Source organism: Staphylococcus borealis (assembly GCF_001224225.1).
In the GTDB taxonomy this organism is placed as follows: Bacteria; Bacillota; Bacilli; order Staphylococcales; family Staphylococcaceae; genus Staphylococcus; species Staphylococcus borealis.
Genome location: NZ_CUEE01000012.1, coordinates 1 through 57,671, shown reverse-complemented (window position 1 = coordinate 57,671; position 57,671 = coordinate 1). Strand labels below are relative to the sequence as shown.

Here is a 57,671-nt window from a genome sequence, read left to right as displayed (position 1 = left end):
GCCCGGTTCATCTGCATTAGCGAAGTGCGTATATACGCCTTCGAATATTAAATGCGGTTGGCTATGAATTAGACGGATAACTTCTTTGTATTCTTCTAATGATTTCATTCCAAGTCTACCCATCCCTGTGTCTAATTTTACATGTAGCCAGAGATTCTTTTCATTATCATCACTAATTAAATCAATTGCATGTTGAAGCCATTGTAGTGATGGTACAGTCAATGCAACCCTATGTTGAATTGCTTTGTTAATATCTTCAAGTGGTATAACGCCTAAAATAAGTATTTGTGCATTTACACCATGCATTCGTAATTCAATCGCTTCGTCAAGAGTGGCAACTGCAAAAAACTCAGTACCGTTTTTCATTAAATGTTGCGCTATCTTGACGCTTCCTAAACCATAGCTATTTGCTTTTACGACTGGTATCACCGTTTTATTGTTATGCAACGATTCGAAAGCATTATAATTATTTAAAATTGCTGATAAATCTACATTTAAGTAGGTTGATCTATAGAATTTATCTGACATAAGTAGTCCTCCTCTTTACTATTAAATACCATGTAGTAGTTGATTTATCTCGTGCAACTGGCGAGGTAGAAATTATTTACATTATAATACTGTTAATCTCTCTTTTCTAATAAAACCTGACTCATCGCATAATGCTCAGTGTGTGTAATAGATACATGTACGATAAAGTCTTCGTAATCAATACATGGTTTCCCATTGCTATCGTTATAGCAATTAATATCTTTAAAGGCCACTGTTTTTCCTAAACCAGTTCCTAATGCCTTACTGAACGCTTCTTTCGTTGCGAAGCGACCTGAAAGAAACTCTAGTTTTCTCTTTTCACTTGTAAATGAATGGAACTTTTGTTCTTCTTCTTGAGTTAAAATTCTTTTGACTAACTTGTCTGTTTGTTTCTCGAAAGCATTCTTAATTCTTTCAATTTCTATTAAATCAATACCTATTCCATATATCATGCTAAGCCCTCACTCACTAGGTAGATTTGAACGATCTATTGTTGTAGTCATTTCATTAATATCATTTTGCTGTATAGTTTTCTTATTTTGTATCATTTGTTTAAGATTTATTGCGTCTGTTTTTGTAATCAAGTCTATTTGAGAAATACCCCCGGCAGTCGATAAATGTAATGTTGCTAATTGATATTTTCTCATTAGAAACCCTTCCTCAATATCGATATTCTGAATTCGATAAAAAGGAATGATTTTAGTGTTGATAAAAATAATACCTCGTCTTATATAAATTTCATTGTTCGAATAATAATAACGAAAATTTTTATATTTTAAAAATGGTGTTAGAAATATAAAAACAACACAACATAAAATTATAAGTCCTATCGCAACACTTACAATCAATGGGCGATGCAATGCTTCAATGTATAAATCACATAATACACTTGCTACAACCACAATAATTGTAAAAATAATACTAGCAATCATTGAAGCAATCCTCATCACTTTAAGGCCATTTTTATTCATGTAATTATAATTAGTCATCATACTCACCTCTTAAATACGCATCAACATAGCGTTGCGAAGTTTCTTCTTTTATAAACTTTAATTCCATAAATTCAAATATTGAACCCTTAGCAACAAAGAAGTAAATATTAGCTAAACGACTTCTTTCAAGCAGAGGATGTTGGCTCGTCTCTATACCTATAATTTTATTTGTTTTGAAATAATATGTTTGAAAACCAAACGTACTCACTCGTTTCAAAGTAATTTCATCATTTTCTATCACTAGACCAGCATTTTTAACGTAGATATATGCATGTGCCATCATCACAATAATGATAATTAAAGCGATGAAAAAGCTCCATGCACTCCAAAAATAAGTTCCAATACTAGCGATAATTAAAACAATTATACTCGGTATGAAAAAGTGACGATGAAATCCATTCCACGGCATAATGTTTTGAACCTTATTAAACTTCATTTCAGGCACAAGCTCGCCAATAATTTCATATGCTTCTTTTTGTTTTATAAATGGTAATATCATAATTTTACCATTATTACTTGCATCATCATTAGACTCGATATCCATATCACTCGTGATAATAAAGTGTATAGAGGTGTATCCAAAGATTTTTCTTAAGAAAGATTGTTTCTCTAATACGGCTTGTAGCCGATCTGTTGGCACTGTTAGATTTTTCACATTAAAAAGACCATAACTAATCTTAAGATGATTACCCTGTTGGACAACTTTGTAGTTATAGTAACGAATAATCGTGATTATAGTTCCTAACACATAACTAATGATTAAAATAGATGCAACAATAAACAGCACAATTATAAGTACAGAATTCACCCAATGCCATAGATTAGACGTCCATTTATCCCAAGGTATCACATTTTGAAATGCACCTACTATTGGCGAAACTGTAGCAAAAGCCACTCCAATTGCACCACTCGTCATAGCCATTAGTAATAATGAACTAAAGGACATTTTAAACACATGCTCTGAATTACGCTTTGTTGAACTCGTCGATGCATTTAATTGCTCAGTATTTAGTTCATTATCACCTGTAGCATCATTAATAGTGTATTCCAGTGCATCATTATTTAATTCTTTTTGTCTAGAACGAATAGTTTGTTCAATTAAATCACTTTGTTTCTTAGTTATTGTTGACAATTCAATGCCATCACTTGGCGTTTTGATTTGTAAACGAACACCACCAACGATTTGATTAATCAAACCTTGTGTTGTATCTAATGACTGAATTCTGCTTAAATTTAGTTCTTTTCTTTTTTTATTTAACCAGCCAGAAGTAACAACAAATTGGTCATCTTCAATCCAATATCTTGTAACTTTAATTTCTAAAAATCGATGTATAAACGTTAAGATAAAGATGAATAAAAAGATGAATGGACCAATATAATGTCGAATTTCTGTAAAATCAAAATTCCAAATATTAAAACCAACAAATACGATAAATGTAAAAATATTTTGTTTAATCACATCTATTATCCCTGTTATGTATGAAATAGGATGCAATTTTTGGGGATTAAACATCTGAATCAGCACCTCGCAATGCTATAAAAATATCTTCTGATAATTCATTCATTTCTTCTTCTGAGACAATGGGTAATTTCAGTTCATGCCCCGCAGTTACAAAAATTAAAACATTTAATTTTAATAATTTTAAAATAGGGTTACTTTTAATTTCTAAAAATTGTAGACGTTCAATTTTAGTTATTTGGTGTTTTTTAAAAATAAAAGTTTTTTTAACTTCGACATTTCTATTATCAACCCTATAATAACGATATTTATACTTAATAATCGGTTGTAACAGTAAACGAATAATCGAAATGAAGACTAAGAAGATAAGTATGTAGACAATAAAGTGGTACCAATTAAAATATTGCCACATTGAAAATAGTGCAGCAATGATAATTAGTTCTATTAAAAATAAGATACCACTATTAATCCAGTGGTATTTCAGTGCATTTTTAGGACTTTTATGAAATGATCGTTCTACCTTCATAATATACTCCTTTGCAATTTTACTTTATTATATCATATTCGATATGATGCTTACGCTCCTATAGCGAAGATGCAATAAGGTTCATTTATTTTTAGGCTTGTATCGAATTAAAAAACCACCTCAAAAGCATGAGATGGTTTAATCATAAAATTAATATTGATTCATTTTATTTTTGTAAATCTGCAAAAGTTCGGCCTTTCATTGTAGATCGACCTTTATCTTGTCTTTCGCGACGATCTGGCTTTTTGCCTTTTTTCTTATTAAAGTTACCTTTAGAACGTTTGTTTTTATTATCAAATTTATTATTACGTTTTCCACCACGACGTGATCCATTACCTTTACCTTGGCGATTTTTACGTGCTAATGGTTTTTCAAATGTTAATTGTACTTCAACTTCATCATTCGCTTCAACTAGTTCTTGTAGTAATGATGCAACTAATTCTGTACTATCGTATTCTTCTAATAACTCACTTGAGATACGTTTCAAACGCGCTTCACTTTCACGTGACATCCAATTTTTAACTTTATCTTTGATGTCATCTTCACGCGCTTTTAATACTTCTTTACGGTGTGGCGGTCTTAACGCATTCATTCGTCTTCCATTTGCATCTTCTATTTGACGGATATAATCCATTTCAATAGGGTTAACAAATGTAACTGCGATACCTTCTTTACCAGCACGACCAGTACGACCAATTCTATGTGTATAGCTTTCCGTATCTTGAGGAATGTCAAAGTTATATACATGACTTACACCTGAAATATCTAATCCACGTGCAGCAACATCTGTGGCTACTAAGATATCAATTTGGTCATTTTTAAATTTCTTTAATACTTCTAAACGTTTAGCTTGTGTAATATCGCCGTGTAAACCTTCTGCTTTATAACCTTTTGATAATAACGCACTTGTTAATTCATCAACACGACGTTTCGTTCTACCAAATACTATAGCTAACTCTGGTTGATGTACATCTAAGAAATTAGTGAATGTATCGAATTTTTCAAGTTCTTTAACAATTGTATAATATTCATCAATTTGAGGATCTGACATTTCGTTATTCATTGTTTTAACGATTTGAGGAGATTTCATAAATTGTTGTACTAATGTTTGAATTGCTTTAGGCATCGTTGCTGAGAATAACATGGTTTGTCTTTGCTCAGATGGAATTTTATCCATAATGAATCTCATATCATCGATGAATCCCATGTTCATCATTTCATCCGCTTCATCCAAAATTAATGTATGAATACCATTTGTTTTTAATGTACGTCTATTTAAGTGATCAATAACACGTCCTGGTGTACCTACAACAATTTGTGGTCCTCTTTTTAAGGCTTTAATTTGACGGTCGATTGGCATACCACCAAATACGGTTACAACTTGTACATTTTGACCACGACTAAATTCTCTTAATTGTTCAGCTACTTGCATAGCTAGTTCTCTTGTAGGTGCTAATATTAAGGCTTGTACACCTGATTGACCCACAACTTTTTCTATTAAAGGAATCCCGAACGCTCCAGTTTTACCTGTCCCAGTTTGCGCTTGTCCAAGGATGTCTCTTCCTTCTAATGTATAAGGGATACTATCTTTTTGGATAGGTGTAGGTTCCTTAAAACCCATTGCTTCAAGGGTTTCTACAGTTTTATCCGAAATCCCTAGTTCTTTAAAATTTTGCAATATAATTCTCCTTTTAACTTTCTTATTTATCAATATACGTTTGTGTATATAAGGTCCTCTTATTACGTCAACTTCTATATAGTACCACCTAAAATTATATATCGCAATAAAGCAATTCTAGTGATAGGTTCGTTTTCCCAAGATTTAAGACATAATAGCGTTTACATTTTTTACACTTTTTTTAGCTTTTAAAGTAAAAAAACAAGTCACTAAAGGATTTATATTCCTTTTAAGTGACTTGCCTAATCTTAATAGCAACTTTGAAAATAATTAAATCAATTTATTTACTACTTCTTCGAGCTTATTACCGCGTGAGCCCTTTACTAGAACTTTGTCATTAGCAACTAAGTTATCCATTAAATATTGCGTTAGTGCTTGTTTATCCGTGAAATATTGAACATGATCAACAAATTGACCACCTTTATCACTTATATATTTCGCATCGTTACCATATGTTAATAACGTTTGGATATTTTTGTCTTCTAAATAAGCGCCGACATCTTCATGCATTTGACGGCTATTTTCTCCTAATTCAAGTGAATCAGCAAGTACAATTATTTTACGGCCATCCATTTGGCTTAATGTATCTATAGCTGCTTTCATACTAGTAGGACTTGCGTTATAAGCATCATTAATTATAGTTATGTCGTTATCAGTAATATGGCGTTCCATGCGCATACCTGTAAGTTGAACATGATGAATATTATGTTGAATTGTCTCATATTCCAATCCTAATTCATGCCCAATAGCAATGGCGATAGCTGCATTTTTCATATTATGAATGCCTAGAATAGGCAATTTATAATGTTCATTACCATTAATATTAAAAGCAATACCATCATTTTCACTCTGCTCTACTTCACAAACTAAAGCATTATTTGGTTTCAAACCGATACTTAGGCATTTAGCATGCTTAACATCTTTAACATGTGGTTCGAGTAATGGTTCGTCACCGTCATAAATGAACGTTCCACCTTCTTTAAGTCCAATTGTTATTTCCGATTTAGCTTGAGCAATACCTTCACGTGAGCCCAAATCTTGCATATGTGACTCACCAATATTCGTAATAACGGCAATGTCAGGCTCAGCAATCGTCGATAATAATTCGATTTCATGGAATCCAGACATACCCATTTCTAAAATTGATATCTCAGTATCTGGATCAAGTTCTAAAATCGTTAATGGTAAGCCTATCTCATTGTTGTAGTTACCTTGTGTTTTTTTAACTTTAAACTCAGTGTGTAAGACACTTTCAATCATATCTTTCGTCGTAGTTTTACCATTGGAGCCTGTCACACCTATAACTTTAGGATTCACATATTTTAAATAGGCTTTGGCTAATTGTTGTAATGCAACTAACGTATCGTCTACCCAAATAATTGGTCCGTTCACATGATCATCGATGTCATGACCCTTTTCATAGAAAGATGCACCGGCACCATCAATTAACGCTTGTGAAACAAATTGATGGCCATCTACATTTTCACCTTTAAAAGGGATAAATAGCATATCGTGTGTGATTGCACGTGAATCAATCGTTACACCTTTGATTGTATGTTGTAAATATTCTGTTTCTATCTCACAAGGTATCCATTCCTGAATTTGCTTTAATGAAACTTCTATCATTTATGAATTCCCCTCTTAGTCGATTGTGTATTTATTTTTCTTTTTATCCTCGTGACGTTCTTTAGCTAAATCAATTAGTTTAGTAATTAAATCAGAATAGGATAGTCCCATATTCTCCCATAAGCTTGGATACATACTAAATGCTGTAAATCCAGGCATCGCATTCGTTTCATTAATGAAAATTTGATTATCTTCAGTAACGAAGAAATCCGCACGTACTAGACCAGAACAATCTGTAGCTTTAAATGCTTCTAATGCCATATTTCTTAAAGTCATTTGTACTTCTTCATCAAGTTCTGCTGGGATTTGTAAACTAATCTTACCGTCTTTATATTTTGATTTGTAATCATAAAACGCAACATCTTTAATGACCTCGCCTGGCCATGTTGTTTCAGGATAATCATTACCTAATACAGCCACTTCAACTTCACGTGCATTAATACCTTGTTCAATAACAAGCTTACGGTCAAATTGGAAAGCTTCCTCGATACCCGCTTTTAATTCATCTTCATTGTTACATTTACTGATACCGACGCTTGAACCTAGGTTCGCTGGTTTTACGAATACAGGATATGTAAGTTTATCTTTAACAAGTTTGATAATATTACCTTCATATTTTTCATATTCACTTCTTAAGAAACTAATGTAAGGTAATTGTGGTAACCCTCTATGTTCAAATAATTGTTTCATAACAAGTTTATCCATTGAACTTGATGCTGCTAATACACCATTACCGACGTATGGTAAATCCAGAACTTCAAACAACCCTTGAATCGTACCGTCCTCACCATTAGGACCATGGAGTAATGGGAATACCGCATCATAAGGTTGACCGTCACTACTTTCTTTCAATAAAGTTGTGATCTCACCTGCTTCTACATCGGCCATATTAAGTGATTCAATTGATTTAATCTCTTCAGTAATATTATCTTTTTTCTTCCATAATCCATCATTCGTTATATAAATGATATCGACTAAATATTTTTCTTTATCAATTGCGTTAAGAACATTTTGCGCAGTTAATTTCGAAACATCATGTTCAGCACTTTTACCACCATATACGATACAAATGTTTTCTTTTACCATAAGTAGTTCCTCCATTAAGAAAGATCATAACTCGCGCATTTGTATAAAGTTATATCTCAATTAGATATTTCAACTTCCCACAAATACTTTTGTCTCTTTCAACTCATTTTTAATTTTTCTTTTTAGTTAACTATCAATATTTTATGAAATTTATTTAGGTTAAACTATGCTTTCTAAAAATCAATATTATCACAGTCTAAAGCAATTTTGCATTTATCAACTTAAATATAAATGTGATTATGTGATGAATATCTTTTATTATCGCATAAGAATTAAACTCAATTAAGCGATGTATATTTTTCTTTTACACATTCACTCTGTTATTTTCTAGCAAATTAACTTAAAGTCATGTAAAATTTGTATATAATATTATTCGTTAGATTATAAGAGTTTAAGGAGTTTTCTCATGAAATATTCATCCCGTCAACAGCCATCTAAGCATTGGCTACGTAAAATAGACTGGATACTCGTAGCATTATTAACAATATTAGCTATAATTAGTGTTACTACGATTAGCTCAGCTATGGGTGGCGGCCAATATAGTGCAAACTTTAGTATTCGCCAAATTATCTACTATATATTGGGTGCTATTATTGCGCTCATCATTATGCTTATTTCACCTAAAAAGATTAAAAATAATACATATATTCTATACTTTATCTTTTGCATATTGCTTGTTGGTTTATTGATTTTACCAGAAACATCAATCACACCAATTATTAACGGTGCTAAAAGTTGGTATTCCTTTGGACCAGTAAGTATACAGCCTTCGGAATTTATGAAAGTTATCTTAATTCTTGCATTAGCAAAGAGTGTTTCTAATCATAATCGCTTTACTTTCAATAAATCTTTTCAAACTGATTTAGTTTTATTCTTTAAAATCATTGGCATCTCAATTATTCCAATGGCATTAATCCTATTGCAAAATGACCTAGGTACAACCCTTGTAATATGTGCAATTATTATTGGGATTATGTTAATAAGTGGCATTACATGGAGAATATTAGCCCCATTATTTATAGCCGCATTTGTTATAGGTGGAACGATTATTTTAGCAGTTATCTACAAACCGTCATTAATTGAAGGGCTTCTCGGCGTTAAAATGTATCAAATGGGCCGTATTAATTCGTGGTTAGATCCCTATTCTTATAGTGCAGGCGACGGTTATCATTTAACAGAATCGTTAAAAGCAATTGGTTCTGGCCAACTCTTGGGTAAAGGGTTTAATCATGGTGAAGTTTATATCCCTGAGAACCATACCGACTTTATATTTTCAGTAGTCGGAGAAGAAATGGGATTTATAGGTGCTGTCGTTTTATTACTTATCTTTTTAGCATTGATTTTCCATTTAATTCGCCTTGCTACCAAAGTTGAATCACCATTTAGTAAAATATTTATCATTGGTTACGTTTCTTTACTCGTCTTCCATATATTCCAAAATATAGGAATGACAATCCAATTACTACCAATTACTGGTATTCCATTACCATTTATTAGTTATGGTGGTAGTTCACTTTGGAGTCTAATGGTTGGTATAGGTGTCGTATTATCTATTCATTTCCACCAAAGACAAACTACTCCTAATAAAAAAGAAGTAGTACAGAAATAATATTTTGTTGCACCTAGCTTTGACTGTAAAATCACTTTCGTAATTTTAATGTGGGATCCAATCCCGCAATTAGATTAACTACAATATAAAAAATGTAGCCTGTGACATTGATTGATGTCACAGGCTACATTTTTATTAATTGCTAGCAAACTATTTAAGTTCTTGACGCACAGGCGTAGTTGCTGGCAATGTATTCATTATGTCCAAACGAGATTTAGTTTTTTTAATATTCACACCTAGTGATGATAGTAGTTTAACAACATTTTGTAATTTATCCGATTGACTCATGGCTTTCACCTCGTTTTATGACTTCAAGGTTATACTACCCCAATTAACAATGTTTTACTACATGAATTCAACATAAAATTGACATTTTATAAAATTAATTTCATTGATTAGCCTAAAACCTTAAATCCATCATCATAAATTTCTTTTTCAATACTATTTAAATTCGTTGGTGTTTCATAAGATATTGTGACCAATTGTTTATCTAGCTCAACACTTACTTTACTTACACCAATCATATTTTCTAGTCTATGATGAAGTGCATTGGCTTGCTCTTCCGTTTTCAAACCACTCAATTTAATCTCACTATAATTCATTTCATTTACTCCTAATCTTTCATTAATTTCTGAAACGTTACTAATAGTTCTTCCATTGCTTCTTCTTGAGCCCCATTATTCACTTTGTCCATAATACAGCTTTTCATGTGATGATCTAACAATTTAGTGGCAACACTATTCAAAGCAGATCTTGTAGCTCTAATTTGGGTTAACACGTCATCACAGTAGACATCTTCTTCAATCATACGATTGATTGCTCTAACTTGCCCTTCAATACGATTAAGTCTCGATTTTAAATTTAATTTAATTTGATCAGAATGATGTGCATTATCATGATTTTCCAAGGTCGTCACCCTTTCTATACGTACTATCATATCGTATAATTTACCTTACTATTCGTCAAACACTGTAACTTATTTCATGAAAAAGGGTCATGCTATTTGGTAAATGCCATGATACAATTAACTTTAAGAAAGTAAAAACTTGTCTTATTATTGCAAGAATTAAACTATTGAACAGGAGGCGTACTATGGTAGAAATATATTCAATGTCTTTCACGCATTCCTCATTGATTATTAATATCATATTAATTGCTGCCTTTATATTAAACTTAATTTTTGCATTTGTTATTATCTTTATGGAACGTCGCAGTGCTGGCTCTATATGGGCTTGGCTCCTCGTTTTAGTATTTTTACCAATCATTGGATTTATATTGTATTTACTATTAGGACGCCAAATTCAGCGCAATCGCATTTTCAAATTGAAAAAAGAAGACCGCAAAGGCCTTGCTATGATTGTGGATGAACAAATTGAAGCGTTAGAAAGTGACGATTTCTCAAAAGGTAATCATCAAATTGTTAAGTTTAAAGAAATGGTACGCATGTTACTTTTTAACAATGCTGCGTTCTTAACGACAGATAATCGCATCAAAATATATACAGATGGTCATGCTAAATTTGATGCATTACTTAATGATATTAAAAATGCACAAGACTATATACATATTCAGTACTACATTTTTAAAAGTGATGGACTAGGCCGTCAAATTCTCTCAGCACTTGAGGATAAACTTGATGAAGGCTTAGAAGTTAAAATGTTATACGATGATATGGGTTCAAGAACTTTAAGAAAAAAAGATTTAAAACATTTTCGTCAAAAAGGTGGACATGTGGAATCGTTCTTTCCCTCTAAACTTCCCCTCATCAATCTCCGTATGAATAACCGAAACCATAGAAAAATCGTTATTATTGATGGCAAAATTGGTTATGTAGGAGGGTTCAATGTTGGTGATGAATATTTGGGTAAAGATAAAAAGTTTGGCTATTGGCGAGACACCCACTTAAGATTAGAGGGCGATTCTGTTAACGCACTGCAACTTAGATTTATATTGGATTGGAATTCACAATCCAATCGTGATTCAATCGAATATAAAGATAGCTATTTTCCAGATGTAGACTCAGGTGGAACAATTGGCGTACAAATTGCGTCAAGTGGTCCTGATGAAGATTGGGAACAAATCAAATATGGTTACTTAAAAATGATATCTTCCGCAAAACATTCTATATATATTCAATCACCTTATTTTATACCTGATCAAGCATTTATCGATGCAATTAAAATAGCAGCCTTAGGTGGTGTGGAAGTCAATATCATGATACCTAATAAACCGGATCATCCTTTCGTTTATTGGGCTACATTGAAAAATGCAGCTTCCCTACTATCAGCTGGCGTTAAAATTTATCATTATGATAATGGATTCTTACATTCTAAAACTTTAATTATTGATGATGAAATCGCATCAGTAGGCACAGCCAATATGGATAATCGTAGTTTCACACTAAATTTCGAAGTGAATGCATTTGTTTATGATGAGACGATTGCAACTCAATTGAAAGAAGCATTTATTCAGGATATGAAAGTCTCTTATCAACTTACTGAGGAATTATATAATAAACGAAGTTTATGGATTAAATTCAAAGAAGGCATATCTCAATTACTTTCACCTATTTTATAAATGTCTTTAAAAGTTGTCAGCGGGAGTGGGACAGAATTCTTTTTGAATTCGTCGTCCACTCCTAGCCTCGTACAAGTTAATTTAATAAGGAGCGTAACATGAAAGTACAACAGCAAATAAAGTTAGCGTATAATTATATGAAAGAGTTTCATATAAGCGATTATTCTGGTCACGATATTGCGCATGTGGAACGTGTAACGTCGTTAGCGCAAATCATTGCTAAAAACGAACAACAGGGTGACTACTTAATTATCACGTTATCTGCCTTACTACATGATGTCATCGATGATAAATTAACAGATAAAGCAATTGCATTAAATCAACTTAAAACATTTTTAGAACATATTGAAGTGACACCTACGCAGCAACAATCAATCATTTATATTATTGAACATATGAGTTATAGAAATGGGCGCAATAATGAGGTAGCTCTTTCAATAGAAGGACAAATTGTAAGGGATGCTGACCGATTGGATGCTATTGGTGCAATTGGTATTGCAAGAACTTTTCAATTTGCAGGCCATTTTAATGAACCTATGTGGACAGAATCACCACATAGTGGACTACCAAATACAGATAGCATTTCAAATTTGGACCCTTCTGCTATACGTCATTTTTATGATAAGTTGTTAAAATTAAAAGCATTAATGCTTACCAAAACTGGTAGACAACTGGCTGAAGAAAGACATGCCTTTATGGAACAGTTTTTAACACAATTTTATAAAGAATGGCATATTGATTAAATGCTATAACAAAAAGGTCGATACCTCTTTCCAGGGTATCGACCTTTTCTATGATATAGCATTGATTAAGCTATTTACTTTTTCTTTTTATTATTCTTAGAAACAACTTGAGTGTTTTTACCTTTTTTATTTGAGTTACCATTATTTTCCTCAAATTTTTCAATCATTGGCGCAACTTCTCTTTGAGCAACTTTTTCATAGTACATATTGGCGAAGTAAGTTTGGACAATTAAGAATGCCGCACTGACAGACCAATATAGACCTAAAGCTGACGCCGAACTTAATGAAATCCAGATGATCATAATTGGTGATACAATCATCATCATGTAAGTCATTTGACGTTGTTCTTGAGGCATTTGTTTACTTGATACCCAAGCTTGGATAAAGTAAAGCACACCGGCAATAATAGTAATCCAAATATCAGAATGAACTAAATTGAACCATAAGAAGTGTGGATGTTCTGCAATTCCGCCACCAATACGGTAACGTAATACGAAGTATAATCCCATAACAACTGGCATTTGAATTAATACTGGTAAACAGCCTAATGCACTCTTCATTGGATTAATATCGTATTTCTTATAAACTTCCATCATTTCTTGGTTTGCTGCCATTTTCTCTTCTTGAGTTCGTGCACGTTTAACTTTTTCTTGCACACCATCAACTTCTGGCTTAGCAACTTTCATTTTTTCACGCATCATATGACTATTTTTATAGTTTGATAACATGAATGGTAACAAGATAACACGAATTACTAAAACTAATACGATAATTGCAATACCGTAATCATCATTAAATACTGAATGGCCTAACCAATGTAAAACTCTAGCCATTGGTTCTACGAATGTATTATAGAAAAATCCATCTCTATTACTAGATTTTGAATAATCACACCCGGCTAAAAAGACCATTACCCCTAATAACAAAGGTAGTAACGCTTTCTTCTTCATTTTTACACCTCTATTGATATATTCACATAGGGATTATTTTATCATAGTAACCGTGTACTAGAAAACAAAAAAAGAAAAATTTTCTTATTTATTTGAAATAACTTTGCATTTTAGTAACAGTCTTGTCAATATTATGACTACGTGCAATCGCCGAAATAACTGAAACACCATCTGCACCATTTTGAGCAATTGGTTCAATATTGTCTTCTGTAATACCTCCAATTGCTACCATAGGTAACGAAGAATTGATCTTTTTTAATGTGGCAATCATAGCGGGACCTACTGGTGCACTCGCATCATTTTTAGAAATTGTTGCAAACATCGGTCCAACACCAATATAATCAACATGATCTAAATCCGATTGATTATATTCTTCCTCGTTGCCAATACTAAGTCCTATGATTTTATTTTCGAATCGCTTAGCAAATGACTTCACATTTTCATCATCTTGCCCTACATGAATACCGTCTGCATTTATTTTTTCAGCTAAATCAACATCGTCATTTACAATAAACGGTACATGATATTCATGACATAAATTCAATAACTCAATTGCTAAATTTTCTTTATCAGCACCGTCTAATGACGTTGGTCCTTTTTCACGAAATTGAAAAAGCGTAATACCGGCATTTAAGGCATGCTTCACTATTTCTCTAATATCTTTTCCCTCTGGAATATCTTGCGTACCGCAAATAAAATAAACATTTAATCGTGATGGATTAAACATTTTATTCCACCTCTTGTCTTTTGACTTGTTGTTGGTAGGTATTAAAATCAATGACATACATTTGATCTAATAATTTAGATAAAAATGAACCCGGTCCATTTACTTGTTGATCTTGTTCAGCGCGTTCAGCAGCAATATTATAGATGCTAACCGCTTCTTCTAATACTTGTAGAGATGGCGTTTCTTCTCTAAATAAGAAACTTGCTACAATGCCCCCAAGTAAGCATCCAGCACCAGTAATCTTAGCTAATAATGGTGACCCATTAGATAACTTCACCACTTTATTATTTTGGACAATAACATCATCTTTACCAGTTAACACGATGGCTGTATTCAATTTCTCATGGGCACGCTTAGCTATTTCAACAACGTCTAAGTCAGTTTCACCATCCGTACCTTTCATCGTTGTTGTTGCATCTACTAACGTTAAAATTTCAGAAGCATTACCTTTAATAACTGATACTTTCACTTCTGATAAGAATTTTTGGCAAAATGCTTTGCGATACGAAGAAGCACCAACTGCTACTGGATCAAATACAATGGGTGTTCCTTGTTGATTCGCAATTTTACCTATTTCCAAAATGTCTTGTTCATTTGCCCTAGTCATCGTACCAATATTAATAAGTAACGCCCCTGCAACTTTATAAAATTCTTCCGCTTCTTCAGGTGCTTCACTCATTGCTGGACTAGCACCAATGCTAAGTAATCCATTTGCCGTAAAGTTTTTCACGACATCATTTGTATAACAGACAACTAAAGGATTCTCTTGTCTTAAACGTTCCAAATTATTCATCATCTAATCCAACCTTCTTCATATATGCAAAATGGTTTACCGGTCCTCTACCTTGACCAATTTCTGGCGTATATTGAATACTCAATGAAATAAATTTCTTCGCTTTTTTAACCGCTTCATAGATAGATTTACCTTTAGCCAGTTCTGCAGTAATCACCGCTGAGAATGTACATCCAGTTCCGTGCGTATGTTTAGTGTCAAAGCGTTGATCTTCAAAGGTATACACATCATCCTTAGTAAATAAGAAGTCTTTAGCATTGTTTAAATCAGCAGAGTGTCCACCTTTTATGACAACGCCTTTACTGCCTATTTCATTAATAAAGATATTGCCTGCTTTACGAATATTTTCTTCCGTGTCTATTTTAATGCCTGTTATTTCCTCTGCTTCAGGAATATTAGGCGTGACGACATCTGCTAAAGGTAGTAATGTATTCTGTAAATGTTTCTTGGTTTCATCATCCATTAACGAATCGCCACTCTTAGCTAACATGACTGGATCGATAACGTATGGAATATCTGAATGTTGTCTCAAATAATGTTGAATTAACGCCATTGTTTCATGAGTCGCAATCATACCTGTTTTAATAGCGTGTGGTAATTCGTCATTGAAGACGCTATCTAATTGTTCTTGAACCCAACTTGTCTCAAGATTATGGATATGTTGTACCCCTTTAGTATTTTGTGCAACGATACTTGTAATAGCTGCCATGCCGTAGACACCACAGGCATGAAATGATTTTAAATCGGCCATTACACCAGCGCCACCGGATGGATCAGTTCCCGCGATTGTTAAAGCGATTTTGGGTTTATGCATTTTTGTCGCCTCCGAAGTTCCATTGTTCGTTAGTATAAGCCATATTAAAGAAATTACGTTCATGTATCGTACTTTGTAAGAAACTTTCTTTAATATCATGCTTTTCTTGTTCTGTACACTTTGCTGTTAATTCATCTAATAAATTATCAAATACTTCTATTAATGGACGCATTTCTGTACTATAGAAATCAAACCATTTTGCAGTTACAGAATCTCTATTTAGATTTTGATCCTCTAATGCCATTTTAGCTACAACTTCATATACATAAGGGCATGGTGCCATTGCAGCTATTGTATACGCAGCATTCTCATGTGCATAGGCATGATAATACATATGTTTAATGTAATGATCACCGCTTGGAGGCCATACTTTTTCTTTAACAATTTCTTCATAAGGTTCATTAATGTAATCTGCTAAAATTTCATGTGCCTCAACTTCACCATCTAGCATAAATTCAATTTGTTCAACTAAAAATTTAACATCTTTCATTGTTGGTGCTTTTGGGATAAGAAGTGCATACAAATTTGTAAATTCTTTTAAATATGATGCATCCGCTCTTAAATATTGACGTACTGCTTGAGCGTCTAACTTCCCTTTTAAAAGGTCTTGAATAAATCCATCATTATAGATATCTTCAATAATAGGTTGTGAAGCCTCTTTAATCTCAGTTGAAAATGTCATATTATTATCCTCCTTAAAATTAAAAAATGCTACATTTCAACGTAGAAATGTAGCTATCATTCAATAAAGAGAACATAACATATACATTACTACTTTCCTACGTTGGCATTAACCAAATCAGGTTATAAGGGTCTGAATTTATTCATCTCAGCCATTAGCAATGGCTCCCCTAGTAGCATTATCTTATTAATTCAACGATATCAAATTGATTAGGATTTATCAAATAAAACAGATAGGGAGAGAACAAAAATAATATAAACTCATTGTTCTCCCTAGCTTACTTTACTTGTAGCAATTATTAGTGAAAGTCTCTTTGCTGGGGTCCCGACTCCCAACTTGCTTTGCTTGTAGCATTTCTTAGTGAAATTCTCTTTGTTGGGACCCCCGCCCGCAAGGATGACTAGAACTGAAAAAAGCTTGATTTAAGCGCATTTTCAAATCGGTCATCTACTATCAAAACAATAAAATAGGCTGAGACACTTTATTATGTCTCAGCCTACTCATTTAATATTATTATATTGCTAAATTAAGCAGTTACCCATTGTGATGGACCTGCAGTGTTATATAATTTAACAGCAGCTGCATCTTGAACATGTTCTGGTGCTTGTGCTGGTGATACACCTTTATATTGAGCAGGTGCTACTGAATCCCAAGTTGATTGTAAGAATTGATATTTACCTGCTGCACCTGAACTTGGATTAATAGCAGTAATGTCGCCACCTGATTCACGTTGTGCAATTTGTTGTAAATGACTGTTTACATTTACAGAAGAACCACTTGAAGCAGTGTTACTTGAAGCACTTGAGTTAGAAGTTGTAGCTTCAGTTTGTGGTTGTTGTGTTTGTTCAGTTTGTGGTGCTTGTTGTACTTGTGTTGGTTGAGCTTGACTAGATTGTTGTGAAGAAGCTACTTGTTCAGCTGAAGTTTGGTTAGTAGTAGCTGATGCTTGTTCACTAACATCTTGTTGTGGTGAAACTAAGCCTGTTTGTGCATAGTTCCAACTCCAGTTAGTGCCATCTGATTCGAAATGATAAGTGAAACCTTCATAATCAAATGTTACGTTATATGCACCTTCTTGGATAGGGCTATTATTTAATGATTGATCATTTGATTGTGCTAATTGTGCTAATTCAGCTTTATTTACTTGAGCTTCGCTCGCATCTGCGTGTCCAGCGTTGCCAGCAACTACTCCTAAACCTACTGCTAATGATGAAGCAATAATTGTCTTTTTCATAATTATATATATCCTCCTAGATTTGTTTGTGTCTTAATAATAAATTTTACAAGTAACACTTTAACATCCATAAAACCTTAGTAGGTTACAGTGAAATAAAAAAAGCCAGTACTTTTTTACATCCAAATTACAAACGTACTGTAACTCTATTTTTTAGTTATGGACTTTCATGACGGTTTTGAGTAGCGATATGTATACGTATCTCTTGTAATACTAATGAAATCTTTCAGATAATTACACTAAAAAATTTAAGAACCTCTCTTATAAAATTGATAATATAAGAGAGGCCATGAGTATAATTAAAGAAGTTATTTATAGTAAATAGGGATGGAGTTAATAGAACATTAGTTTATATCAATCACTTCTAGGTGATCGTATGAATAAGTGTCTTCATTGAATGAGGTGTCAGGGAGAATATCATTATTTTTGGATTTGGGAGACATAAATTTAATTGTTTCAACATATAATTCAGTCACAAAGTGCGTTTGGCCCTCTTTATCGTATTTACGTGATCTCATTTGACCAGTAATACCTACTAAAGCGCCTTGATCAGTATACAATTCAATATTGGTAGCTGTTTTACCAAAAGCTTTACAAAATATATAATCACAAGCTATTTCATTGTTGTCATCTTTATAATTACGTTCTGTTGCAACACAGAACGTGGCTATCTTCACCTCCTCTTTCTCAAATATTTGTGCCTTTTTGGTCAACCGACCTACTATCACAATCTTGTTTAGCATGTGTCACCTCCTTCTACAACTATAGTATTCATTTATAACTATGGCGTCAAAATTCTATTTTTAAGATTTTTATTCCTATTAATACTCAAAGTTTGATATATTTAAAGAAAATAATTGTAAAACTCATATTAGATTATTGATAATTTCATTTTTTGCATAATTTTAATTATTTTGGGGATGTGATGAAGTGAAGACATTTAAAGCTGTACGTTTTCAAATTGTTAATGAAAATGGAGGTATAACTGAGTTTGAGCTAGAAGATGGTGTAATCATCAATAAAGAAAATAGTGGTACTGGTTGGCTTCTAGAAGTTGTCATTTCAAATGCACACTATGAAACGATGAAAAAATATTATGATGATCAAACACTACTAGATATTAGAGTCGTGATAACACGCCCTTCGAATGATCCTGCACTTTTTGATGCTACAATCAGAAGTATTTCTGAATTCGAAACAACAATGTCAATTGTATTAGATTGTCATATTTACACCTTACGACAAGTTTATGCAGAGAGTTTATTAGAACAATTAGTTGATGAAGGACTGTCAGGTGAAGAATTAAAAGTAACATTTAATCGTATGATGCAATCTAAACCTAAACTAAAAGAAGAAAAATTTGAAAGAGAATAAAACAGGAGTGGAACACATTTCAATGTTCCACTCCTATTTATATTGATTATAAAAGGATGTTTTGGTTTAAGCATCTTGGATAGCGAAAGTTAATTCACAACTACAAGCGAGTTGGCCATCTACCGTAGCCTTTGCTGTACCTTTTCCGATTGGACCTTTGATTTTAGTAATTTCTACCTCTAACATTAGCGTATCACCAGGCGTTACTTGTTTTTTAAATCTACATTTATCAATTCCAGCGAATAATGCAATTTTCCCTTTATTCTCTTCGCTGTTAAGCATAGCAACAGCACCTGTTTGTGCTAATGCTTCAGTAATTAATACACCAGGCATAACAGCATAATCTGGGAAGTGCCCTTGGAAAAATGGTTCATTACCAGATACTTGTTTTAGTCCAACACATCTCTTACCCTCTTCATATTCAACTACACGATCAATAAGTAAAAATGGTTGTCTATGTGGGATAATTTGCTTAATTTGATTATAATCGAAAATTGTTTCCATAATGTATGTCCTCCAGAAGTATTATAAAGTGAGTATACGATTAATCATTTACTCGTTCAATATTAGCACCTAATGACTTTAATTTCTCATGGAAATTAACATAACCGCGGTCTAAATGTTTTAATTCTGTAACCTGAGTTGTACCATCAGCTACTAAGCCAGCTAAAATTAATGCTGCCGCTGCTCTTAAATCTGTTGCTTTAACTTGAGCACCTTGCAATTGACTCTTACCTTGAATTTTAGCACTTCTACCTTCTACAGTAATATTTGCATTCATACGCTTAAATTCTGCAACATGCATGAATCTATTTTCAAAGACAGTTTCCGTAATGACTTTATGTCCTTCAGCAGTTAATAATAACGCCATCATTTGTGATTGCATATCTGTTGGGAACCCAGGGTGAGGAAGTGTTTTGACATCAACTGGTTTAAGTTCACCCTCTGCCGTAACACGAACGCCATCTTCTTGGAAATCTAAATTAACGCCCATTTCTTCAAGTTTATAAATTAGACTCGACATATGTTCTTTTACTGCGTCTCTAACAAATACATCACCACGCGTAATAGCAGCTGCTATGATTAAAGTACCAGCTTCAATTCTGTCAGGAATGATTGAATGTTCTACACCTTTCAACTTATCAACACCATGAATCGTAATGGTATCAGTACCTGCTCCGGTTACTTTACCACCCATTTCATTAATATAATTTGCTAAATCAACAATTTCAGGCTCTTTGGCAACATTTTCAATCACTGTTTTACCTTTAGCAAGTGACGCTGCCATAATGATGTTTTGTGTTGCACCGACACTTGGGAAATCTAAATGAATGTCTGTACCTTTCAAGCCGTCTTTTGTGCTAGCGTAAATATTCCCATTCTCTAGATGTATTTCTGCACCTAATGCCTCAAACCCTTTAATATGTTGCTCTATTGGACGAGCACCAATTGCACAGCCACCTGGTAATGCAACGATAGCATGACCTAAACGTGCTAACAAAGGACCCATAACTAAGATGCTTGCTCGCATTTTACTAACATATTCATAAGGGGCTTCTTCTTTTAAAGTCGTTGATGCATCTACTGTAACTGCACCTTCTTCTTTATTATATTCAACTTCCGCATTTAAAGTTGATAATACATTGTTTATCGTTACTACATCGCTTAAATCTGGTACATTAACAAGTTTACTTTTTCCTTCTGAAGCTAATAGTGATGCAGTTAATACTGGTAATACTGCATTCTTAGCTCCTTCAACTTTAACTTCTCCAGTTAGGCGATTGCCACCTTCAATTACTATTTTATCCATATTAATCCTCCACTTTAAACTCCTATTACTATCTTCATTTCCCGATTTTCAATCAATTATTTATTTATTATATCTATTTTTAAAAAGAATTTACAATAATCTCATTATTGAAATAAAAATTTCACTTGAGTTGAAAATTGTAATAAATCAATTAAAAAATTGCTTACGGCTGTACCCAATAAGATGGCTAAAAACATTAGACATACTTGTACTTGAGTAGCGTAACCTTTTTTAAAAAATTGATCTAATTTGAGAGAGTTTAAGGCCCAATAAGCTATACATATACACAAAACATGTAAAACCAAGTGTATGATCGCAAACTGTCCAATATAATCCATGACTTTCTCTCCTTTTAGATTTCTGTACTATATTGTACATTAAAAATGCACAGAATGATACTAAACTTGACTATCATAGAACACAAAAAAAGGTTTGAAAACTAAATTTAGTTTTCAAACCTTTTTAATTATTTTAATTCTGCTACGCGTAAGCGGTTTTCAGCTCTAGCCAACGCTCGTTTAGCTCTGTTTATATCACTGTTATCCTGATCGTCCAAATGAGATTGTGCTCTTTGACGTGCTAATTTAGCTCGTTCAACATCTATCTCACTGGCAGTTTCAGCTGTTTGAACAATGACAGATACTTTATGTTGTCTAATTTCAACAAAGCCACCACTAACAGCTATATATTCAGTACCATTTCTAAAGTTCACTTTAACATGGCCTGTTTTTAATGCGGCAACTGTCGGAATATGCCCACTCATGACACCCATTTCACCAGCTGTTGTTTGAAAAACAACTAGTTCAACGTCATCTTTTTCGTAGACTGAACCATTAGGAGTGACAATATCAAGATTAACTGTACTCATTATCTATACCTCCTAATTGTTTAGACTTCAACACCCATATCTTTTGCTTTGGCAATTACATCTTCCATACTACCAACTAAACGGAAAGCATCTTCAGGAATATGGTCGTATTTACCATCTAAAATCGCTTTGAAATCAGCTACTGTCGTTTTAACAGGTACATATGAACCTTTTTGACCAGTAAATTGTTCTGCAACGTGGAAGTTTTGTGATAAGAAGAATTGAATTCTACGTGCACGTTCTACTGTAAGTTTATCTTCTTCTGATAACTCATCCATACCTAAAATTGCGATAATATCTTGCAATTCTCTATATTTTTGAAGTGTTGATTGAACATCACGTGCCACTTCATAGTGCTCTTGACCAACAATTGCTGGTTCTAACGCTCTTGACGTAGACGCTAATGGATCCACAGCTGGATAGATACCCATTTCTGTTAATTTACGTTCAAGGTTAGTTGTCGCATCTAAGTGAGCGAATGCAGTTGCTGGCGCTGGATCAGTATAGTCATCGGCTGGTACGAATACGGCTTGGATTGATGTTACAGAACCTTTATTCGTTGATGTAATACGTTCTTGTAATTGACCCATTTCTGTAGCTAATGTAGGTTGATAACCTACGGCAGAAGGCATACGTCCTAATAAAGCTGATACTTCAGAACCTGCTTGAGTAAATCTGAAAATGTTATCGATGAATAAAAGAACGTCTTGTCCTTGTTCATCACGGAAGTACTCAGCCATTGTTAATGCAGATAAAGCTACACGCATACGCGCACCAGGTGGCTCGTTCATTTGACCGAATACCATCGCTGTTTTCTTGATAACACCACTATCTCTCATTTCATAGTAAAGGTCATTACCTTCACGTGTACGTTCACCTACACCAGCGAATACAGAGATACCACCGTGTTCTTGTGCGATGTTATTAATTAATTCTTGAATTAATACGGTTTTACCAACTCCGGCACCACCGAATAGTCCGATTTTACCACCTTTAATATAAGGTGCTAGTAAGTCTACAACTTTAATTCCAGTTTCAAGAATTTCCACTTCAGTAGATAATTCATCAAAATTAGGTGATTGTCTATGAATCGGATCACGTCTCACTGAACTATCTAATTTATCTTCTAAATCAATTGTATCACCTAAGACGTTAAATACACGACCTAGCGTTACTTCACCAACTGGCACTGAAATATCTTGTCCAGTGTTTTGAACTTCCATGCCTCGTTGAACACCATCTGTTGAATCCATAGCGATTGTACGAACAACGTCATCACCTAGTTGTAATGCAACTTCAAGTGTTAATTCAAAAGTACCATCTTCTTTAGGAACTTCAATGATTAAGGCGTTATTAATTTCAGGTACTTCATTATGTTCAAAACGAACGTCAATAACAGGACCCATAACCTGAGTTACACGGCCATTACCCATGTTGTTTCCTCCTTTAAAATATTATTCAAGTGCTGCGGAACCACCAACAATTTCAGTAATTTGTTGTGTGATTTCAGCTTGTCTCGCTCTATTATATTGTAATGATAAGTCATCAATAAGTTCAGTCGCATTATCAGAAGCATTTTTCATTGCAGTCATTCTCGCTGCATGTTCACTAGCCTTAGCATCTAAAATCGTTCCATAAATTAAACTTTCAACATATTGAGGAAGAATAACACTTAGGATAGATTCTTTATCCGGTTCAAATTCATAAGAAGACATTTGACCTTGACCTTGGCTAGAATCTTCTCGAGATAATGGTAAAACTTGTTTAGTCGTTGGTTTATTTTCAAGAACACTAACATAATGACTATAATAAATTTTTAATTCATCAATATGTTCTTCACTAAATAAGTCAATCGCATGTTTCGCAATTGCTTGTATTGATTTGAATGAAGGTTGATCGGGAACATCAACAAGTGAATTCTCAATTTCATAACCTCTATTTTTAAGGAAATCAACACCAGATTGACCTAATACAATAATGCTATATTCATCACTACTAGAATGTTTTTCACTAATATCATTAATCAGTCGTTTTAAGACATTTGAACTGTATGCACCTGCTAAGCCTTTGTCACTAGTAATTACTAAGTAACCACTACGTTGAACTTGTCTAGGTCTTAACATAGGATGACTAGAGTGTTTACTCGCTCCTGCAATTGCAGTAATCGCATCCTGCATTTTTTCCATATAGGGTTCAAATTGCTTTGTGTTTTTTTCAGCTCGACGTAATTTTGAACTCGATACCATGTTCATTGCTTTGGTAATTTGTTTCATTTTTTTCGTCGATTTAATACGACCATCTATCTCTTTTAATGAAGCCATTATCTCACCACCCTTTCAATTTAAAGTTTAATTATTCAGATTTGCTAAAGCTTTTCTTGAATTCATTAATTGTAGCTTCAAATTTATCGTCAGATGGTAAGGCACCAGTTTCTCTAATTTCATTTAATAAGTCAGAACCATTTGATTTCGCCCAACTATTTAATTCGTCTTCGAAACGTGTAATATCCTCAACAGGAATATCATCTAAATAACCTTTTGTTAAGGCATATATAATTAAAACTTGGTTTTCAACAGGTAATGGTTTGTTTTGGTCTTGTTTCAACACTTCAACCGTACGTTTACCTCTTTCAAGTTTTCTGGCTGTGAATTCATCTAAATCAGAACCGAATTGCGCAAATGATTCTAACTCTCTATAAGAAGCTAAGTCTAAACGTAGCGTTCCTGCTACCTTCTTCATTGCTTTGATTTGAGCTGATCCACCTACACGTGAAACTGATTGTCCCGCATTAATCGCAGGTCTTACACCTGAGAAGAATAAGTCAGATTGTAAGAAGATTTGTCCATCTGTAATTGAAATTACGTTAGTTGGTACATATGCAGAAATATCCCCTGCTTGTGTTTCGATAATTGGTAACGCCGTAATTGAGCCGCCACCTAAATCATCATTTAATTTGGCTGCTCTTTCTAATAATCTACTATGTAGATAGAAAACATCACCAGGGTATGCTTCACGACCTGGAGGTCTACGTAAAAGTAATGATAACTCACGGTATGCTGCCGCTTGTTTAGTAAGATCATCATAAACGATTAATACATGCTTACCATTAAACATGAATTCCTCACCCATAGTTACACCAGAATAAGGTGCAATATAAAGTAATGGTGAAGGTTCAGATGCTGAAGCTGAAACAACAATAGTGTAATCTAATGCGCCAGCTTGACGTAATTTTTCTACATTTGCACGTACAGTTGAATCTTTTTGACCAATTGCTACGTAAATACAAATTGTATCTAAACCTTTTTGGTTTAAGATTGTATCAATACCGATTGTTGTTTTACCTGTTTGTCTATCTCCGATAATTAACTCACGTTGACCACGTCCGATTGGAACTAATGCGTCAATCGCTTTAATACCAGTTTGAAGTGGTTCGTCAACAGATTTACGAGCCATTACACCTGTTGCTTTTTGTTCAACAGGACGTGTTTTTGTTGTATTGATAGGACCTTGTCCATCAATAGGTTGACCTAATGGGTTAACAACGCGACCAATAAGTTCTTCCCCTACTGGAACTTCCATAATACGTCCAGTACGTCTAACTTCGTCGCCTTCAGTAATTTCAGTATATGGTCCTAAAATAACTACACCCACATTTGATTCTTCAAGGTTTTGAGCTAAACCAAGAACACCATTTGAGAACTCTACTAGCTCACCAGCCATACAGTCATTTAATCCGTGAATTAATGCGATACCGTCACCAATTTGGAGTACCGTACCTACATCAGTTACAGACATTTCAGACTCATAATTTTCAATTTGTGAGCGAAGTAATGCACTGATTTCTTCAGCTTTTATGGCCATCTATGTCACTCCTCTTTATTTTAGTTTACTCTTCTAAATTTGCGTTCGATTTGTTCTAAATCTTTTTTAACACTGCCATCTAGCACAGTAGTACCAACTTTAACTCTAAATCCTCCAATTAATTCAGGATTTATTTTCGTAGTAATATGTACTTGTGATAAATTCGTTTGTTTTAAAATTAAGTCTTTAATGCGACTAAGTTCTTCGTCGCTTAATTGATAAACTGATTCAACAATGGCTGAATCTTCATTATGATACTCATTGTATAAACTTTTAAATTCTTTAAAAATTGAATTAATCAGTACTAAATGACGATTATTAGCTAATATCATTAGCATATTTTTTAAGTAATAGTTAGCATCTCCAAAAACGATACCAACAAATTTGCGTCTTTCAGAAGCCGGTTGGTTAGGATTTGAGTCAATTGCTCTTAAATCTTCATCATAGTTTTTTGTGGCTTCACTAACTATACTAAGTTCTTGGTACATTAAGTCTAATCTTTCTTTATCGATAGCGACGTCAAATAATGCTTTAGCGTATTTATTTGCTACATTTGCCATTATTTATCGCCTGCCTCTTTTAAATACTTATCAACAAGTTCTTTTTGATCTTGTTCTGAAATTTCTTTTTGAAGTACTTTAGATGCAATCAATACTGATAACTCAGACACTTGATTGTTAATATCTGCTAATGCACGTTCTTTCTCGCTATTGATTTCACTTTGAGCAGTTTCAATCATACCGTTTGCACGAATATTTGCTTCATGAATGATTTCTTCATGTTGTTTACGTGCTTGAACTCTAGCATCTTCTAAAATACGTTGAACTTCATCTTGAGTTTGTTTTAGTGTCTTTTTATTTTCTTCTTCAAGTTTTTGTGCATTTAATTTTGCTTCTTCAGCTTCATCAATGTCTCTATTGATGTCACGTTCACGTTTGTCCATTACTTCTTTTAATGGACCCCAAGCAAATTTCTTAAGTAGTGCTAATAAAATAGCAAATGTGATTACTGTAACAATAACAGTACCCCATTCAACACCACCACCTGCTGCACCTAAAACGAATGAATTAGTTAATGCATTCACTGGCATTTGACACTCCTTTCATAATTAATCACCACTTGCCATTAAATAAAACGAACGGCGAAGATCCAAGTGACTTCGCCATGAAATTTTCTTATTGGAAAAGAGTCATGAATGCGATTACAACACCGATGATAGGTAATGCCTCAACTAAACCAATACCGATGAACATGATACTCATTAATTGTCCACGTGCTTCTGGTTGACGAGCTACACCTTCTACTGTTCTTGAAACGATAAGACCGTTACCGATACCTGCGCCTAGTGCTGATAAACCAATTGCAATTGCTGCTGCGATTAAACCCATATTAATAATTCCTCCTAAAATGTTTGTTTAAGTTAATGTGTGTCCGCTACTTTGTGGGACATGTAAACCATTGAAAGCATGATAAATATATATGCTTGGATTGAGCCGACAAAGATAGAGAATCCTTGCCATACGATTAAACCTGGAATACCTATAATCCAACCCCAAGCACTGCTTACAACTAAGCCGGCTAATAAAGAAAGTAATAATTCACCGGCAAATATATTACCGTATAAACGTAGACCAAGTGTTAATGTTGAAGAGAATTCTTCAAAAACATTGATAATTGCTAATGGCCAGAATGGTTTAAAGTAATTACCTATGTAAGCTTTAGTTCCACGCATTTTCACACCATAATAGTGTGTAAGTAATATCATCATAGTTGATAATGTCAATGTGACAGTTGCGTCAGCTGTTGGAGATTTCCACCATAGATAATGATCTTTAGTCACTATAGCAAATGGTAGTCCTAACATGTTTGCAACAAAGATAAATAAAATCAATGTTACTGCTAAGAAGTGAAACTGACCACCTTTTTTCCAAGCCATATTACTCTCTATGATGCTTCTGACAAAGTCAAAGATCCATTCGATAAAATTCTGTTTACCTGATGGTCTTTTCTTTAGATTACGCGTACAAATAATAGCTATTAGAAAAACAATGATTGCTGTAATAACTAACATCATGATGCTTGCTAAATTGAAAACGAGATCAAAACCAAATACATTCCAACTTACGAGCGGGTTTTTGTGATCCATGTACTCACCTCTTTCTTTATTAAAATTTTAATTCTTAAGCAGTAGAGGGCGTAAAATGATTAAAACATAAGAAAACATAAGACCAATCATTACCCCAATAATATTGACATTATCTTTAAATAAAAACCATATTACGCACGCAATGATAGCGACTAAGTACCTCCAAGTATTGCCCGTAGAAATATGTATGTTATCTGGTTGCTTTGCCCGAGATAAATATAATTCGAAAATATAGGTATTTATTAAAGATCCAAATGTTCCTATTATTAATCCTAGAATAAAAGGATTTGGAATAACGATATACAACACAGCCAATATAATTAAAAAATAAATATAATATTGAATGAATTGTTTAAATATGATGCTGAAACGCCTCATTTTTCTCCTCCAAATTAACTTATGACAACCATGTAAACCGTTCCACTCATACAAATTTAATAATAATATAGGGTAAATAGTGTGTCAATTCTATTCAAATTGTTGTAAAAATTAACTCTTTTATTGTCACAAAATGTTCACAATTTAAAATTTTTTTATGATTTGAAAGGCTCTGGTGAATTTGATGTCAAACCAAAATAATATTTTATACTCTCACAAATTCTTATAGATGCTTTACCATCACCATAAGGATTTTGAGTTTGTGACATTTGATGATAAATTATTTCGTTATCCAATAATTCTGCCGTTGTATTATGCACATTTTCAAAATCCGTTCCAATTATTTTCAAAGTGCCCGCTGCTACACCTTCTGGTCTCTCGGTTACATCTCTAAGTACCAAGACAGGTTTATTCAATGAAGGTGCCTCTTCTTGAATACCACCTGAATCCGTCAAGATTAAATAGGCGTTACTTACGAAGTTGTGGAAGTCTACAACGTCTAATGGTTCAATTAATTCAATACGCTCATGATCACCTAAATACTTATAAGCTAGTGACCTTACTTTAGGATTCAGATGTAGTGGTGATACAATGACCACATCTTCATATTCATCAACAATAGTGCGCATTGCTTTATAAATCTCAATCATTGGCTGTCCAATATTTTCTCTTCGGTGAACAGTTAATAGGATAATGCGTTTATTTTGATGTTTTGTGATTATATCTGATGTATATTCCTTTTGGACCGTTAATTTAAGTGTATCAATAGCAGTATTTCCAGTAATAATTACTGTGTCTGGATTTTTCTGTTCTTAAAGCAAATTATTCGCTGCACCTTTAGTAGGCGCAAAATGCAGGTCGGCTAGATTACTTACCATTTGCCTATTCATCTCTTCTGGGAAAGGTGCATATTTACGTCGTGTTCTTAAACCAGCTTCTACGTGACCAACAGGTACCTGATTATAAAAAGCAGCTAGTGCACCTGAAAATGTAGTAGTGGTATCGCCATGGACGAGCACCATATCCGGTTTTTCTTTTTTAATAATTTCTTCAAGTTGCGTCATTGCTCTTGATGTAATGTCTGATAGCGTTTGACCTTCCTTCATGATATTCAAATCATAATGTGGCTCGATGTTGAAAGTTTGTAAGACCGAATCTAACATTTCGCGATGCTGAGCAGTTACAACAATCATTGGTTCTAACTCAGCATCACACTCGAGTGCCTTCACTAAAGGTGCCATCTTAATTGCTTCTGGTCTAGTACCAAAGACTGTCATAATCTTTCTCATACATAAACTCCTATACCTATTTTGTACCGAACAATCTGTCCCCAGCATCACCTAAACCTGGTGTAATATATGCTTTATCATTTAATTTTTCGTCTAATGCTGCAATATAGATATCGACATCATCGTGCGCTTCTTGCATTTTTTCAACACCCTCTGGTGCAGCAATAAGGCACATGAATCTAATATTTTTAGCACCGCGTTTCTTCAACGAATTAATTGCTTCGATTGCTGATGCTCCAGTAGCTAACATTGGGTCTACCACAATAATTTGTCTCTCATCAATGTCTTGTGGAAGTTTAGCAAAGTATTCTACTGCTTCCAATGTTTTAGGATCACGGTATAAACCAATGTGACCAACACGTGCCGCTGGGACTAAGCTTAATACACCATCTGTCATCCCTAAACCGGCTCTAAGAATTGGAACGATTGCTAATTTTTTACCAGCTAATCTTTTTGCAGTCATAGTTGTTACTGGCGTTTTAATTTCAACATCTTGAAGTTCTAAATCTCTAGTAACCTCATACGCCATTAACATGCCGACTTCATCAACAAGTTCTCTAAATTCTTTAGTTCCCGTATTCATATCACGGATATAACTTAATTTGTGTTGAATTAGTGGGTGATCAAATACATGTACTTTACTCATTTATATTGCCTCCAAAATTTTATAAATTATTCATATAGCGGATATTTAGCTGTTAAACGACTTACCCTTTCTCTTGCTTCTTTCAATTTTGTATCATCATTAGGGTGTTTAAGTGCTAAGCTAATAATACGACCAACTTCTTTGAATGCTTCTTCATCAAAGCCTCTTGTTGTAGCAGCTGGTGTGCCTAAACGTATACCACTTGTTACAAAAGCTTTTTCTTGGTCAAATGGAATTGTATTTTTATTACATGTTATTCCAATTGAATCTAATGTCGCTTCCGCTTCTTTACCTGTAACATTAACTGAGTTTTTAACATCTACAGATACTAAATGGTTATCAGTGCCACCTGACACAATTCTAAAGCCCTCTTCTTTCAACGTTTCAGAAAGCACTTTAGCATTTTTGATGACTTGCTCTTGATACGTTTTAAAGTCTTGTTCAAGTGCTTCACCGAATGCGACTGCTTTAGCAGCAATGACATGTTCTAAAGGTCCACCTTGTATTCCAGGGAATATTGTTTTATCTATATCCTTCTTATACGCTTCTTTACAAAGAATTAATCCACCACGTGGGCCACGTAAAGTTTTATGCGTTGTTGTTGTTACAAAATCAGCATATTCTACAGGATTTGGATGTAAACCTGCTGCAACTAAACCAGCGATATGAGCCATATCAACCATTAATTTAGCGCCAACTTCATCAGCGATTTCTTTGAACTTTTTAAAATCAAGTTGTCTTGAATACGCTGAAGTTCCTGCAACGATTAATTTAGGCTTGTGTTCATGTGCTAATTGACGCACAACGTCATAGTCAATTTTTTCAGTTTCTTTATCTACACCATAATCTACAAAGTTGTAGAATTTACCACTGAAATTAACTGGTGAACCATGCGTTAAATGACCACCATGACTCAAATTCATACCTAAAACAGTATCACCCATCTCTAAAGCGACAAGATATACTGCCATATTGGCTTGAGACCCTGAGTGGGGTTGCACATTTACATGCTCCGCACCAAATAATGCTTTCGCTCTTTCAATTGCAATCGTTTCAGTTACGTCAACATAATCACAACCACCATAGTAACGACGACCTGGATAGCCTTCAGCATATTTGTTAGTCATCACAGAACCCTGGGCTTCCATCACCGCTTCAGATACAAAGTTTTCAGATGCGATTAATTCAATGTTGTTATTTTGCCTATTATATTCATTTTGAATTGCTTCATAGACAGCTTTATCTTGATTTTGGATATATGACATATAAAATCCCCCTTTACACTTTCTAGCTTATTCGTATTTAGCTCGTTCACCACCGATTTTCTTAGGTCTTGATGTAGCTATCGTAACAATAGCTTCACCAACTTGTTTGACACTTGTTCTAACCGGTACACAAACGTGTTTAATATGCATTCCAATTAATGTTTGACCAATATCAATTCCCTTAGGGACTGAAATATGTTCAACTACGATTGGATCATTCATTTGCTTATAAGCATAAGTTGCAAGACTTCCACCTGCGTGAACATCAGGAACAACTGATACTTCTTCCATCGTTAGCGGATTGAAATCTTCGCGTTCAATTGTAACTGCTCTGTTAATATGCTCACAGCCTTGAAATGCAAAAGAAACACCAGTCTCTTGTTTCACTTGTGCTAATGCACTAAAGATTTCCTCTGCAACTTCCATCGATCCTACAGAACCTATCTTTTGTCCTATAACTTCAGAAGTCGAACATCCTATCAAGCAAAGTTCATCTTTCTTGAAAAAAGATTGCGCCTTAAGTTCATCAAGCAACGTTTTAAGTTCTTGCATTGAAATCTCCACCTCAATTACATAATTAAAAAGAAGCATAGCAAACTAGCTATACTTCTTTATTATAACTTATTTAACGCTTAACATATACTAATTGTATAATATTTCGCTTTATGAATCTGACTGTAATTTACTTATTAAGTGTTGAAGCTCTTTAAATGTTTGTCGGTATGTTTCAATACTACCGCCAAACGGATCGCCAATATCGCCTGATTCCCCAACATATTCACCAAGTTGATAAATGCGACCATTATCACCATAACTATAAATAAGTTGTTGTTTATGCATTTCAGTCATTGTTAAGATTAAATCGCTTTCTAAATCCGCCTTACTAAATTGCTTGGCCCGCGTAGGTTCTGGCAATTCATGCTCAGCGATGACTTTAAGTGATTCAGGTGAAATAGATTGTCCATCTACTGCAAATAACCCTCTTGAATTAATAACGTCTTTTTCGAGTATTTTCTTTGCAATACTTTCTGCCATCGGACTACGACACGTATTTCCTGTACACACAAACGTTATTCTCATAATGTTTCACCTCTAACTAAGTGATTTCCTGTAGCTTTACGCATTCTGTTCATAATTGCCTCTGTTGCATCTGTTTTATCAAATGCATAAATATATGCCTCATGTATTTCTGAATTTTCATCGATATCATGGAGTATTTTAAACAAATTATGATTGGCTTGTTTCGTATCATGCTGATCTTTACAGAGCGAAATAAATATGGCATCACTAGGGACAAAGTGTTTTAAATTATCCGGTAAAATAAAAGCGGTATGCGTCCAATCTTTAACAGTTGTAATAGGTTTACTTAGATTTGTCAACATCGTTACAGGTGTTTCAGGAGCATAGTGCTTATATTTCATACCAGGTGCTATCGGTTTGCTTGTCGTATCATATTGATAATGTTCAACACTTCCAGGCAAGACTTCATTAATCATTGATTGTGTAATTGCTCCTGGTCTGGCTATTCTAAATGGGAACTGTGTGCAATCGAGTACAGTACTTTCTAGGCCTTCTTCACTTTGATCTCCATTAACGATTCCATCTATCTTCCCATTTAAATCGGTATAAACATGTTGAAACGTCGTAGGTGAAGGTCTACCACTGACATTAGCACTTGGCGCAGCAATCGGCATATCCGTATATTGGAGTATTGCACGGCCAATGGGATGACTTGGCATACGTACAGCGATGGATTGCAAACCACCTGTCACTTTGTCACAGAGATACCCAGGCTTTAAAGGTAAAATAAATGAAATCGGACCTGGCCAAAATTCATCCATCAAGCATTTTGCCTCACTTTGTAAATGAGACACAAAGTCATCAATTTGAGAAATGTCGTGAATATGTACAATTAATGGATTGTCGGAAGGACGACCCTTGGCTTGATATATATTTGAAACGGCTTGTTGGTTTCGGGCATCAGCACCCAACCCATATACTGTTTCTGTCGGAATTGCAATTAAACCACCATCTTGAAATATCTGCTTTATTTTGTCTAATTCCGGATAATCTAATGGCGCATTTTGATATTGACGCATATCCCATAAATTTGTTTTCATCAAGCTCACTCCTCCATCATTTTTATTCATATATAGGAAAAGAAGCTGAGACAAATCAAACTGTCTCAGCCTACAATATCATTTTTGGCAGTGGCTGACTGATTTGAAAACGCGCTTAAATTAAGCCTTTTCAGACCTAGTCATCCTTACCGGCGGGGCCCAGCAAAAAGAATTTCATCAAGAAATTCCATAATCAAACCAAGCTGGGGCGGGACTACGAATTCATTTTAATATCTATCCCGTTTCCTTTGAGTTTCACCATTTAAATGATACGATTCTATCATTTCCATTTATATCTTTGATAACTTTAACATCCAATTTAGGATATTTTTCTAAAATGATACTTCTTAATTTCTCACCTTGATTATAGCCAATTTCAAAGGTCACATAAGCATCATCATTGAGCACTTGAGGTAAGTCATTAAGGATTGATTCATAAATAGCATAGCCCTTATTTTCTGCGAATAACGCTTTATGGGGCTCGTATTTTACAACTGTAGGTGCCATTGTATCCATCTCATCAACATCAATATATGGTGGATTGGAAATAATACCATCCAATTTAATATTATGTTGGATAAACGGTTTCAAGGCATTGCCTTTCAAGAAATGGATATCCACCTCATGATTGTGCGCATTATCAGCAGCGATATCTAAGGTTTCTTGAACGATATCTGTTGCATAAACAGTAAAATCATTATTTAGCTTTTTTAATGTAACAGCTAATACACCACTACCCGTTCCAACATCAGCAATCGTTGCGCTTGAGTTACAATGCTCAAGAAAATGCAACATTACTTCCTCGGTTTCAGGTCGTGGAATTAAACAATGTTCATTGACTTGAAATTGGTAGCCATAAAAAGATTGAAATCCAACAATATATTGGATTGGTTCTCCTAAAAGCATTCGTTCAGTCGCCAGCGAAAACTTAATTTCTTCTGCTTTTGACATATCATCATACATATGAATTAAATAATCCGTTCTTGACCACCCAAATAAATCAAGCATTAACCATTCCGCTCTTGATTGTTCGTACCCTTTTTCTACAGCTTGTTTGATAGCACTATCTAATTTTTCTTTAAAGTTCACCATTGTTAAGTTCTTTCAATTTCTCAGTTTGTTCAGATAAAGTTAAAGCATCAATAATTTCATCTAACTTACCTTCCATAATTTGGTCTAACTTTTGTAATGTTAAACCTATTCTATGGTCTGTCACACGACTTTGTGGATAGTTATATGTTCTAACACGTTCAGATCTATCACCAGTTCCTACTGCTGATTTACGTTGTGCTGCATATTTTTGTTGTTCTTCTTGTAATTTCATATCATATAGACGTGCTTTTAATACTTTCAGAGCTTTTTCACGGTTTTGAATTTGTGATTTTTCAGAAGATGTCGCAATCACACCCGTTGGTAAATGTGTAATACGTACAGCTGAGTCAGTAGTATTGACGTGCTGACCACCTGCACCACTTGAACGATATGTGTCTATTTTCAAGTCTTCATTGCGAATTTCAATTTCAACATCTTCTACTTCAGGCAGTACAGCAACTGTTGCTGTTGACGTATGAATTCGACCACCTGATTCTGTTTCTGGTACACGTTGAACACGATGTGCACCATTTTCAAATTTTAATTTACTGTATGCACCGTTCCCAGAAACTGAGAAACTAATTTCTTTGTAACCACCATGGTCACTTTCAGCTGCTTCAACTATTTCCGTTTTAAAGTTTTGAGATTCTGCATATTTACTATACATTCTTAGTAAATCTCCCGCAAAGATGGCTGCTTCATCTCCACCTGCAGCTGCTCTAATTTCAACGATAACGTCTTTTTCATCGTTAGGGTCTTTTGGTATTAGTAAGAATTTAAGCTGTTCTTCTAATTCAGGAATCACACTTTTCAAGCTAGCGCTTTCCTCTTTTAACATTTCGATTTCTTCTTTATCATCTGTTTCGTTTAACATGTCATCAATTTCAGCTATTTCTTCTTTTTTACTTTTATAGTCTCTATATACATCAACTGTTTTTTGTAAATCAGCTTGTTCTTTTGAATATTTGCGTAACTTGTCTGGATCATTTACGATTTCAGGGTCACTTAACATCTCATTGAGTTGTTCATATCTTTCTTCAACGATATCTAATTGATCAAACACTACATTTCCTCCTCGTCACTTGTACTTGGTGCTACTATATGATGTGCTCGACATCTCGGTTCATAACTTTCATTTGCGCCTACTAAAATGATAGGATCATCAACTTTAGCTGGTTGTCCATTGATTAAGCGTTGTGTTCTACTCGATGATGAGCCGCATACTGCGCAAACAGCTTGCAGTTTAGTAACTTGTTCACTTACCGCCATAATTTGAGGCATTGGTTCAAATGGTTCTCCTCTAAAATCCATATCTAAGCCTGCTACCACAACTCGATGACCATTTTCTGCAAGCTTCTCAACTATATTTACAATTTCTTTATCAAAAAATTGAATTTCATCAATGCCAATGACATCAACTTGAGATAAATCATGCAACAATATATCTCTAGATGTCGAAATATTAATTGCTTCTAATTCATTTCCGTCATGAGAAACAACTTTTTCTTTGTGATAACGATCATCAATCGCTGGTTTAAACACTACTACTTTTTGTTTAGCGTATATGCCTCTTCTTAATCTACGAATAAGTTCTTCTGACTTACCGCTAAACATACTTCCAGTAATGCATTCAATCCAACCGGAATGGTAAGTTTCATACATTATAAGTTCCACCTTTTACAAAAACATAATCGCTTAATTATATCATATTTCTATGTATTATAACTATCTCTTTAAAGACTACTTAAATTTAAAAAAACTGCCTACGCGATTCTATAATAAAATAGACTAGGCAGACAGTTTAAACTTATAATTAGTTGTTGTTTGATTTGAGACCAAACTTTTTGTTGAAACGTTCCACACGACCATCCGCAGCAGCGAATTTTTGACGTCCTGTGTAGAATGGATGTGAATCTGAAGATACATCTAAACGAATAACTGGGTATTCATTGCCATCTTCCCATTCCATTGTTTCTGAAGATGTTTTAGTTGAACCACTTAAAAATTTAAAGTTTGTTGTTGTATCTAAAAAGATAACTTTGTGATAATCAGGATGGATTCCTTGTCTCATTATTTTCAGCTCCTTTGCCCTGAACCATCTGGAACAGAGTTATTTGTGAGTTTTTTACCCAATACTTGGTAATTATAATAGTTATTAGATTAAAACGCAACCCTCAAACAGATATTCATTAAATAATTGGTTTACCTGTTTTTGTACTTTCTTCTGCAGCCTTTTGTAATTGCTCGAAAAATTCTTTATTACTTTTAGAGCGTTTAAGTTTTCTAATGAACCTTTCAGTGAAATCTGTAGAATCCGTAAACATGTTTCTTAATTGCCATAATGAATCTAGTTCAGATTTACTAATTAATAATTCTTCTTTACGTGTAGAACTTCTTCCAATATCAATTGCTGGGAAAATTCGACGTTCAGACAATTTACGATCAAGATGGAGTTCCATATTTCCTGTTCCTTTGAACTCTTCATAAATCATATCATCCATACGTGAACCCGTTTCTACTAATGCAGTAGCTAATATTGTTAAGCTCCCACCTGCTTCAATATTACGTGCAGCACCAAAAAATGCTTTAGGCTTGTGTAATGAAGCGGGATCAAGTCCACCTGATAGTGTTCGTCCACTTGGCGGTATAACAAGGTTATATGCTCTTGCCAATCGAGTAATTGAGTCCATAAGAATAATCACATCTTGACCAATCTCAACTAAACGTTTAGCACGTTCTAATAATAATTCAGCTACTTTTACATGGTGTTGAGGTGGCTCATCAAAAGTTGAATGTACTACTTCAGCAGATTCTACAGAACGTTCAATGTCAGTGACTTCTTCTGGTCGTTCCCCTACTAATAAAACAAATAATTTCGCATCAGGTTTATTTTTGCAAATCGCATTAGCAATTTCTTTTAATAATGATGTTTTACCAGCTTTTGGTGGTGCAACGATAAGTCCACGTTGACCTAAACCAATTGGTGTAACTAAATCCATAATACGTGTTGAATAATTTTGGGGTTCTGTTTCTAAAACGATTCTTTCCTCAGGATAAAGAGGTGTTAAAGCTTGAAAGTGAGGGCGTTTTTTTACAACTTCAGCATTTTCGTCATTAACAAAGTCTACTTGTAATAAACCGTAATATTTTTCATTATCTTTGGGTTTACGCACTTTACCAGTTACTTTGTCACCACGTTTGATTTCAAAACGGCGAATTTGACTTGCAGATATATAAATGTCCTTTTCACCTTTTGAATAATTAACTGTTCTTAAAAATCCATAGCCATCAGGTTGGATATCATCCAAGACACCCTCCATGTAGTAGTTCCCATCTTTTTCCATTTGGGCTTCCATAATAGCTAATACTAATTCACTCTTATTTAACTTACTATAATTTGTAAGTTTTAACGATTTGGCTTTCTGTGTTAATTCTTTCGTTGTGTAGTTTTTATACAATTCATGAAACGACTCATATTGCGGAGATGTACGTACTTTTTCAGGCATAAATTGCACCCATTTCTTATATATTTATAAAGACTTAAATTTGACTTGAAAAGAAATATTTCCATATAGATTCACTTCGATAAATCACAAAATCTATTTTGGATATTTCATATATTACTTTTTAAAGTCTTGAATACTAGAATTAATATAGCAAATTTTCAATTTAAATACAAAACGATTTTATTAAATTTCCAAAAATAAAACAGCTCATGGAACTAAAAATATCCCATGAACTGTTATAAATGACAAATTAATTAATTTTTAAAATTAACTGAAATAGCCGGCAATTGATTTCACTTCTAAGAATTCTTCAATTCCGTAATCGCCCCACTCACGGCCGATACCAGATTGTTTGTAACCGCCAAACGGTAAATCAGGTTGATTGCCAGCCTCATTGATTTCAATTCGTCCAGCTTCAATTGAGCGTGCTACTTTTTGAAGTGTTTCTTTATCTTTACCAATTACGTAACCTGCTAATCCATATTTTGTATCATTTGCAATTTTAATTGCTTCATCTAAGTCATTATAAGTGATAACAGAGGCAACTGGACCAAAGATTTCTTCTTGCGCAATGGTCATATCGTTATCAACATTAATGAAAATGGTTGGTCTTGCAAAGTAACCTTTATTTAATCCTTCTGGTTTACCGGGACCACCATAGAATAATTCGGCGCCTTCTTCAATCCCTTTATCAATATAAGATTGAACTGTATCAAATTGTTTTTTACTAATAATTGGACCGACTTGAGTGCCTTCTTCACGTGGATCGCCAACTTTAACGTTACTAAATTCTTCTTTTAGTGCGGTTAAGAAATCTTCTTTTTTACTTTCTGGTATCAAAATACGTGTACCAGCAGTACAAACTTGACCTGTATTATTAACTACTTTGCCTGTAGTCGCTTTTGCAGCTTCCTTAACATCAACATCATCTAAAACGATATATGGTGATTTACCACCTAATTCAAGTGATACTTTCTTGAAATCTTTAGAAGCCTTTTCCATAATTTTAGAGCCTGTACGACCTGAACCAGTAAATGACATCATTCTGACTTTAGGATGTTCACTTAGAGGATTACCGACACCTTCACCGTCACCGTTTACTAGATTGAATACACCTTTAGGCACGCCTACTTTATCAAAAATTTCAGCTAAAATAACGGCTGCAAATGGTGTTTCTTCAGAAGGTTTTAGAACTACAGGACTTCCTGCTGCAAATGCAGCGGCTAATTTCAATGACGTTTGATTAGTTGGGAAGTTCCATGGTGTCACTAATCCTGAAACACCTATCGCTTCTTTAGTTACTAATGCATCGCCACGTCTTTCATCAAATTCAAATGAATCTAACGCTCTGCTAGCTTCTTGGAAATGATCTAATCCCATTTGATAATGCACATTTTCAGATAATGTGAGTGGTGCACCAAGTTCATCTGTAATGGCTTCTATAATGTCTTGTTTTCTATTTTTATATTCTTCTACAATTTTATCTAATAGTTCTTTTCTTTCTTTTACTGAGCTATGACGAAATTCTAAATATACGTTATTTGCAGCTTCTACTGCTTTGTCTACGTCGTTAGCATTACCTTTAGCTACCTTACCAATGACTTCTTCTGTTGCTGGATTAATGACTTCAATTGTTTCATTACTATCGCTATCAACCCATTCGCCATTGATATATTGTTGCGTATAATTTCTCATCAATGCTTCACTCCTTAAGAATCGTTATATCATTTGTGTACCTTTTTTTAACGAGAATTAAACATACCATGTCAGTACAGCATAATAAAAGCGTTTTGCACCTATATATAAAATGACTAACCTCAACTGTTAGATTCATTCCGTGTATAGTACAAAACGCTTAACTCTATTATTTAGATTTAACTTCTTCTTCAAGTGTAACGTGTTCACGAGCCCACGCTTCAATAGGTTTCAAAGCTTCGGCTAAAGCTTTACCTTTATCAGTCAATTCATAAATGATTGAAACTGGACTAGTTGAAACTACTTTCTTTTCTACTAATCCCCATTCACCTAAGTCAGTTAATTTAATACTTAATGCACGTGGTGTAATGGTCTTCAAATCCCTTTTCATATCGGAAAAGTGCGCAGTATAATCAGTGCATCGTGATAGATAATTAATGATTAAACCGTTCCAACTTCTACCAACAATTTTAAAGGTTTCTTCAAGATATGGACAGATTTCCAATGTCTTCACCTCTATTCAAAACATCTTTAGATTGTAGGTACTAAAAATCACTTATAAATACATTACATTAGTTCCAGTAATGGTTATAAGTCTACAACATATTAGTATCTAATATAATTATTATACCAGAAAAACAAGCCCTAATACAACGTCTAAAACTATCAATCATAAATCAATTGAAATCATCAAACAAATGCATCTGAATCATTCAAAGCTAAATATCAAATCAAAAAGACATTATATTAAGACTTTGACTTGTTTCTTAAATTTATCGTAGTGATTAAACTTCTTCCGTCCAAATATCTGCGCCCAGCGTTTTCAAATGTGTAACGATATCAGTATAACCTCTATAAATATGTCTAACATTATAAATTGTAGTTATACCTTCAGCTAATAGACCCGCAATAATTAGGCATGCACCAGCACGTAAATCACTCGCATATACGTCAGCACCATTTAATGTTGAAGGCTTAATTGTCGCTGTTCCTGTTTGCATGTCTGCATCGATATTGGCACCCATATGCTTTAACTCATCGACATGTCTAAAACGCGCAGGATATATCGTTTCTGTAACAAACGAAGGACCATCTGCCATAAATAATAATGGCGTTATTGGCTGCTGTAAATCTGTTGCAAAACCAGGATATACTAAAGTTTTAATGTCTACATTTTTGTACATAGGTTTGCGTTTAATGATAGCTTTTTCAGCATCTCCATCGATTTCAATATCTACGCCTAGTTCTTTTAACTTAACCGTTAAAGCTTCAACGTGTTTAGGAACGATATTATTAATCGTTATTTCTTCTCCAACTGCAGCTGCGATACACATATATGTACCCGCTTCAATACGGTCAGGAATAATTTGATATTCGGATCCATGCAAGTCTTTAACACCATTAATTTTTAGCGTACTTGTACCTGCACCTTTAATATTTGCACCAAGACTATTTAAGAAATTAGCTACATCTACAACTTCAGGTTCTTTGGCAGCATTCTCAATAACTGTCTGACCTTTCGCATGTACAGCAGCTAACATAATATTAATCGTTGCACCTACACTGACCATATCTAAGAAGATGTTAGCACCATGTAATTCTTTAGCTTCAATCTTCATTGACGTGTCATTGGATTCATCGATTTCTGCTCCTAATGCTTTGAACCCTTTAATATGTTGATCAATCGGACGTGGTCCTAATGGACAACCACCAGGTAAGCCGATAACGCATTTTTTAAAGCGACCCAACATCGCCCCCATCATATAGTAAGATGCTCGAAGAGATTCAACCTTATTGTTAGGCAGTGGTGCATTTTGAATTTCAGAAGTATCAACTTCTAGCGTTTTACCATTTAATTGAGCCTTAATGTTTAAATCTTCCAATAAACTAACTAGTGTTTCTACATCGGAAATTTGTGGTAAGCCATCTAATTTCACTTGGCCTTGAGCTAATAATGTTGCTGGGATGATAGCTACTGCGCTATTTTTGGCACCGCTTATCGTAACTTCTCCCTTTAGTGTTTGACCACCGCGAATTTTTATTACCTCTTGAGTCATAAGTTTATCTCCTTTGTTTCTCATTTATTTAAAATAATACATTAGTAGCATTATAAAATATACATTCTTTATTTGTAAAACATAAATTATTATGAATTAAAGATAATTGCAATAGTAAAAATTATTGATTCAAACTTTATAAAACCATCTCAAGTATTATATATACAAATATTATAAATCATTTTTGAAAAATAATTAAATGTGATTACTTATATTATAAAAGAAAAAGAGTGAAACGATGAAACGTTTCACTCTTTTAAATAACATCTTCAATTATTTTAAAACTTATTTAGCGCGGTTAGATGTACCAAATTCTCTAATTTTACCTTTAACCGTTTCTTTAATTGCTTCACGAGCTGGTCCTAAGTATTTACGTGGATCATATACGTCTTGATCATTATTTAATACTTCTCTTACTGCTTTAGCTGAAGCAATTTGGTTTTCAGTGTTTACATTAATTTTAGCAGTACCGTAAGGAATTGCTTTTTGAATGTCTTTCGTTGGGATACCAGTACCACCATGTAGTACTAATGGTAAACCAGTTGATGCACCGATTTCTTCCATTTCTTTAAATCCTAATTTAGGTTCACCTTTGTAAGGTCCGTGAACTGAACCTAATGCTGGTGCTAAAGTATCAATACCTGTTCTTTCAACTAATTCTTGACATTCTTTAGGGTCAGCATAGATGATGCCACCAACAACGTCATCTTCTTGTCCACCAACAGTTCCTAATTCAGCTTCAACTGATACACCATGTTGATGTGCATATTCTACTACTTTAGATGTGATTTCAATATTTTCTTCAAATGGGCTATGAGAAGCATCGATCATTACTGAAGTGAATCCAGCATCAATTGCTTCTTTACATTTTTCAAAACTTGAACCATGGTCTAAGTGGATAGCTACTGGTACAGTAATGTTTAAGTCATGAATTAAACCTTCAACCATTTTAACTACTGTATAGAAACCGCTCATGTAACGTGCAGCACCTTCTGAAACACCTAAGATAACTGGTGCATTCTCTTCTTGAGAAGCTTCTAAAATTGCTTGTGTAAATTCAAGGTTATTTAAGTTGTATTGACCAACTGCATAACCATTTTCTTTCGCGTCGATTAACATTTCTTTCATTGAAACTAATGGCATGAAAGTTCCTCCTTGTGTGCAACTGCACAATTTTTAAAATCATTATATCAGATATTATTTTGAATTGCATGTGAATGTATGCTCATTTTAAAATAATCTTACCTGACACGCATTACGTCATTCAGATTAGCTATCATAACCAGTTTTATTGCACTTACGTTTGCGTTTATTTACAATACAAAATGAAATGGAGGATTTACATGTCTAAAATATTACATACACAATTAACAGGTATATTCAATCGTTTAGAAGATCAAGCATTAGACATTCAAATGGCCGCTCAATGTCTAATACAAGCAATCGGTGGTGAGGGGTATGTATATATACGCGGTTATGGTGATTTAAAATTTTTCGAACCCTTTATTCTTGAAAGTGAAGAACATCTTCAATCTAGTAAACCATTATCAACATTAACAACGGTTGACGATATTGATTCTACAGATCGTGTGTTACTCTTTTCACCATTTTATACTGAAGAAGTCGCTCAGGATGTACAAACATTCGTCGATAAAGATATTGATGTTGTCTTAATTTGTAACCGTCCTAAAGATGTTGAAATACCAGAACAGTTTATTCATTTTATTAACCTCGCTACACCACGACCTATCGTCTACACAGAAGATTATGATAAAGTGGTTCAACCACATACAATGGCATTTAATTATATTTACTATGAAATTTACACTCAAATGGTTGAAATGACACGAGATTTAGAATTGTAATAGTAATAACTAAATATTAAATAAAAAACAACCCTTATATGCTAATAAAGCAATGTAAGGGTTGTTTTAATATATTATTTATTTTGATAGTTGTTTGCTGCTTCAACAAACGCTTTAAATATTGGTTGAGGTCTATTAGGTCTTGATAAGAATTCAGGATGGAATTGACAAGCAATGTAGAAATCATTCTCAGGAATTTCAACCATTTCGACTAAACGTCCATCCGGACTAGTTCCAGAGAATACCATACCATTCGCTTCTAATTGTTCTCTGAATTCGTTATTAAATTCATATCGATGACGGTGTCTCTCTTCAATGTTGATTGCATCATAAATTTGATGCGCTAAAGTACCTTCTTTAATTTTACATGGGTATAATCCTAAGCGTAACGTACCACCTAAATCTTCAATATCTTTCTGTTCAGGTAGTAAATCAATGATTGGATAAGGTGTGCTTGGATCAAGTTCAGCTGAATGTGCACCATCTAAGCCAAGTACATTACGTGCAAATTCAACAGTTGCCAATTGCATACCCAAACAAATACCAAAGTATGGCACATTGTTTTCACGCGCATATTTAATGGCTGCAATTTTACCTTCACTTGCTCTAAATCCAAAACCACCTGGCACTAGAATACCATCTACATCTTTTAAGTAGTCTTCAACATTATCGTCATTAACTTCTCCTGAATCGATCCATTTAACAACGACATCTTTTTTCAATGGATAGCCAGCATGCTTCAATGATTCCACTACTGATAAGTACGCATCTTGTAAGCTTACGTATTTACCAACTAAACCAATCGTAATTGTACCGTCTAGCGAATTTACAGTATCTAATAAATATTGCCATTCGTCTAACTGAGTATCGTATTTAGCATCTAAATCTAATCGCTTAATAACGATATCGTCCATATCTTGTGCACTTAATTGTAATGGAATTTCATATAGTGATGATGCATCTCTACATTCGATAACACTTTCTTTATTAATGTCACAGAATAACGCAATTTTATCTTTTAAATCTTGAGTCATTTCATATTCAGTACGTACTACAATTAAATCCGGTTGAATACCTAAACCACGTAATTCTTTAACACTGTGTTGCGTTGGTTTCGTCTTCATTTCACCGGCAGCTTTGATGTATGGAAGTAACGTACAATGTACATACATCACATTTTCACGACCTAAATCGCTTCTAATTTGTCTAATCGCTTCGATAAATGGTAGCGATTCAATGTCACCAGTTGTACCACCAATTTCAGTGATAACTACATCAGCATTGGTACTTTCCCCTGCAAGTAATAAACGTTCTTTAATTTCATTAGTAATGTGTGGAATAACTTGTACAGTTCCACCTAAATAATCTCCACGACGTTCTTTTTTAAGTACATGAGAATAAACTTTCCCAGCAGTAACGTTTGAATATTTATTTAAATTAATATCGATAAAACGCTCATAATGTCCTAAATCTAAGTCAGTTTCAGCACCATCATCTGTAACAAATACTTCTCCATGTTGATATGGACTCATCGTTCCTGGATCAACGTTTAAATATGGATCGAATTTTTGAATTGTGACTTTTAAGCCTCTATCTTTTAATAATCTTCCTAGAGAAGCGGCTGTTATACCTTTTCCTAATGATGATACTACTCCGCCCGTTACAAAAATAAATTTTGTCATTTCCTGACCTCCTAATTTATAAAGGGATGCTTCCTTACCTATTTGTTCATTTTAAATAATCACTTTTGAAAAAATAAAAAAATCGCTCCCTCTCACATATCTGTAAGGGGAGCGTATATCATTTATACACGTGTCCTAATTAAAGGAGCCCGAATAAAATTCTATCATCTTTTAAGTAAAAGTCAATCAAAACTAGCATTTAGTTTTAAAATCTTCTTAGTCTTCGAATTCTTCCTCGTCTTCTTCGTCGAGTTCATCCTCTTCGTCATCTTCAATTACTAAATCTGATTCACTAATTTCATCTTCAACTTGTTCATCTTCAGGATCATCTAATGTTTCTTGATCATCTGTTTGGGCTGGAATATCATCATCGTCATCCATTTCATCGTCACCCAATAACTTAAGATTCTTATCTTCTTCATCTTCGTCATCAAGAATATCGAATTTTTGAATTGTTGGAGCAATTTTTTCTTCGATATCATCTACAGAATACCAATCACGTAATCCCCATTGATTTTCGCCAACGTTTAAGAAACGTCCGTCAGTATTTAAATCGGTATAGAATTGAACTACACGATTTTCAATTTCTTCAAATTCATAGTCACCTAATTTTTTGAATTCATCAATGATATCGTACAAATTCATTGTAGTACCTTTATCATTTAATAACGTATAAGCCATATCAATAAATGACTTTTCATCAACCATTTCTTTAGTATAATCTTGGATTTTCATTATAGCTAATCTTCCTTTCGAAGAATTTTTAATTATATCGTTGGATTTCATTAATTAATAGTAACAAAAATAAATTATAAATGACAATACACGATTTCGCAATTACGATTCACTTAGTAATTGATATATTTCTCGAAAATAACTAAATCATCTGATTGATCAATCTCGACAAAACCACTATTCATACACAATGGTTTTAATTCATTATTTTCACCAAACAATGTAATAACAATCGTTTTAGCTTGTTTAAAATGCTTACGTACATATGTTGGTATTTGTCTTAATGCACTTTCTGCAATGCCTTCTTTACGTTGATCTTTATAAACTTCAATGGCAACAATATTAATTCGATTATTCATTTGTTCAAGTGCAATAAAGCCAACTTTTTGGTTATCTTTAAGTAAATCAACGATATTATATGTCGCTATACTTGACGTTTCGTTTTCAGTTAATCGTAATGAAGAAACGTGTTTAGAATCTAAATCTAAGTAGTATAAACGTTCTTTACCAATTGGCCCCTCTTCTTTCGTAGCCGTATGCATGAAACCAGCACGTTCATATACATTCCACGCCCCTTTATTCTCTGCATCAACAACTAGATACAAATGATTAAAATCAGGAAACAACATCTGTACATATTGAGGTAAGTACATCATCATTGTCGTTCCATAACCATTCCCTTGAAATTGCTCATTGATTGATAATGATCTTACATAAACGACGTTCTCTGGCGTATCGTATCCTTCATGTTGATAATATTGATGTAATACAAAGAAACCAACAACATCTCCATCTTCATTAATAGCAATGTTAGCCACTCTATTCTCATCTGTAAGTGCATCGTCTAATACTGTTTTCGGTAAAGAAGAGTATATTTGTTGTCGCTCGCTTAATTCAAAGTTAACTACATCTTGTCTATATTTTTCTTCAAACTCTTGAATTGTTATATTTTCAAATTGTTTCTTTATAGTCATAACCACTAACCCCTATGCCTCTAATAATTTATCAACTTATATTATAATTGTTTTTTTACACTTATCAAAATAAAATCCACTTAAGTTAGATACAATTATTTTAAATTTTTACCTTTTTAAAATTAATCTATTGAAATTCAGCAAATTTGCTTTACTATAAATATGACATATAAAATCACGAGGTGAACTAGAATGAAAGTCGGTATCGATGCCGGTGGTACGTTAATTAAAATCGTCCAAGAATCACAACAAGGACGTTCATATGAAACCGAACTTACTACAAATATATCTGAAGTCATTGCATGGTTGAATGCAAATACGTTCGAATCCATCAGTCTTACGGGTGGTAATGCAGGTGTAATCGCTGAAAATTTAAATACAGAAGCTAAAATATTTGTTGAATTTGATGCATCATCTAAAGGTTTAGGTATGCTTCTAAAAGAACAAGGTCACCATATTAACGAATATATTTTCGCTAATGTCGGTACAGGCACGTCATTACACTTTTTTGATGGTCAACAACAGCACCGTGTTGGCGGTGTAGGTACTGGCGGTGGTATGATTCAAGGACTGGGTTATTTATTGTCTCAAATTACAGATTACGAAGCACTGACTAATTTAGCACAATCTGGTGATAGAGATACGATAGACCTTAAGGTTAAACATATTTATAAAGATACTGAGCCTCCTATTCCTGGTGAATTAACAGCAGCTAATTTCGGAAATGTCTTACATAATTTAGACGTAGAATTTTCACCAGCCAACAAATTAGCATCAGTCGTTGGTATTGTTGGAGAAGTTATAACGACTATGGCAATCACTGTTGCTCGTGAAAATAAAACTGAAAATGTTGTATATATCGGGTCTTCTTTTAACAACAATCCTCTTTTGCGCGAGGTTATTGAAGATTATACGGTACTACGTGGTTTCAAACCATTTTATATTGAAAACGGTGCCTTTTCAGGTGCGCTTGGCGCTATCTATTTAAGTTAATAGTTTTGTAATTATTTTCTAAAAAAGGGAGCGGGACAGAATTCTTTTGAATTCGTCGTCCACTCCCAGCTTGCTTTGTTTGTAGAATTTCTTGATGAAATTCTCTTTGCTGGGGCCCCGACTCCCAGCTTGCTTTGCTTGTAGAATTTCTTGATGAAATTCTCTTTGCTGGGGCCCCGCCCGCAAGGATGACTAGAACTGAGAAAAGCTTGATTTAAGCGCCTTCTCAGTTCAGTCAGCTACTGCGAATTTGCAAAATAGCTTCATTATATTATTTTTGTCCCAGCCTCTTCCTTTTTATTTAATTAATCAATTATGTAATACCTAAATATATATAAAGACTAAAAGTAACGAATGACTACATAATTCAAATTAAAACGTTAATTCGTTTGATAATTTTTGAGCTGAAACAACAGTTCCAACTACACCAGGTTTTAAATCGATGGCAACAGCTTGATTATTATCACGTAATTTATCTAACCAATCACTAAATACGCTGCCTTCAATTTCGATTAACTCACACTCTTCAAAGTCTTCATCTCGAACTTTAAGCGCTCTATTTTTTAAACTCCAAACAGGCATAATTTGAGGTTTTTCTTCTTTATCATCACTGATTAATATGAAGTGACTTTCACCTTGTTTCGTTAAGCCGAATACTTGGTCTTCTTTGGCTACATCTCTCACAAATTCTTTAATGCGAATTTTATCCAATTCTGACATTAATTCATCAGTCATTTGTACAACGTTAACAATCTGTCCTTCTGTTTCAGCTGTTTGATTAATAACAACTTGATCATTTTCATCAAATAAGTCATCCAATTCATAGGTAACGAATGTATCCACATCAATTGTTAATACGCGATCGTAGTCTATTGCTGAATGCTTTAAATACGCTTCTGCTTGTCCTTCTTGAGTCCAAACACCGACATGATTTTGATCATTACTATTTATTCTGATTAATTTTTTATTTTGGCTAGCAACATAAAACGTTTCATTAATCAGCACATCTTTAAAATAAGTCTCATTCTTGTAAGACAATGCGTAACCCTCCATTTCTATTTTGGTAACAATTAAAATAGTAAATGACAATACTTAAGCCGTCAAATATCTGTATCGCAAATGATGTTATTAAGATAGCACTTTTAAAACATACTTGTTTTGAATCTAAAATAAAACTAGAGTTGAGAAAAGGCTAATATGCGTGCCTACTCAACTCTAGTTCATAACTCATATTCATTTTAAATAATCCACTTCTTGTCGACTTACGATTGCATATTTTATAAATGATTACTTTTCTAGATCAGCTAAAAAAGATTGTTCAATCTTCTCAATAGATTCCTTTGATTCGCCTCTCCAAATACAACCAAAGCGAGAATTAACTTTGTTTTTTCCAAACCAATCTCCATCGTAATAAGACAATGGGTACAACACGCCTTGTTTAACATATTTTAAAATAGTATTAAAGAAATGCTCATTATCACCATTAGAGAAGTAGCTATAAAATTTTTGATATGTCGAATTCAGTTCCTCTTGTAATAATAACATGCTTGTAGAGCCATTTTGTCTAAAGTTTAAATCGATTGCAAAAACGTCGTCATTCTTATCTAGGAGTAAATCGAAACCAGCTACACCAAAGAAACCGATTTTCACACCATTTTCCATTATTTCTCGACCGGCATCAATTATTTGTTGTGGAACATTATGAACATTTTCATTACCTGCATAAAATCCATATTTATCTGTAATTTGATGTGCTGTACCTAAATAGGTCACACCAATATCTTCAGAATAAGCGAATTGCACACAATAGTTCTTAACCGCTTCAATTTTCTGTTCAATAATTAGGTTATCTGTCGCATCACTAGCTTCTAAGATACGTTGTGTGGCTTTAGCCAAATCCGCTTCATCATAGCAAATCATAACACCATATCCACCTGCTGTCGGCAAATCATCTCCAGGTTTAATAACAAATGGAAACGCCCATTCTTTAATACGCGCTTTGAAATCATTAATAGATACAATTTCACGCTCTGGCAAAAATTTATGATTCGTCCACTCTGGTATACGTGCTTTATTGTTTAATGCTACAAATGTTTCTTTTTGAACAGCGTAGCAATCATCTGGTACAACGTCATCACTATGAATATATTGAAAATAAATCGCTTTACCTTCTTCGTGAACAATTCGATTTAACAATGCTTCATATGTTTCACGATTTTTAAATTGATACGTATGTGTTGGAACTTTTTTTCCGACTAGAGCAAATAATTGAACTAATTTATCAGTAATGCTTGCTTCATGTACAATCATCGGCATAGAATCTGCAATAAGCATTTCTCGACCCGTTAAGAAATTCGATTGATGTTCCTCAGGTTTTAGCCAAGGATTTGAAACATATGATGGTCTCGAGTTATACACAACATTGTCATTATATAAATCACTTAAAGTTAATTTTAGTTCATTTTCGTTCTTTGTCATCTAGACTGCCCCTTTATTTGAGAGTGCTGTTGAACTACGTCATCAAACATTCTCTTATTTTCAATTAATTCTAATCCCATTAATGCTATGATTTTAGCACCATGAATTAACGCTTGATCACCGTGCACACTCGCTGCAGCCTCTCTAAATCTATGTGTATGACCAACTAAATTTCTAGAGCCTATTTTCACATGAGGGTGAATCGTAGGTACTATATGACTGACATTACCCGTATCTGTCGATCCAAAACCAAAATCGTCATGACTGACATCTTCACCTACTTCATTTGCATATTTCTCAAATAACGCATCTAATTTAGGCGTCTTTATAAATTCATTTACACCATTCTGTATCGGTCCAAATTCATAATCACATCCTGTTTGAATCGCTGCGCCTCTCGCAATTTGATTGACCTTTTCAGTTAAAACATCTAATTCTTTACGTGTTGTTGCACGTGTATAGAATCGGGCATGTGTATAGTCCGGAATAATATTAGCTGCTTTGCCACCATCTAAAATAACGCCATGTACGCGTTGACTTTTTTTAATGTGTTGTCTTAATTGTGCTACACCATTAAAATACGAAATCATCGCATCAAGTGCATTTAAAGCTTCATCAGCATTTTCTGAAGCATGTGCACTTTTGCCATAGAATTTTATATCTAAGACATCTACAGCGAGCGTATCAATAGTTGGATAGGTTTCATTCCCAGGGTGAATCATTAAAGCGATGTCGATATCATCAATAATGCCAGCTTTAACATATGACGCTTTGGCACTTCCATTCTCGCCACCTTCTTCAGCTGGACAACCAAGCACAACAACCTTTCCCCCAATGCGGTTTATCACTTGTTTTAATGCTGAACCTGCAAGTACGCTAGCAGTCCCAATAATGTTATGGCCACAGGCGTGACCTAATCCCGGCAGTGCATCATATTCTGCTAAATAGCCAATCGTAGGACCTTCTTGTCCAGAATCATAAGTGGCTATAAAACCTGTAGCATGCCCAGCAATATCCGTTTCTATTTCAAAGTCATTATCTTTCAATTTATCAATGAGTGTTCTAGAGGCAAAGATCTCCTCATTACCTAATTCAGGGCGTTCATGTATTCGATGACTAATTTCAACATAATCATATTTATTATTCTCTATATAATCTAAAATTTCTTGTTTATTACTCATAAATCATAACTCCCTTATCTTTACGACAATCGTTTTTGCTACTATCTTCAATCGTTTATATTTCTTATCATCAGTTAATTATTACCTATTTTATCGGATTTAAAGATGGTTGTCATTAAATTTCCATGTATTTACAAAATTTTCTCACAATTCATTCAATTTCATGTCACCTATTGGGACTATAATTTTGAAAATTGTAAATACCTTTAACTATTGATACAATCAAATCGTTAACTTAATAATTAAATTTATTGCTTATAGGAGGATTTATGATGACTAAAATGAACGTTGAAAGTTTTAATTTAGATCATACTAAGGTTGTAGCACCTTTCGTGCGTTTAGCTGGTACAATGGAAGGTTTGAATGGTGATGTGATTAAAAAATACGATATTCGTTTCAAACAACCTAATAAAGAACATATGGAAATGCCAGGGTTACACTCACTCGAACATTTAATGGCTGAAAACATTAGAAATCATACTGATAAAGTTGTAGATTTAAGTCCAATGGGTTGTCAAACTGGTTTTTATGTGTCATTTATTAATCATGATGATTATGAAGATGTATTAAATATCATTGAAAAAACATTAAATGATGTGTTAAATGCTACTGAAGTTCCTGCTTGTAACGAAGTTCAATGCGGCTGGGCTGCAAGCCATTCACTTGAAGGTGCAAAAGAAATCGCGCAAGCATTTCTTGATAAACGTAATGAATGGTCTGATATATATGGTGAAGGTAAATAACATACCCGTTCATAAAGTGAATATTTAAAAAGAGGCTGAGACATTTTATTTTGTCTCAGCCTCTTTATCTTTTAGCTGTAGTTGACTGATTTGAAAATGCGTTTCAATCAAGCATTTTTTCAAACCTCGTCATCTTTGCTGTCAGAGCCCTAACTAAGAGATTTTCATCAAGAAAAACTCCGAACTAAGCTAGCTAGGGTGGAACAACAAATTTATTTTAATTTTTGTCCCGCTCTCTGATCTGATTATTTTATAATTTTTTTACTAATCCAATTAATACAAACTGTAATGGTAATCTTAAATATAGCGCCCATTTTGGCACTTGTTTATCACCTAAAGGTAATTCTTTACGTGCCATGTAAACATTTGCAGGCAATACAGCTAATAGGAATAGGTTAATACCTTTTTTTAACCAATTAGCAGGACGTTTTAATAACAACATAATACCGAAGAAAATCTCAAATACACCTGTTACTAAAACAGCCGTTTTTTGTAATGGTAAATAATCTGGAACGATATTTCTAAATGAACGTTCACGTGTAAAATGAAGTACACCGGCTACTCCAAAAGCTAAACCTAATAAATAACGGAATACTTTCATTAATGTTCCACTCCCATTTCTTTTAAATAACTCTTACCAAATTCAGGTAATTCAACATTGAAATTATCTGCGATTGTTGCACCAATTGAACTAAATGTCGTATCTCCTGATAATTCATGGTATGCATCTATTTTAGGGCTAAACATTAGCACTGGAATATATTCTCGTGTATGGTCAGTACCCTCTGCAATTGGATCATTACCATGATCTGCCGTAATAATAACTAAATCATCTTCTTGTAAATTATCAATTAATTCTGGTAAGCGTTCGTCGAAATCTTTAATTGCTTGTGCATAACCGTCTTTGTCTCTGCGGTGACCATATAATGCATCAAAATCCACCAAATTCAAGAAGCTGATACCATTAAAGTCCTTTTTAACGACATTAATCAGTTGATCCATGCCATCCATATTATTTTTAGTTCTTATTGCTTCTGTTACACCTTCACCGTCATAAATGTCATTAATTTTACCAATTGCAATAACATCATAGTCATGATCTTTTAATGTGTTCATGACTGTTTTACCAAATGGTTTAAGCGCATAATCATGACGATTAGACGTACGTGTAAAGTTTCCTGGTTCACCTACATATGGGCGTGCAATAACACGGCCAATTAAGTACTTAGGATCTTTAGTTAATTCACGAACCTTTTCGCAAATATCATACAATTCTTCAAGTGGGATAATATCTTCATGTGCAGCAATTTGAAGTACTGGGTCTGCACTAGTATAAACAATTAAATCCCCTGTCTTCATTTGATGTTCGCCTAATTCATCAATAATTGCAGTACCTGAAGCAGGTTTATTTGCTACAACTTTTCGACCTGTCATTTCTTCAATCTCTTGAATTAATTCATCAGGAAATCCATTTGGATAAACTTTAAATGGTTGCATGATATTTAGTCCCATAATTTCCCAATGTCCTGTCATCGTATCTTTTCCGACAGAAGCTTCACTTAATTTAGTATAAAACGCACCTGGTTGTTCAACTTTATTGACCACTGGTAAATCCTCAATATTACCTAGTCCTAATTTTTCTAAATTAGGTAGTGATTGGTTAAACCCTTCTAACGTGTGTTTTAATGTGTGTGACCCTTCATCATTAAAAGCTGCAGCATCAGGTGCTTCACCAATACCTACTGAATCCATGACAATTAAATGCACTCTTTTAAATGGTGTCGTCATATTTAACACTCCTACTCTGTAATTATTTTATGAATTAATGTTGGTGTTTTTGCTTGTGCTTTAATTTCGATACTTTCGTCAAGTTTCTTAATGACATCATCAACATTTTCACGATTACTGTGAATCGTTAATAAAGACTCACCTTCATTGACTTTGTCTCCTACTTTCTTATTCAACACAATGCCAACACTTAAATCTATGTCATCTTCTTTCGTTTGTCTTCCCGCACCTAACATCATTGAAGCAACTCCAATTTCATTTGCAATAAGCTCTGAAACTACACCACTTGATTTTGCTTTATAATCAATTTGATATTGGGCAGTCGGTAATAACTCCGGTGAATCGACAACTGAAGCATCGCCACCTTGATTTTCTAAAAATGTTTTGAATTTATCTAGTGCTGAACCATTTTCAATGGCTTCATTGAGCAATTGACGCGCCTCTTCAAGTGTACTTGCTCTTTCAGCAAGTACGACCATTTGTGAACCTAGTGTTAATACTAGTTCAGTTAAATCTTCAGGTCCTTGACCATTTAATGTATCAATCGCTTCTCTTAATTCTAAAGCATTCCCAATCGCACGACCAAGTGGTTGGCTCATATCTGAAATAATAGCCATTGTATTTCTACCAACATTATTTCCTATGCTTACCATAGCATGTGCTAAAGCCTCAGCGTCTTCTAATGTTTTCATGAATGCACCATTTCCAGTTTTAACATCTAGGACGATTGCATCAGCACCCGCGGCAATTTTCTTACTCATGATTGATGATGCGATTAGAGGAATAGAGTTAACTGTTCCTGTAACATCTCTTAATGCGTATAGTTTCTTGTCTGCAGGTGTTAAATTGCCTGTTTGTCCAATCACTGCAACTTGGTCTTCATTAACAAGTTTAATGAAGTCCGCTTCAGAGATTTCAACATGGAATCCATTAATAGATTCTAATTTATCAATCGTACCGCCCGTATGTCCTAAACCACGGCCACTCATTTTAGCAACTGGCACTCCCACTGCAGCTACTAATGGTGCCAACACTAGCGTCGTCGTATCTCCAACACCACCAGTTGAGTGTTTATCTACTTTAATACCATTAATTTTTGATAAATCAATAACATCACCTGAATTAACCATTGCCATAGTTAAAGCTGCACGCTCTTCTTCATTCATATCTTGGAAAAAGATTGCCATCGCTAAACTAGAAGCTTGATAATCAGGAATGTCCCCTTCCGTGTAACCTTTGATAAAGAATTCAATTTCCTCTTTAGATAATGATTTGCCATCGCGTTTCTTTTCAATAATATCTACCATTCTCATAATTCTGAACCCCTCTCAAAATAAGCTGTTATATCTGTGTGCTGTTACATCAATTGCATGATTAATAATCAGAATCTGACTCTAAGCCTTGAATAATTTGAACACCAGCACTCGCACCTATACGAGTAGCGCCTGCGTCAATCATTTTGTTGAAATCTTCTAAATTACGCACGCCACCTGAAGCTTTAACCTCTAATGCGTCTCCCACAGTGTCTTTCATCAATTTCACATCTTCTGGTGTAGCGCCTCCCCCAGCAAAGCCAGTTGATGTTTTAACGAAATCTGCTCCAGCAGCTTTTGCTAGTTCACTTGCTTTCACTTTTTCATCATCTGTTAAAAGAACAGTTTCAATAATAACTTTCACTGTTTTTCCGTTAGCTGCGCCAACTACGCCTTCAATATCTTTTTGAACGTCTTCATATCTTCCATCTTTAAGTGCGCCTATATTGATAACCATATCAATTTCAGATGCGCCATTTTTAATTGCATCTTCTGTTTCAAAAATTTTAGTAGCAGTTGTATTTGCTCCTAATGGAAAACCAATCACAGTACAAACTAATACATCTGAGCCATTTAACTTTTCTGATGCATATTTAACGTGTGTAGGATTTACACAAATTGATTTGAAATCATACGCTTTAGCTTCGTCAATAATTTTATCAATTTGTTGACGTGTAGATTCCGGCTTCAATAAAGTGTGATCAATAAATTTTGCATAATTCATAGTAGTTTCCTCCAATATGTTGTTAAATTTAATCAATATTCCTTAAAATTAGAATATTAACTTTTCATATTAATATAGCCCTCTCATGTATATAGTACAAAAATTCGCAAAAAAGTTAAACAAATGTTATCTTAATCTTAACAATCATGATAAGGAGAAGATATTAATGACAAATGGCACACCTCACATTCAACCAAATGGAGCGAAAATCGCTAAAACGGTTTTAATGCCTGGCGATCCATTACGCGCAAAATATATTGCAGATAACTTTTTAGAAAATGTAGAACAATTTAACGAAGTTAGAAATATGTTCGGTTATACAGGTACTTACAAAGGTAAAGAAGTTTCAGTTATGGGCTCTGGAATGGGCATACCAAGTATTGGTATTTATTCATATGAATTATATAATTTCTTTGATGTTGACACTATTATTCGTGTTGGTTCATGTGGTGCTTTACAAGAAGATGTTAATTTATATGATGTGATTATTGCTCAAGCAGCATCTACTAACTCTAATTATGTAGACCAATTTAATATTCCTGGCCACTTTGCCCCAATCGCTGATTTCGAACTTATTACTAAAGCTAAAAATGTTGCTGATAAAATTGGCGCAGTAAGTCATGTAGGTAATGTACTATCTTCAGATACATTCTATAATGCTGATGCAACGTTCAATGACAATTGGAAAAAAATGGGAATTTTAGGTATTGAAATGGAATCAGCAGGGTTATACTTAAATGCAATTAATGCTGGTAAGAAAGCATTAGGTATTTTTACAGTTAGTGACCATATTCTTAGAGATGAAGCAACTACAGCTGAAGAGAGACAAAACTCATTTACGCAAATGATGGAAATTGCATTAGAAGTTGCTGAATAACAATAATTAATAAACAATAAACGAGGTTAGGAAATAATCCCTAACAAAATGAGACTGGGACATAATTCCTAGCAAAAATGCCAGTAAATGAGTTTTTATAAATTCATTTACTGGCTTCTTTATATACAATACTTCGTATTGTTGGCTCGCTTGCCCAACGTGCTTTGCTTGTAGAAACTGATTAACT

Annotated in this window: 63 protein-coding genes, 1 pseudogene and 1 riboswitch (1 of these 65 running past the window's edge); of the genes and pseudogenes, 8 read left to right on the top strand and 56 right to left on the bottom strand. The window is 34.0% G+C overall.

Going from position 1 to position 57,671, the window contains the following annotated elements:
- The 8 genes from alr to AK212_RS11615 all read right to left on the bottom strand — a co-directional run.
- A protein-coding gene (gene alr / locus AK212_RS11650; RefSeq protein ID WP_053031216.1) for an alanine racemase crosses the window boundary here: on the bottom strand, positions 1-528 show its 5' portion. 621 nt of this gene lie to the left of the window's left edge; only the first 528 of its 1,149 coding nucleotides appear in the window; the start codon lies at positions 526-528; the stop codon falls past the left edge of the window.
- Positions 529-620: 92 nt separating this feature from the next.
- Entirely contained in the window at positions 621-980 is a 360-nt protein-coding gene (gene acpS / locus AK212_RS11645) for a holo-ACP synthase (protein ID WP_053031214.1), read from the bottom strand.
- A 9-nt stretch (positions 981-989) separates the two neighbouring features.
- Positions 990-1,517 carry a PH domain-containing protein gene (locus tag AK212_RS11640; protein WP_053031212.1) on the bottom strand — a complete coding sequence of 176 codons (528 nt, stop codon included), beginning with the start codon at positions 1,515-1,517 and terminating at the stop codon, positions 990-992.
- Positions 1,510-3,033: a PH domain-containing protein gene (locus tag AK212_RS11635; RefSeq protein WP_053031210.1), complete on the bottom strand. Its 1,524-nt coding sequence runs from the start codon at positions 3,031-3,033 to the stop codon at positions 1,510-1,512. The genes AK212_RS11640 and AK212_RS11635 overlap by 8 nt, the downstream gene beginning before the upstream one ends.
- On the bottom strand, positions 3,026-3,505 hold the full coding sequence (locus AK212_RS11630; RefSeq protein ID WP_053031208.1) for a PH domain-containing protein: 480 nt from the start codon (positions 3,503-3,505) through the stop codon (positions 3,026-3,028). Before AK212_RS11630 ends, AK212_RS11635 begins: the two co-directional genes overlap by 8 nt.
- A gap of 166 nt (positions 3,506-3,671) precedes the next feature.
- A complete protein-coding gene (gene cshA, locus AK212_RS11625; protein ID WP_053031206.1) occupies positions 3,672-5,183 on the bottom strand; it encodes a degradosome RNA helicase CshA in 1,512 nt (503 codons plus the stop codon).
- Between the two features lie 270 nt (positions 5,184-5,453).
- Positions 5,454-6,809 (bottom strand): UDP-N-acetylmuramoyl-tripeptide--D-alanyl-D-alanine ligase, encoded by a 1,356-nt coding sequence (locus AK212_RS11620; protein WP_053031204.1) that lies wholly within the window; start codon positions 6,807-6,809, stop codon positions 5,454-5,456.
- 15 nt (positions 6,810-6,824) lie between these two features.
- Positions 6,825-7,895: a D-alanine--D-alanine ligase gene (locus AK212_RS11615; RefSeq protein WP_053031202.1), complete on the bottom strand. Its 1,071-nt coding sequence runs from the start codon at positions 7,893-7,895 to the stop codon at positions 6,825-6,827.
- Between the two features lie 406 nt (positions 7,896-8,301).
- Between AK212_RS11615 and AK212_RS11610 the strand changes: the two genes are divergently transcribed.
- Positions 8,302-9,504 (top strand): FtsW/RodA/SpoVE family cell cycle protein, encoded by a 1,203-nt coding sequence (locus tag AK212_RS11610; protein WP_053031200.1) that lies wholly within the window; start codon positions 8,302-8,304, stop codon positions 9,502-9,504.
- Between the two features lie 150 nt (positions 9,505-9,654).
- Here the strand turns inward: AK212_RS11610 and AK212_RS13455 are convergent, their stop codons facing one another.
- From AK212_RS13455 to csoR, 3 genes are all read right to left on the bottom strand, one after another.
- The gene (locus tag AK212_RS13455; RefSeq protein WP_107630147.1) at positions 9,655-9,792 is read right to left on the bottom strand and encodes an Lmo0850 family protein; all 138 of its coding nucleotides are present in this window, start codon (positions 9,790-9,792) and stop codon (positions 9,655-9,657) included.
- Positions 9,793-9,899: 107 nt separating this feature from the next.
- On the bottom strand, positions 9,900-10,106 hold the full coding sequence (gene csoZ, locus AK212_RS11605; RefSeq protein WP_053031198.1) for a putative copper chaperone CsoZ: 207 nt from the start codon (positions 10,104-10,106) through the stop codon (positions 9,900-9,902).
- 11 nt (positions 10,107-10,117) lie between these two features.
- A complete protein-coding gene (gene csoR / locus AK212_RS11600) occupies positions 10,118-10,411 on the bottom strand; it encodes a copper-sensing transcriptional repressor CsoR (RefSeq protein WP_107630149.1) in 294 nt (97 codons plus the stop codon).
- 185 nt (positions 10,412-10,596) lie between these two features.
- Between csoR and cls the strand changes: the two genes are divergently transcribed.
- Positions 10,597-12,081, top strand: coding sequence for a cardiolipin synthase (gene cls, locus AK212_RS11595; protein WP_053031194.1), 1,485 nt, complete (start codon positions 10,597-10,599; stop codon positions 12,079-12,081).
- Positions 12,082-12,179: 98 nt separating this feature from the next.
- Complete coding sequence (locus tag AK212_RS11590) at positions 12,180-12,824, top strand: HD domain-containing protein (protein ID WP_053031192.1); 645 nt, start codon at positions 12,180-12,182, stop codon at positions 12,822-12,824.
- A 74-nt stretch (positions 12,825-12,898) separates the two neighbouring features.
- Here AK212_RS11590 and yidC read toward each other — a convergent pair whose 3' ends face one another.
- The 7 genes from yidC to AK212_RS11555 form a co-directional block, all read right to left on the bottom strand.
- Positions 12,899-13,774 (bottom strand): membrane protein insertase YidC, encoded by an 876-nt coding sequence (yidC, locus tag AK212_RS11585; protein ID WP_053031190.1) that lies wholly within the window; start codon positions 13,772-13,774, stop codon positions 12,899-12,901.
- Positions 13,775-13,862: 88 nt separating this feature from the next.
- Positions 13,863-14,501, bottom strand: coding sequence for a thiamine phosphate synthase (gene thiE / locus AK212_RS11580; protein ID WP_053031188.1), 639 nt, complete (start codon positions 14,499-14,501; stop codon positions 13,863-13,865).
- A gap of 1 nt (position 14,502) precedes the next feature.
- A complete protein-coding gene (gene thiM, locus AK212_RS11575; RefSeq protein ID WP_053031232.1) occupies positions 14,503-15,294 on the bottom strand; it encodes a hydroxyethylthiazole kinase in 792 nt (263 codons plus the stop codon).
- Positions 15,287-16,108, bottom strand: a complete 822-nt coding sequence (gene thiD, locus AK212_RS11570; RefSeq protein ID WP_053031186.1) for a bifunctional hydroxymethylpyrimidine kinase/phosphomethylpyrimidine kinase — start codon at positions 16,106-16,108, stop codon at positions 15,287-15,289. The genes thiM and thiD overlap by 8 nt, the downstream gene beginning before the upstream one ends.
- A complete protein-coding gene (tenA, locus tag AK212_RS11565; RefSeq protein ID WP_053031184.1) occupies positions 16,101-16,790 on the bottom strand; it encodes a thiaminase II in 690 nt (229 codons plus the stop codon). The genes thiD and tenA overlap by 8 nt, the downstream gene beginning before the upstream one ends.
- Positions 16,791-16,867: 77 nt before the next feature.
- Positions 16,868-16,971, bottom strand: a riboswitch (TPP riboswitch).
- A gap of 345 nt (positions 16,972-17,316) precedes the next feature.
- Positions 17,317-18,024, bottom strand: a complete 708-nt coding sequence (locus tag AK212_RS11560) for a transglycosylase family protein (protein WP_053031182.1) — start codon at positions 18,022-18,024, stop codon at positions 17,317-17,319.
- Positions 18,025-18,368: 344 nt separating this feature from the next.
- Positions 18,369-18,767, bottom strand: coding sequence for a single-stranded DNA-binding protein (locus AK212_RS11555; protein WP_053031180.1), 399 nt, complete (start codon positions 18,765-18,767; stop codon positions 18,369-18,371).
- 187 nt (positions 18,768-18,954) lie between these two features.
- On the opposite strand from AK212_RS11555, the gene AK212_RS11550 reads away from it, so the two are divergent.
- Entirely contained in the window at positions 18,955-19,398 is a 444-nt protein-coding gene (locus AK212_RS11550) for a YwpF-like family protein (RefSeq protein WP_053031178.1), read from the top strand.
- A 66-nt stretch (positions 19,399-19,464) separates the two neighbouring features.
- Here the strand turns inward: AK212_RS11550 and fabZ are convergent, their stop codons facing one another.
- From fabZ to fdaB, 27 genes and pseudogenes are all read right to left on the bottom strand, one after another.
- Positions 19,465-19,902 carry a 3-hydroxyacyl-ACP dehydratase FabZ gene (gene fabZ, locus AK212_RS11545; protein ID WP_016931213.1) on the bottom strand — a complete coding sequence of 146 codons (438 nt, stop codon included), beginning with the start codon at positions 19,900-19,902 and terminating at the stop codon, positions 19,465-19,467.
- A 40-nt stretch (positions 19,903-19,942) separates the two neighbouring features.
- A complete protein-coding gene (gene murA, locus AK212_RS11540) occupies positions 19,943-21,208 on the bottom strand; it encodes a UDP-N-acetylglucosamine 1-carboxyvinyltransferase (RefSeq protein WP_053031176.1) in 1,266 nt (421 codons plus the stop codon).
- Positions 21,209-21,312: 104 nt separating this feature from the next.
- Positions 21,313-21,546, bottom strand: coding sequence for a DUF1146 family protein (locus tag AK212_RS11535; RefSeq protein ID WP_053031174.1), 234 nt, complete (start codon positions 21,544-21,546; stop codon positions 21,313-21,315).
- Positions 21,547-21,674: 128 nt separating this feature from the next.
- A complete protein-coding gene (locus AK212_RS11530; RefSeq protein ID WP_053031172.1) occupies positions 21,675-22,076 on the bottom strand; it encodes a F0F1 ATP synthase subunit epsilon in 402 nt (133 codons plus the stop codon).
- A gap of 20 nt (positions 22,077-22,096) precedes the next feature.
- A complete protein-coding gene (atpD, locus tag AK212_RS11525; protein WP_053031170.1) occupies positions 22,097-23,509 on the bottom strand; it encodes a F0F1 ATP synthase subunit beta in 1,413 nt (470 codons plus the stop codon).
- 21 nt (positions 23,510-23,530) lie between these two features.
- A complete protein-coding gene (gene atpG, locus AK212_RS11520) occupies positions 23,531-24,397 on the bottom strand; it encodes an ATP synthase F1 subunit gamma (RefSeq protein WP_053031168.1) in 867 nt (288 codons plus the stop codon).
- A gap of 31 nt (positions 24,398-24,428) precedes the next feature.
- Entirely contained in the window at positions 24,429-25,937 is a 1,509-nt protein-coding gene (atpA, locus tag AK212_RS11515; RefSeq protein WP_053031165.1) for a F0F1 ATP synthase subunit alpha, read from the bottom strand.
- A 20-nt stretch (positions 25,938-25,957) separates the two neighbouring features.
- Positions 25,958-26,497, bottom strand: coding sequence for a F0F1 ATP synthase subunit delta (locus AK212_RS11510; protein WP_053031163.1), 540 nt, complete (start codon positions 26,495-26,497; stop codon positions 25,958-25,960).
- Positions 26,497-27,027, bottom strand: a complete 531-nt coding sequence (locus tag AK212_RS11505; RefSeq protein ID WP_016931216.1) for a F0F1 ATP synthase subunit B — start codon at positions 27,025-27,027, stop codon at positions 26,497-26,499. The genes AK212_RS11510 and AK212_RS11505 overlap by 1 nt, the downstream gene beginning before the upstream one ends.
- 85 nt (positions 27,028-27,112) lie before the next feature.
- The gene (gene atpE / locus AK212_RS11500) at positions 27,113-27,325 is read right to left on the bottom strand and encodes a F0F1 ATP synthase subunit C (protein WP_011275238.1); all 213 of its coding nucleotides are present in this window, start codon (positions 27,323-27,325) and stop codon (positions 27,113-27,115) included.
- A gap of 32 nt (positions 27,326-27,357) precedes the next feature.
- Positions 27,358-28,083: a F0F1 ATP synthase subunit A gene (gene atpB, locus AK212_RS11495; protein WP_011275237.1), complete on the bottom strand. Its 726-nt coding sequence runs from the start codon at positions 28,081-28,083 to the stop codon at positions 27,358-27,360.
- Between the two features lie 27 nt (positions 28,084-28,110).
- Positions 28,111-28,461 (bottom strand): ATP synthase subunit I, encoded by a 351-nt coding sequence (locus tag AK212_RS11490; protein ID WP_053031161.1) that lies wholly within the window; start codon positions 28,459-28,461, stop codon positions 28,111-28,113.
- A 155-nt stretch (positions 28,462-28,616) separates the two neighbouring features.
- Positions 28,617-29,750: pseudogene (gene wecB, locus AK212_RS11485) on the bottom strand (non-hydrolyzing UDP-N-acetylglucosamine 2-epimerase).
- A gap of 16 nt (positions 29,751-29,766) precedes the next feature.
- On the bottom strand, positions 29,767-30,396 hold the full coding sequence (gene upp / locus AK212_RS11480; RefSeq protein WP_053031159.1) for a uracil phosphoribosyltransferase: 630 nt from the start codon (positions 30,394-30,396) through the stop codon (positions 29,767-29,769).
- Between the two features lie 26 nt (positions 30,397-30,422).
- Positions 30,423-31,661: a serine hydroxymethyltransferase gene (gene glyA, locus AK212_RS11475; protein WP_053031158.1), complete on the bottom strand. Its 1,239-nt coding sequence runs from the start codon at positions 31,659-31,661 to the stop codon at positions 30,423-30,425.
- A gap of 27 nt (positions 31,662-31,688) precedes the next feature.
- Positions 31,689-32,213, bottom strand: a complete 525-nt coding sequence (locus tag AK212_RS11470) for a TIGR01440 family protein (protein WP_053031156.1) — start codon at positions 32,211-32,213, stop codon at positions 31,689-31,691.
- Positions 32,214-32,324: 111 nt separating this feature from the next.
- Complete coding sequence (locus AK212_RS11465; protein ID WP_053031154.1) at positions 32,325-32,741, bottom strand: low molecular weight protein arginine phosphatase; 417 nt, start codon at positions 32,739-32,741, stop codon at positions 32,325-32,327.
- Positions 32,738-33,781, bottom strand: coding sequence for an L-threonylcarbamoyladenylate synthase (locus tag AK212_RS11460; protein ID WP_053031152.1), 1,044 nt, complete (start codon positions 33,779-33,781; stop codon positions 32,738-32,740). The genes AK212_RS11465 and AK212_RS11460 overlap by 4 nt, the downstream gene beginning before the upstream one ends.
- A gap of 255 nt (positions 33,782-34,036) precedes the next feature.
- Entirely contained in the window at positions 34,037-34,873 is an 837-nt protein-coding gene (gene prmC, locus AK212_RS11455) for a peptide chain release factor N(5)-glutamine methyltransferase (protein ID WP_053031150.1), read from the bottom strand.
- Positions 34,860-35,936: a peptide chain release factor 1 gene (gene prfA / locus AK212_RS11450; protein ID WP_053031148.1), complete on the bottom strand. Its 1,077-nt coding sequence runs from the start codon at positions 35,934-35,936 to the stop codon at positions 34,860-34,862. Before prfA ends, prmC begins: the two co-directional genes overlap by 14 nt.
- Positions 35,936-36,535, bottom strand: a complete 600-nt coding sequence (locus AK212_RS11445; RefSeq protein WP_053031146.1) for a thymidine kinase — start codon at positions 36,533-36,535, stop codon at positions 35,936-35,938. The genes prfA and AK212_RS11445 overlap by 1 nt, the downstream gene beginning before the upstream one ends.
- 151 nt (positions 36,536-36,686) lie before the next feature.
- Positions 36,687-36,944 (bottom strand): type B 50S ribosomal protein L31, encoded by a 258-nt coding sequence (locus tag AK212_RS11440; RefSeq protein ID WP_011275226.1) that lies wholly within the window; start codon positions 36,942-36,944, stop codon positions 36,687-36,689.
- Between the two features lie 118 nt (positions 36,945-37,062).
- The gene (gene rho / locus AK212_RS11435) at positions 37,063-38,379 is read right to left on the bottom strand and encodes a transcription termination factor Rho (RefSeq protein WP_053031144.1); all 1,317 of its coding nucleotides are present in this window, start codon (positions 38,377-38,379) and stop codon (positions 37,063-37,065) included.
- 267 nt (positions 38,380-38,646) lie between these two features.
- A complete protein-coding gene (locus AK212_RS11430) occupies positions 38,647-40,074 on the bottom strand; it encodes an aldehyde dehydrogenase family protein (protein WP_053031142.1) in 1,428 nt (475 codons plus the stop codon).
- Between the two features lie 169 nt (positions 40,075-40,243).
- Positions 40,244-40,579, bottom strand: a complete 336-nt coding sequence (locus tag AK212_RS11425) for a winged helix-turn-helix transcriptional regulator (protein WP_053031140.1) — start codon at positions 40,577-40,579, stop codon at positions 40,244-40,246.
- A gap of 280 nt (positions 40,580-40,859) precedes the next feature.
- Complete coding sequence (locus AK212_RS11420; protein WP_053031138.1) at positions 40,860-42,131, bottom strand: UDP-N-acetylglucosamine 1-carboxyvinyltransferase; 1,272 nt, start codon at positions 42,129-42,131, stop codon at positions 40,860-40,862.
- 285 nt (positions 42,132-42,416) lie between these two features.
- Entirely contained in the window at positions 42,417-43,274 is an 858-nt protein-coding gene (gene fdaB / locus AK212_RS11415) for a class IIb fructose-bisphosphate aldolase FdaB (protein ID WP_011275221.1), read from the bottom strand.
- A 200-nt stretch (positions 43,275-43,474) separates the two neighbouring features.
- Between fdaB and AK212_RS11410 the strand changes: the two genes are divergently transcribed.
- Complete coding sequence (locus AK212_RS11410) at positions 43,475-43,996, top strand: DUF2529 family protein (RefSeq protein WP_053031136.1); 522 nt, start codon at positions 43,475-43,477, stop codon at positions 43,994-43,996.
- Positions 43,997-44,070: 74 nt separating this feature from the next.
- On the opposite strand, the gene AK212_RS11405 is transcribed toward AK212_RS11410, so the two are convergent.
- The 3 genes from AK212_RS11405 to AK212_RS11395 form a co-directional block, all read right to left on the bottom strand.
- Positions 44,071-45,678, bottom strand: coding sequence for a CTP synthase (locus AK212_RS11405; RefSeq protein WP_053031134.1), 1,608 nt, complete (start codon positions 45,676-45,678; stop codon positions 44,071-44,073).
- Between the two features lie 216 nt (positions 45,679-45,894).
- Positions 45,895-46,413, bottom strand: a complete 519-nt coding sequence (gene rpoE, locus AK212_RS11400; protein WP_053031132.1) for a DNA-directed RNA polymerase subunit delta — start codon at positions 46,411-46,413, stop codon at positions 45,895-45,897.
- A gap of 113 nt (positions 46,414-46,526) precedes the next feature.
- The gene (locus AK212_RS11395; RefSeq protein ID WP_053031130.1) at positions 46,527-47,387 is read right to left on the bottom strand and encodes a GNAT family N-acetyltransferase; all 861 of its coding nucleotides are present in this window, start codon (positions 47,385-47,387) and stop codon (positions 46,527-46,529) included.
- Positions 47,388-47,579: 192 nt separating this feature from the next.
- On the opposite strand from AK212_RS11395, the gene coaW reads away from it, so the two are divergent.
- Entirely contained in the window at positions 47,580-48,380 is an 801-nt protein-coding gene (gene coaW, locus AK212_RS11390; RefSeq protein ID WP_053031128.1) for a type II pantothenate kinase, read from the top strand.
- A 372-nt stretch (positions 48,381-48,752) separates the two neighbouring features.
- Here coaW and AK212_RS11385 read toward each other — a convergent pair whose 3' ends face one another.
- The 3 genes from AK212_RS11385 to AK212_RS11375 all read right to left on the bottom strand — a co-directional run bounded on the left by AK212_RS11385 (position 48,753) and on the right by AK212_RS11375 (position 52,039).
- Complete coding sequence (locus AK212_RS11385; protein ID WP_053031126.1) at positions 48,753-49,418, bottom strand: DUF2750 domain-containing protein; 666 nt, start codon at positions 49,416-49,418, stop codon at positions 48,753-48,755.
- A gap of 249 nt (positions 49,419-49,667) precedes the next feature.
- A complete protein-coding gene (ldmS, locus tag AK212_RS11380; protein WP_053031124.1) occupies positions 49,668-50,858 on the bottom strand; it encodes an L-aspartate--L-methionine ligase LdmS in 1,191 nt (396 codons plus the stop codon).
- A complete protein-coding gene (locus AK212_RS11375; RefSeq protein WP_053031122.1) occupies positions 50,855-52,039 on the bottom strand; it encodes a M20 family metallopeptidase in 1,185 nt (394 codons plus the stop codon). The genes ldmS and AK212_RS11375 overlap by 4 nt, the downstream gene beginning before the upstream one ends.
- 272 nt (positions 52,040-52,311) lie before the next feature.
- On the opposite strand from AK212_RS11375, the gene AK212_RS11370 reads away from it, so the two are divergent.
- Positions 52,312-52,782, top strand: coding sequence for an S-ribosylhomocysteine lyase (locus AK212_RS11370; RefSeq protein WP_053031120.1), 471 nt, complete (start codon positions 52,312-52,314; stop codon positions 52,780-52,782).
- A gap of 250 nt (positions 52,783-53,032) precedes the next feature.
- Here the strand turns inward: AK212_RS11370 and AK212_RS11365 are convergent, their stop codons facing one another.
- From AK212_RS11365 to deoC, 4 genes are all read right to left on the bottom strand, one after another.
- Positions 53,033-53,383 (bottom strand): DoxX family protein, encoded by a 351-nt coding sequence (locus AK212_RS11365; protein WP_053031118.1) that lies wholly within the window; start codon positions 53,381-53,383, stop codon positions 53,033-53,035.
- Positions 53,383-54,570: a phosphopentomutase gene (gene deoB, locus AK212_RS11360; RefSeq protein ID WP_053031116.1), complete on the bottom strand. Its 1,188-nt coding sequence runs from the start codon at positions 54,568-54,570 to the stop codon at positions 53,383-53,385. The genes AK212_RS11365 and deoB overlap by 1 nt, the downstream gene beginning before the upstream one ends.
- Before the next feature lie 11 nt (positions 54,571-54,581).
- On the bottom strand, positions 54,582-55,883 hold the full coding sequence (locus tag AK212_RS11355) for a pyrimidine-nucleoside phosphorylase (protein WP_053031114.1): 1,302 nt from the start codon (positions 55,881-55,883) through the stop codon (positions 54,582-54,584).
- Between the two features lie 61 nt (positions 55,884-55,944).
- Complete coding sequence (deoC, locus tag AK212_RS11350) at positions 55,945-56,607, bottom strand: deoxyribose-phosphate aldolase (protein ID WP_053031112.1); 663 nt, start codon at positions 56,605-56,607, stop codon at positions 55,945-55,947.
- A 166-nt stretch (positions 56,608-56,773) separates the two neighbouring features.
- Here deoC and deoD point away from each other — a divergent pair, with 166 nt between their 5' ends.
- Entirely contained in the window at positions 56,774-57,484 is a 711-nt protein-coding gene (gene deoD / locus AK212_RS11345; RefSeq protein WP_053031110.1) for a purine-nucleoside phosphorylase, read from the top strand.
- Positions 57,485-57,490: 6 nt separating this feature from the next.
- Here the strand turns inward: deoD and AK212_RS13715 are convergent.
- On the bottom strand, positions 57,491-57,671 hold a 181-nt coding region (locus AK212_RS13715; protein WP_222149260.1), incomplete at its 5' end, for a hypothetical protein.

Bases quoted from the DNA above. Each gene is read 5' to 3' on its own strand.
- deoB (WP_053031116.1), bottom strand. From the start codon at position 54,570: ATGACGACACCATTTAAAAGAGTGCATTTAATTGTCATGGATTCAGTA.
- AK212_RS11465 (WP_053031154.1), bottom strand. From the start codon at position 32,741: ATGAGAATAACGTTTGTGTGTACAGGAAATACGTGTCGTAGTCCGATG.
- AK212_RS11470 (WP_053031156.1), bottom strand. From the start codon at position 32,213: ATGCAAGAACTTAAAACGTTGCTTGATGAACTTAAGGCGCAATCTTTT.
- fabZ (WP_016931213.1), bottom strand. From the start codon at position 19,902: ATGGAAACAATTTTCGATTATAATCAAATTAAGCAAATTATCCCACAT.
- atpB (WP_011275237.1), bottom strand. From the start codon at position 28,083: ATGGATCACAAAAACCCGCTCGTAAGTTGGAATGTATTTGGTTTTGAT.
- AK212_RS11505 (WP_016931216.1), bottom strand. From the start codon at position 27,027: ATGCCAGTGAATGCATTAACTAATTCATTCGTTTTAGGTGCAGCAGGT.
- AK212_RS11640 (WP_053031212.1), bottom strand. From the start codon at position 1,517: ATGACTAATTATAATTACATGAATAAAAATGGCCTTAAAGTGATGAGG.
- tenA (WP_053031184.1), bottom strand. From the start codon at position 16,790: ATGACATTTTCAACTGAGATTAAAGAGGCTTCACAACCTATTATTGAA.
- glyA (WP_053031158.1), bottom strand. From the start codon at position 31,661: ATGTCATATATCCAAAATCAAGATAAAGCTGTCTATGAAGCAATTCAA.
- yidC (WP_053031190.1), bottom strand. From the start codon at position 13,774: ATGAAGAAGAAAGCGTTACTACCTTTGTTATTAGGGGTAATGGTCTTT.
- AK212_RS11490 (WP_053031161.1), bottom strand. From the start codon at position 28,461: ATGAGGCGTTTCAGCATCATATTTAAACAATTCATTCAATATTATATT.
- atpG (WP_053031168.1), bottom strand. From the start codon at position 24,397: ATGGCTTCATTAAAAGAGATAGATGGTCGTATTAAATCGACGAAAAAA.
- deoD (WP_053031110.1), top strand. From the start codon at position 56,774: ATGACAAATGGCACACCTCACATTCAACCAAATGGAGCGAAAATCGCT.
- upp (WP_053031159.1), bottom strand. From the start codon at position 30,396: ATGAGTAAAGTACATGTATTTGATCACCCACTAATTCAACACAAATTA.
- AK212_RS13455 (WP_107630147.1), bottom strand. From the start codon at position 9,792: ATGAGTCAATCGGATAAATTACAAAATGTTGTTAAACTACTATCATCA.
- AK212_RS11445 (WP_053031146.1), bottom strand. From the start codon at position 36,535: ATGTATGAAACTTACCATTCCGGTTGGATTGAATGCATTACTGGAAGT.
- AK212_RS11560 (WP_053031182.1), bottom strand. From the start codon at position 18,024: ATGAAAAAGACAATTATTGCTTCATCATTAGCAGTAGGTTTAGGAGTA.
- AK212_RS11440 (WP_011275226.1), bottom strand. From the start codon at position 36,944: ATGAGACAAGGAATCCATCCTGATTATCACAAAGTTATCTTTTTAGAT.
- deoC (WP_053031112.1), bottom strand. From the start codon at position 56,607: ATGAATTATGCAAAATTTATTGATCACACTTTATTGAAGCCGGAATCT.
- AK212_RS11395 (WP_053031130.1), bottom strand. From the start codon at position 47,387: ATGACTATAAAGAAACAATTTGAAAATATAACAATTCAAGAGTTTGAA.
- AK212_RS11635 (WP_053031210.1), bottom strand. From the start codon at position 3,033: ATGTTTAATCCCCAAAAATTGCATCCTATTTCATACATAACAGGGATA.
- acpS (WP_053031214.1), bottom strand. From the start codon at position 980: ATGATATATGGAATAGGTATTGATTTAATAGAAATTGAAAGAATTAAG.
- rpoE (WP_053031132.1), bottom strand. From the start codon at position 46,413: ATGAAAATCCAAGATTATACTAAAGAAATGGTTGATGAAAAGTCATTT.
- AK212_RS11405 (WP_053031134.1), bottom strand. From the start codon at position 45,678: ATGACAAAATTTATTTTTGTAACGGGCGGAGTAGTATCATCATTAGGA.
- AK212_RS11530 (WP_053031172.1), bottom strand. From the start codon at position 22,076: ATGAGTACAGTTAATCTTGATATTGTCACTCCTAATGGTTCAGTCTAC.
- thiE (WP_053031188.1), bottom strand. From the start codon at position 14,501: ATGTTTAATCCATCACGATTAAATGTTTATTTTATTTGCGGTACGCAA.
- AK212_RS11555 (WP_053031180.1), bottom strand. From the start codon at position 18,767: ATGCTAAACAAGATTGTGATAGTAGGTCGGTTGACCAAAAAGGCACAA.
- AK212_RS11610 (WP_053031200.1), top strand. From the start codon at position 8,302: ATGAAATATTCATCCCGTCAACAGCCATCTAAGCATTGGCTACGTAAA.
- AK212_RS11420 (WP_053031138.1), bottom strand. From the start codon at position 42,131: ATGACTCAAGAGGTAATAAAAATTCGCGGTGGTCAAACACTAAAGGGA.
- AK212_RS11510 (WP_053031163.1), bottom strand. From the start codon at position 26,497: ATGGCAAATGTAGCAAATAAATACGCTAAAGCATTATTTGACGTCGCT.
- murA (WP_053031176.1), bottom strand. From the start codon at position 21,208: ATGGATAAAATAGTAATTGAAGGTGGCAATCGCCTAACTGGAGAAGTT.
- atpE (WP_011275238.1), bottom strand. From the start codon at position 27,325: ATGGGTTTAATCGCAGCAGCAATTGCAATTGGTTTATCAGCACTAGGC.
- AK212_RS11590 (WP_053031192.1), top strand. From the start codon at position 12,180: ATGAAAGTACAACAGCAAATAAAGTTAGCGTATAATTATATGAAAGAG.
- AK212_RS11375 (WP_053031122.1), bottom strand. From the start codon at position 52,039: ATGAGTAATAAACAAGAAATTTTAGATTATATAGAGAATAATAAATAT.
- AK212_RS11430 (WP_053031142.1), bottom strand. From the start codon at position 40,074: ATGAGAAATTATACGCAACAATATATCAATGGCGAATGGGTTGATAGC.
- AK212_RS11620 (WP_053031204.1), bottom strand. From the start codon at position 6,809: ATGATAGAAGTTTCATTAAAGCAAATTCAGGAATGGATACCTTGTGAG.
- cls (WP_053031194.1), top strand. From the start codon at position 10,597: ATGGTAGAAATATATTCAATGTCTTTCACGCATTCCTCATTGATTATT.
- AK212_RS11615 (WP_053031202.1), bottom strand. From the start codon at position 7,895: ATGGTAAAAGAAAACATTTGTATCGTATATGGTGGTAAAAGTGCTGAA.
- AK212_RS11460 (WP_053031152.1), bottom strand. From the start codon at position 33,781: ATGAAAACAAATTTATGGGATATGCGTCAATATCAAAATGCGCCATTA.
- fdaB (WP_011275221.1), bottom strand. From the start codon at position 43,274: ATGCCATTAGTTTCAATGAAAGAAATGTTAATCGACGCGAAAGAAAAT.
- AK212_RS11370 (WP_053031120.1), top strand. From the start codon at position 52,312: ATGACTAAAATGAACGTTGAAAGTTTTAATTTAGATCATACTAAGGTT.
- coaW (WP_053031128.1), top strand. From the start codon at position 47,580: ATGAAAGTCGGTATCGATGCCGGTGGTACGTTAATTAAAATCGTCCAA.
- atpD (WP_053031170.1), bottom strand. From the start codon at position 23,509: ATGGGTAATGGCCGTGTAACTCAGGTTATGGGTCCTGTTATTGACGTT.
- ldmS (WP_053031124.1), bottom strand. From the start codon at position 50,858: ATGACAAAGAACGAAAATGAACTAAAATTAACTTTAAGTGATTTATAT.
- AK212_RS11365 (WP_053031118.1), bottom strand. From the start codon at position 53,383: ATGAAAGTATTCCGTTATTTATTAGGTTTAGCTTTTGGAGTAGCCGGT.
- rho (WP_053031144.1), bottom strand. From the start codon at position 38,379: ATGCCTGAAAAAGTACGTACATCTCCGCAATATGAGTCGTTTCATGAA.
- AK212_RS11630 (WP_053031208.1), bottom strand. From the start codon at position 3,505: ATGAAGGTAGAACGATCATTTCATAAAAGTCCTAAAAATGCACTGAAA.
- AK212_RS11355 (WP_053031114.1), bottom strand. From the start codon at position 55,883: ATGAGAATGGTAGATATTATTGAAAAGAAACGCGATGGCAAATCATTA.
- thiD (WP_053031186.1), bottom strand. From the start codon at position 16,108: ATGCATAAACCCAAAATCGCTTTAACAATCGCGGGAACTGATCCATCC.
- thiM (WP_053031232.1), bottom strand. From the start codon at position 15,294: ATGAATAATTTGGAACGTTTAAGACAAGAGAATCCTTTAGTTGTCTGT.
- AK212_RS11410 (WP_053031136.1), top strand. From the start codon at position 43,475: ATGTCTAAAATATTACATACACAATTAACAGGTATATTCAATCGTTTA.
- csoZ (WP_053031198.1), bottom strand. From the start codon at position 10,106: ATGAATTATAGTGAGATTAAATTGAGTGGTTTGAAAACGGAAGAGCAA.
- atpA (WP_053031165.1), bottom strand. From the start codon at position 25,937: ATGGCCATAAAAGCTGAAGAAATCAGTGCATTACTTCGCTCACAAATT.
- prmC (WP_053031150.1), bottom strand. From the start codon at position 34,873: ATGGTGAACTTTAAAGAAAAATTAGATAGTGCTATCAAACAAGCTGTA.
- AK212_RS11535 (WP_053031174.1), bottom strand. From the start codon at position 21,546: ATGGATTATATTGGACAGTTTGCGATCATACACTTGGTTTTACATGTT.